Consider the following 51,001-nt stretch of genomic DNA (forward strand, 5'->3'; position numbering starts at 1 on the left):
GCGAAGTCGAGGAACTCCACCGCGTCGGCCCCGAGCACCTCGCCGGACGCCCGGGCCTCGCGCTCGCGGACGTCGGCGATCTCGGCCTCGGTGTCGGCCCCGAGACCGCCGTACTCGCCGCGGGTCATGTGGGCGATCGTCACCCTGTCGCCACGGGCCGCGTGCTTCGCGAGCGTTCCGCCACAGAAGATGTCGGCGTCGTCCGGATGGGCGACGATCGCTACCACGTGCATACCAAAGCGTGCGGAAACCGGCCACAAATAGATTGTGATCGATGAAGCGGTGGAAAAACTAGTTCCGGCCGCGGCTCGACGCTACTCGACGTTCGCGACGATGCGATCGATCACGTACTCGGCCTCGCCCTCGTCGAGGCACATCGGATTCACGACGATTTCGCCGTCGGGGAGGTCGTCGGTGCCGACGTACACCCGAGGGTCCTCGTCGCGGAGCGTGCGCGCGAGCTCGGTCGCGTCCATCCCCAGGTCGCTCGCCTCGACGTCGACGACGACCTCCGGGGCGACACTCGTACCGTTGGGGCTCGTCACCCGTACGTCGAGCCCAGTTTCAGTGAGTCGCTCCGCCATCGCCTCAGCAGTATCGATCCAGTTCGCTTCGAGCCGGCCGTGATCCTCCTCGACGAACAGCTCGAGTGCACGGATCGCGCCGACGAGTTCTTCCTTCCCGACCTTCAGCGGCCGGCCGATGCCCTGGCGTGGCACGCCGTCGAGCCGATCGCGGTCGATGAGATCGGTCGGCGGGTCCCAGAGGTCGTTCGCGACGTGCATGTCGAGGTGCTGGGCCGCGATCGATTCGATGTACTCGCGCTTGCCCGCGACGAACCCGGTGGTCTGGGGCCCGCGGATCCCCTTCCCGCCGCTGAACACCACCATGTCCGCGCCCGTCTCGACGAACCGCGAGAGGTTCTCGCGCGGCGGGACCTCGGCCGCAGCGTCCACGATCACCGGCACGTCGTTCTCGTGGGCGATCTCGACGACCGACGCCAGCGATGGCTGGGTGTAGGATTTCTGTATGTAGCCGACGGCGACCGTCTCGTCGGTGATCGCGCGATCGAGCTGCCACGGCTCGACGTCGGTCGCACCGGTGCCGAGGTGGCGGTCGTTGGTACCGACGTCGACGATCGTCGCGCCGGCAGTCCGGAACGCGTGGTCGTAACCCGTCCGGTGAGTGCGGGGCATGACGATCTCGCTCGGCACATCGGACGTGTCCGGGAGGGCGTTCATCACGCCGACGTCGTGGCCCGCGATGGCGGCCGCCGCACACAGCAACAGCCCCGCGCTCGCACCGCTGGTGACGTAGCCCGCCTCCGCATCCGTGACGTCGGCGATCACCGTCGAGGCCCGCGCTTCGAGCTCGCCGATCTCGACGAACTCGTCGGCGGCCCGCCGCATGGCGTCGAGCGCCGCCGGTCGGATACGGCTCCCGCCGATACGGGTCTTCGTCCCCGCTGCGTTCACGACGGGCGTCACGTCCAGCTCGCGGTAAACGGAGTCGCCTTCGTACATCGTCCAACGATGTGCGCCCTCGCTGTCAGTAGTAATAATCATTGTGGTCAGATTGCTTCGGCACTAAACGGGCAAGTCACGCCCATCCCGGCCGCAGTTCTCGACTACTGCGACCGGCAGCGACAAAGCGATACGTCTCCACTACGAGCCGCTCGCTTCATATTTCACGTCTGTCTCTAGTGTTTGTAACCCAAGACGCTAATAGTTCTCACGATAATAGTGGTGATACAATCCGGGTAGATCGCGCTGAAACTGTGGATGGCCGATGTATGCGTCGACAAATTCGGTTACCGGCGACGTTGCGATTCGACCGGCCATATCGTCGTCACCCACCTGGACCGCTTCGGTGCGTTGCAGTCGGCGGTGATCGTCGGCAAAACCCGAACGGGCTAAGCAAGATGCATCATCAACACGAAATCGTCCAGTTCCTGTCCGCATCGCCTCACCGGCTCCGGCTTCTCGAACACTTGCGGGAAAACCCATGTTCGCCTTCCGACATTACCGGGGCGCTCGATCTCTCCCGTCGTAGCGTCCAGCGCAACCTATCGGCGTTGGCCGATCAAAACTGGGTCACGAAGACCGACGGGAGCTATCAGCTCACGACCAGCGGCGCGCTGGTTGCGCTGCAGTACACGACGTTCCTGGAGGTGCTCAAAACGATCGAGCGGTGTGAGCCGTTCCTCGCCCACCTCCCGGATTCAGAGCACGTCCCGGACCTGAGGTGGCTTACCAACGCCGAACTCGTCGTAGTAGATTCGTCCCGTCCGTACGCGCCGATGATGGCATACACGAGCCATCTGTACGAGTGTTCGACCGAAGCGATTCAGGGGACAGTCCCGGTGTTGAGCCGGTTTCATGCGAACGTCCACACGGAGCTACTCGATCGGGGGGTCGAAACGGAGCTCGTTCTCCCGCGAGCGGCGGCCGAACGCGCCGTCGACCTTGAGGCCGCGCTTCATTCTCTCGGGTGTGACCTATACATCCACGATGGGACGATCGAGGTCGGGGTCACGCTCACCGACCACCGGGGGTTCGTAGGTGCCTACGACGACCACGGTCGACTGCGCGCGTGCGTACACGGGACGAACCCCGAACTTCGTGACTGGGCCGCACGATTGTACGAGCGATACCGCGATCGCTCATGCCCGCTCGCGGGCGACCTAACTGGTGAACACGTCCCCTGATGCCGACGCCTCCACAGTAACTCGGTTCCACGGTGCTATCCGATGCTCGCACGGGGTGCTTGATAGGGGTGTGACACTGTTCGTCACACGCGCCGGAAACCAACACGTGTGTCATGAGGTATCGTAAAACATCCGGCCCCGGTAGGAACGTTTGCAATGTCCCGGACCAGACGAGACGCACTGAAGCGTATCGGCACGGTCGGCGCGGCCAGTCTCGGTGGAATCATCGCCGTCTCGGGAAGCGCGGCGGCGAAACCGAGCGTCGACTGGGAACCCGCTCACTCGAGCAACTACGCGAGCGCGGACCGCGGCGCAGGTAAGATCGACTGGATCATCGTCCACACCGTACAAGGCTCGGCCCGCAGCGCGGTCAACTACTTCCAGGACCCCGACGCCAACGTCAGCGCCCACTACACCGTCGCCGAGAATGGACACAGATATCAAAGTGTTAGCGACCTCAACATCGCCTACCACGCCGGGAAGTACGACTACAACGAGTATTCGGTCGGGATCGAACACGGTGGCTACGTCAGCGGCACCTACGAAACCGTGCAGTACCAGTCTTCGGCCAAGATCACCAGTTGGCTTTGCGACCAGTACGGTATCCCGAAACAGCATCCAGCAGACGTCCCGTACGACGCGGCGAATCCGGCCAACGGCGGCGTCATCGGCCACGAACAGGTGCCCGAAGCTACCCACACCGACCCCGGGTCAAACTGGGACTGGAGCTACTACATGGACCTCGTCAGGTCGTACTGATGGCTCACGCGTGAGCGCGCGGTAGGGACCCGCTCGAGAGTGGTCCGGCAACGAGTCCCACAGTCGGCACGCTCATGGGAACGAAACGACGACGAGCAGTTCCCGAACGTATAAGTCATCGCTTTCCTCGTTTTGGGTATGCACGATGGAACGGAGCATGCGGGTGATCTCGCCGGACGAACGGCCGTCGTCACCGGTGGAGCTGCCGGCATCGGCGAGTCGATCGCCAACCTGTTCGCCCGCGAGGGAGCGACGGTTGTCGTCGCGGACGTAGACGAGAAAGGCGGCGAATCGACGGTCGCAGCCATCGAGGACGCCGGCGGCACCGCCGCATTCGTCCCAACCGACGTCACCGACGAACCGCAGGTCCGGAGCCTCGTCGAAACCACGACTGAACGGTTCGGCGGCCCCGACGTGCTCGTGAACAATGCGGGCGGCTCACTCGACGACGACAACCCCCACCAGGTGGACCGCGCGACTTTCGAACGCGTCGTCGAGCTCAACCTCACGGGGACGTTCCTGTGTACACGTGCGGTCCTCCCGCCAATGATAGCGGCCAGCGGGGGCGCGATAGTGCATATCTCCTCGATCAACGCCAACCTGGGCATCGGCCTCGCGGCCTACTCCGCTGCGAAAAGCGGCATCATTGCGCTTTCCCGACTCGTCGCCACCCAGTACGGCTGCCACGGCGTCCGTTCGAACGCATTGTGTCCAGGAACCGTCATTACCGACGCCTCCAGCCCCGCGCTCCGCGAGGGCAGCCCCGTCCGCGAACAGTGGCTCGATCAGTACCCGCTTGGTCGGTTCGGTCGGCCCGACGACGTGGCGGAGGCCGCGCTCTTTCTCGCCACCGAACGCGCCGCGTTCGTCACGGGCACGGAACTCGTCGTCGACGGGGGCTTCACCGCTGGTCCCGACGGAACCTTAGAGCGAGAGATGTACGATATCGGAACCGTCCCGCGATGACGGATCGGTACGCTATCGGATTGATGTCCGGCACCGCCCTCGACGGAATAGACGCCGCGTGCTGTCGGGTGCGCTGTGACGACACTGGTCCACTAGGCTACCAAGTCGCAGTCGAGGCGTTTCACACCGAGCCCTATCCGGCGGCGCTTCGTGCAACCCTCCGCGACCTCTGTGCCACCGAGGGTCGGGTTCCCGCCCTGTGTCGAATGAACGTGGCCCTCGGCGAGGTCTTCGCCGAGGCCGCAGAACGTGTCCGCGAGCGTGCGGGCCTCAGTACCGCGGAGATGACAGTGATCGGCAGCCACGGCCAGACCGTCTGGCACGCACCGGAGCCGAAGCCGGTTCCTGGCGCGGAGCCGGTTCGCGCGACGCTCCAGATCGGCGACGGTGCGGTCGTCGCCGCTCGAACCGACGTTCCAACTGTTTCGGACTTCCGCGCCGGCGACGTGGCCGCCAGCGGGCACGGCGCGCCACTCGCACCGCTGCTCGATGCCACGCAGTTCGCCGGCGATCGGTCGCGTGCGCTGCAGAACGTTGGCGGTATCGGCAACTGCACGCTCGTCCCGCCGGAGCCGACCCTCGACGATCTCGTTGCTTTCGATACTGGCCCGGGCAATGTCGTCATCGACGCTGTGGTCGAGCGGATAACCGACGGGCGACGGACCTACGACGAGGACGGTGAACTCGCTGCCCGAGGCACCGTGGACGACGGTCTCGTCGCACGACTGCTCGACGATGAGTACTTCGGACGAGCGCCGCCAAAAACCACCGGCCGCGAATATTTTGATACGAAATACATCGATCGTTTTCTTAAGGAAGGACGCAATCGAAACCGTTCGGACGTGGACCTCGTCGCCAGCGCGACGGCACTCACCGCCCGTTCTATCGCGGACGCATACGAGCGATTCTGTGACCCGTACCCAGATGAGGTGCTCGTCTCCGGCGGCGGCGCGAAAAATCCCGTGCTGATGGAGATGCTCCGGGCGGCAGTCGATGCTCCGGTCGAGCGACTCGACGCCATCACCGGCTCCATGACCGGCGATCAAAAGGAGGCCGCTCTGTTCGCACTGCTCGCAGTAATGCGACTCGATGGCGTTCCGAACAACGTTCCCGCCGCGACGGGAGCCGACCGACCCGTCGTGATGGGGAAGGTGAGTCGACCGTGACGGTCGAGCTGCTCGTTTCGGATTTCGACGGGACGCTTGCGACACACCGCGGCGGATGGAGCCTGCTGTGGACGCTGTTCGGCACCGCCGACCGCGGTGAGAGCCACACCGCCGCGTTCGATCGGGGCGAGATCACGTACGCCGAGTGGTGCGAACAGGTCGTCAAAGACTGGCAGGCCCGTGGAGTGACCCACGACGACGTGCGCCGGGCACGGGATGCGGTGAAGCCTACCCTCGGCGTCGACGCCCTGCTCGCAACCGCGGCCGAACGCGATGTGCCAGTGGGAGTCCTCAGCAGCGGTCTCACAGACCTCGTCGCCCGTTTCGACGCGCTCGAACGTCAGCCCGCCTTCACCATCGCTAATGAACTGTGCTTTGATGCAGCCGGGGAGATCACGGGCGTGACTGCACGGGTCGGCCCGAACGATAAAGGCGACCTGCTCCGCGAGTGCTGTGCCGAACAGGGCGTCGACACCGCCAACGTAGCGTATGTCGGGGACTCTTATTCCGATCTGGAGGCGTTCGCCACCGCGGGAACGGCGGTTCTCTTCGACCCGTCACCGGCGGTCGGGAGTGAAGCCTTCGAGCACGCAGACCGGATAATCGAGGAGCGCGACCTCGCGCTCGTGGCCGAAGCGGTATTCGGTCGGTGATCCCTGAGTGGGCGTCGGCCGTACCGAGGGGTCGCCGATCGTCGAGTGCTCACCATACTTATTTCTCTGGGCGTGCGTCCCTGACATACGATGGCGAAAGAACCGGGTGAGGATTCACTTGATGCCGACGACTCCGACGGTGAAACCGTCGAGAAGCCGTACTCCGACGCCGCGATTGACGGTAGCGAAGCGGTCGTCGCCACCGGCTCCAAGGGATCTGCATCAGCAGTATCGACGAACGAAATCGGCGATCCGGCCGGGATCATCGCCAGCGACGACACTGGGGTGTCGATCGACGATCGACGGTCGGCCGCGAGCGCGATCGTGGAGCGCGCACTGGCGGGTCACATCCGCACGTCTGAGGCAGTAGCAACGCTCGCCGCGGGTCTCGATGACCCGGTGTCCGAGGCCGTTTCCCTGCGCGCACTCCTCACGATCGCCGAGGAGTGTCCGGGCGCGGTCGATCCGGTGCTTGATGCGGTCGGTCGACGGCTGACGGATGCACCAGTAGTGATACGGCGACACTCCAGCCGGATCGTCGTCGAACGGGCGGATGACGACCCGGCGGCCGTGACCGGACTGGTGTCGCAACTCGTGGAGACGGTCGTCGCGGGACGAGCCGACATCCCCGACGGCGAACGGCCCTCCTACCGGAGGTCTCGCCTCGAACCACGGGCCGTTGTGGACGAGGGGCTCGGACGGCGGGCGGCAGCGGTGCTCGGCGACATCGCACGCACGGAACCCGAGAGCATCGCGCCGGAGATCGGTCGACTCGATCCGGTCTTCGACCCGGACACCGCCTGGAACGTTCGTCTAAGAGAACAGGTTGCGGCGGTCGTCCAATCTGTCGCAATCGCCTGCCCCGAGGCGTCGATGGCACTGGTCCCCTCGCTCGTCGAACTGCTCGAAGCCGAGAACGTACCGGCGTCGGCGCGGGCCGGCGGAGCCGCCGCACTCGCCGCGCTCGCTGAGACGCGCTCCGAACGGGTGGCTGATCGCGTCGGAACGGTAATCCCGGCGCTCGAATCTCTTCTGACCGACGATGACCCAAGTGTGAGGGCCCGGGCCGGGAGTTTGCTTTCCTACGTCGCACAGCACCACCCCGAGGCGGCCGCGCCGCTGACTCACCCGCTGATCGACCGCCTCGACGACGAACCGGTACCGGTGCGCGCAAGCACAGTATGGACGCTCGGGTACGTCGATACCGAACTCGCACGAGAGACGCTTCGGGCGGTCGCGAGCGCCGACCGCGACCCGGACCTACGGGCGCTCGCGGCCGATCGCCTCCGTGCGGCGACGGATGAGTGAGTCCCCGCCGGGACCCTAACGACACCCCACCGTCGGTCGAATCCGGGCGCTGGCTATAAATAGCTCCGCGATAGTACCATCTGTATGAGTGACACTCGCACAAACGATCTCGACGAATCTGGTGATCAAAACACCGTCGTATCGTTCGTGACGTCCGTGCTAGTCGCCGTCCGGCGCTCATTTCTTGCGTTCGTCACCACGATCGGCGTGTTGTTGCTCCTGACAAGCGTGCTCGTCTCGGGGATCGTCGTGTCGAGCGTAGAGTACGGCCTCGTCTCGGCGATGACGTTCATTTGGGGAGTCAGCGCGCTGATCTACGCCGTTCTCGGCAACATCGGTCTTCGCGTGATCGGCTACCGATGAGGACCGACGTCGTCCCTCCGGCTCGCGCGTCACTTGAACGGACCGGCGGGCCCTCTCGATCGGGATCGCCGTTCATCGGCGAAAGCGGCAAGCGCACCAATCGGTAAAAACGCCGGCTATCGGTTCGTTGCGATCCCGTCCATCTCGTCACTGATCTCGTCGCTGTCCCAGTAGGCGTGATCATCCCGCTCGCGGAAGCACGCCGCTCGGTGTCCGTCGCCGAGCAGTTTCGGCTGCTCTCGACGACAGACGTCGCGGGCCTCGAGACAGCGTGTGTGGAACCGACAGCCCGATGGTGGGTCCGCTGGGTCCGGGATATCGATCTTGCGCACCGGTGGATCGCCTATCTCATCGGGCCGATCTAGGTCGGACGTCGCCCATAACAAGACCTTCGTATAGGGATGTTGCGGATCATTGATGACCTGCGTGACCGGGCCGATCTCGACGAGTTCGCCGAGATACATGATTCCGATCCGTCCGCCCGCCCGCTGCGTAATGTACTTTGCGTTCGAAAGGTCGTGTGAGATGAACAGATACGAGGTGTCGAACCGATCCTGTAGCTCGATCATGAGGTCCATCATCTCGACTCGGAGCGAGACGTCTAATGCACTGATCGCCTCGTCGGCAAGGATGAGGTCGGGGTTCATCAACAGCGCGCGGATCAACGCGACACGTTGCTGTTCGCCACCCGAGAGCTGATGGGGGTACCGGGTCGCATAGTCCTCCGCCGGTGTCATCCCGACGTACTCCAAGAAGCCGAGGATTCGCTCCCGTCTGTCGCTGCGGTTCAAATCGGGCTCCCACTTCTTCAACGGGTCCGAGAGAATCGATTCGACGGTGTAGTTCGCGTTGAGCGAGCTTCCCGGATCCTGATGGATCATCTGGAGTGAGCGCCTGATCTCGGCGAACGAAACCGCGTCCGGATCGTCATTGCCCCGGAAGAGCCCGCGGTCGTCTTTGGTCTCCCAGATGTCCTGGCCGCGATACGTGACGCGCCCGCCGGTCGGGCGCTGGACGCCGATGGCGGTCTTGCCGAGGGTCGTCTTCCCGCAACCGGACTCGCCGACGAGCGCGACGACGTCGTTTTCGGGGATTGTGAGCGACACGTCGTCGACGGCGTGGACCGTCTCGGACCCCATCAGGCCGAAGAGCCGCTCGTTGTCGAAGTGCACCTCGACGTTTTCGAGCGCGACGACGTGATCGGCGTTCGAGCTCATGATTGTTCGGTGGTAGCGACGTCGAGGGGTACCCGCTGCCGAGCGTCCTCCCAGTGGTGACACGCCGCGACGTGGTCGTCCCCAACGTCATGGAACGACGGGTTCTCGCTTCGACACTTCGCGTCTGCCAGCGGGCAGCGCGGGTGATAGGAGCACCCTTCCGGAACGTCGACCGGGTCCGGACTGGCCCCTCCGACGGACGTGATGTCCTCCGGCGATGCCTTGAGGTTCGGGACCGAGTTCAACAGTGCACGCGTGTAGGGGTGGGAGGCGTCGGCGAGGAGTTCGCGGGTCGGGCCGATCTCTGCGACCTCGAACGCGTACATCACCGCGAGCCGATCGGCGATGTTGGCCACCAGCGGCATGTCGTGAGTGACGAACACCAGCGTCAGGTCGTACTTGGTTTTGATCTCTTGGAGCAGGCTGACGATCGAACGCTGCATCAACAGATCGAGCGCCGCCGTCGGCTCGTCCATCACCAGCACATCCGGTTCGAGGAGGAGACTGAGTGCGATCAGCGCGCGCTGTTTCATCCCGCCGGAGAGCTCATCAGGGTACGATCCGAATATCAGTTCGGGATCGAGATAGAGGTCCGAAAGGAGGTCACGGACGTGTTCGAGCCCGGCGTCGACGTCACGATCGTGCGCTCGGAGTGTCTCGACGAAGTGTGTCCGGACGTTCATCGTCGGATTGAACGCACTCTGAGCGCCCTGTATAGCGAAGGAGATCTCCTCCCACCAGAGTTCCCTGAGCTCTTGTCGGCCCGCGGTAACGACATCGATCGGTTCGCCATCAGCCGGGTAGTACATCACCGTTCCCGAAACCTGCCCGGGGGCGACAACGGCGTTGAGCAGCGACGAGGCGAGCATCGACTTGCCGCTGCCGCTCTCGCCGACGATCCCGAGGACCTCTTCGCGATAAACGTCGAAGCTGACGTCGTTTACGACCCTCGACTCGCCACGGGCCGTCTCGAAACTCACCGCGATGTCGCGTACTTCGAGGACGACATCGGTCTCGTCGGGGGGTCCGACGTCCGTCCCGCTTCCGTGGTGGATTGATTCGCTCATGTCTGAATCTCGCTTCAGCGTTACTCGACCGTCCCGGTGCCGGAACAATAAACCCGTCGGTGGTTTCGGGGACACCGATCACGGAGCACCGCCGTGGCTCTCGGCGGCCGGCGATATCTCGACGGTCTTGATGGGATAGATTATGAACGATCGGCGAACGGTCGGGGCGGGGGTCGTCCGCGATCAGTCGCCGGCTTCGCTTTTCGGTTCGTCGCTAGCGACAGTTCGCGCGTGCCGGGCGCGAAGCTGGACATTGAACACCCGGTCGAGCCCCTGTGAAGCCAGGATGAACCCGAGCGACAGGACGATGATGGCGACCATCGGGACGAGGATGACGTACAGCTTCGTGGGATCAGTGAGGCTGATATTCTCGTAGGCCTCGTTCAACATCACGCCCCAGTTCAACGTCGTGAACGGCAGGATACCAAGAAAGTACAGCGCGACCGACTCGAAGATGATCCGCCGGGCGCTGTTCGCGAAGTTGATCGAAATGTACGGCATCAGATTGGAGATCACGTCCTTTCGGAGCAGCGTCGCCTCGCTGAGACCCATGATGCGCGAGGCCTCGGTGAACGCCTCCTCCCGGATCGAGAGGACCTGCGAGCGGATTGTGCGCGAGAGCCGCGGCCAGTTGTCGATACCGAGGATAAGACCGACGAGGACCGGATCCTCGGGCCGGTAGATCGCAGCCAGCACGACGATCAACGCGAGACCCGGAATCGTCAGCACGAGGTCGGTGAACCCCATCAACGCCGTGTCCAGTCGTCCCCCTTTGTAGCCAGCGACCGTGCCGATGAGAGTCCCGATGCCGGTCGAGAGAAGCGCACCAGCGAGGATCATCTTCAACATCGACGGCGCGGAGTGGACGACCTGTGCGAACAGGTCCTTCCCGAGACCGCCAGTACCCAGCGGGTACTCCAACGTTCGAAACGGCTGCTGGAAGATCGGTCCCTCCATCGTCTGTGGTGGCTCGACGAGCACGACCCCGACGGTCGCCATCAAAACGAACCCAGCGACGATCGTCCCGCCGATCAGCGTCCGGGTGTCCTCGACGGCCACCGCGAGCGGGGCGTAGACGTGCGCGTCGAGCGCGTGCCTGAGGCGATTGGTCCGAGAACTATCAGTTACTCTGGATGTTCGTGTGAAGAGATCGTCCTCGACCGGCGAGCCGCCGTCGGTTTCGGTGTCGTTGGCGGGACTATCAGTACGACTCACGGTTAGCACCCCCTTCGACCCGTGGGTCGATGATGCCGTAGGTCAGGTCAGCGACGAGAATGCCAAGCAGCGTGATCGCACTGAAAAAGATAAACGCACCCATGAGGAGTGGGTAGTCCCGATCCAACAGCGCGTTGAACGTCACAAACCCCATCGCCCGGTAGTTGAAGATCTGTTCGAGAATGATGCTACTGCCGAACACCGATGCAACCCCCAACATCAACGTGGTGTAGATCGGCAGCAGCGCGTTCCGCCCCACGTACCGGATGGCGATGCGGCCCTGACTCAGTCCACGGAGTCGCGCGAGGCGGAGGTAGCCTTTCCCCATCTCGCGCACACAGTTACCGCGGTACGCCAACGCCCCCCCGAAGCCGGCGACGAAACTCGACAGGACCGGCAACGCCGCGTGCTCGACGACACCGGCGATGAACGGCCAGTTCAGGCCTGGCGCTGTTCCCGGCGTCATCTTTCCCCCCGTCGGGAGCCATTCGAGTTGGAAGGCAAATACAATGAGCACGAGAATCGCCACGATGTAGTACGGCACGGTCTGGGTCAGCGTGCTCACGACGGTCAGACCCGTATCGAAGCTGCTCCCTTCCTTGTACGCCATGATCGCCCCGAGCAGCAGACTGATCGTCGTGCCGAGTGCGAGCCCGTAGACGCTGATGAAGACGGACCACGGCATCGCCTCGAAGAGTACCTCGAAGACGGGTTCTTGGAGCACGATCGAGGTCCCGAAGTCAGCGTGCAACAACACGCCCTCCATGTAGCTGAGATACTGCTGGAACAACGGCGCGTCCGGCTGGATGTTGGTAAGCGTCTCGACTTGCTGGTTGATCTGTTCGATCTGTGCCCGCGAGAGACTCTGCCCGCTCTTTTGATACTCGGATTGCAGCTGGCTTTTCATCTGCTCAACCGGGCCGAACGGCATCAGCCGGTACATCCCGAACGTCACTGTGACCGTCGAGAGGAAAACGACGATCGTTTGAGCGATACGTTTGACGTAGTATGACATAGACGGGAATAAGCAGAAGCGATGGTATAAGTTTACCGGCAAGCATCGCGAGAGGTCGGATCAGGTGAAATCTACACCCCGGTCTCGGAATCGAGTCCGAGCACGGACCATATCCGGTCGGCGATCCTCGGGTTCGTCGGTGCAGATAGGCAAACTCGAAACCCGCCGAACGAAGGCGTCGGGTATAGCTATCGACGGAAACACAAGACGACAACCGTCCCCGATAATCCGAGGAGTACGCCGAGACCCAGCGCATTGAGCAGCCAGACGACGTGCTCCGGGGAGCTTGGATCCGTGACGACCAATCCGGTGATCGACACCGCCAATACGATGGACTCGAGCATGACCATAGCGTAAATGAGGCCGATACTGTTACACAGCTCGTCGAGCACGCCCGAAAGATGTGCTCTCATACGTTCACCTCGAGGAGCACTAGTAAATACTCGACGGTCCCGCAGAGTCTCGGACGATCCGGCCACCGATCATGCAACGGGCGCGAAACGGGGCGAACGAGTGGTCGAAATGCCAGTCGGAACTTTCTCTGGGCCCAGCGACGACAGGGCACCGAACGCCCTTTCGGACGTGTTCACCGACTTCATTCGGCGTGTTCGAAGCGAGTATGTGAACCTGTCACTCCGTTTTGGCGCTGACATGGCCCTGCCACACCTGGATAGCGTCCTCGTTCGGAATGGTGTGTTCGCGTGCGGTCCGATCGGTTTCGGGGTGGTTCTGTTTGAATGTGAACTTGTCCGTTCGGCCCCACGACTGCCAGACTTCCTCGTAGAGGCCGATGTGCGGGACCTGCCAATTGTAGTACCACGAGAGCTTCCGAGCGATTTTTGCGACCTCTTCTTTGTTCTGACCCTGACTCAGCTGCTGGTTCCACTGAAGCGGATAGAGCGTCTGTCCCTCATCCGAAACCGTCTTCGATCCGACTTTCGTCGGGAACTGTGGCCGGATCGGCTGGTTGAGCCGCTGGGTTCGCTTCGCGTTCAGCTTCGGGGGCTCGTCGGTCGACAGACTTCCCTCGACGGCGGGCCGCATCGTGTCGAACCCTGTTGGCGATCCCTCGCCGACGTAGTAGTTGTTCGCCGGATGGAACCCGAAGTGATACCAGTTGAGCAGGTCGAACTCGTAGGACTCGTTGAGACGCTTATAGAAGTTGGCCGAGGAGGGCTGGACGGTCTCGATGCCGAGACCGAAGTCGGTGAGCACCGGACCGAGGTACTGCTGGATGCTCTGGTAGATCGGCCACGGTGGCGTGATGTACGTCAGTCCGTCGACCTTGTTGCCGTCTGGTCCAACCCAGAACTTACCGTTTTTCGAATAGCCCGCGTTCTGCATCGCCTGACGTGCTTTCTCGGGCTGTGAACTGCTGCCGTAGTTCAGGAGTTTGTTTAGGTGGTCGGTGCCGAGCCAGTCTTTGCCGATCTCAGAGGACATCCCGTTGATGTGCGGGTGGCTCTTGTATGGCGTTCCGTGGTTGGCCTTCAGGACCTGTCGCAGCTGGTCGTGGTCGATCAAATGCGCGATCGCCCGGCGGACTCCGCGGCGTCCAAGGTGTTTGTTGCCGAAGTTGATCGTCAGCTTTGGCACACCGGGGAGCCCCATCCGCCAGACGGGCTCGTAGATGTCGGACTCGCTGACGAGATCGAAGTTGATTTCGCCCATGTCGAACTGACCGCTCTTGAATGCCTGGTCGAACTTCTGGTCGCCGCCGACGAGCTCCCAGATCCAGGTGTCGAGGTTCGTCCAGTCGGCCCGCGGATGGTCCCCGTACTTCGTGTAAGTGACGCGCTGTGGGTTCCACTCCTCCGGTTTCCACAGCGAACAGCCGAGACCTTCATCGACGAACTTCTCCATCGAGATCTGGTGTTGGGTCAGGTCCTGGGTGACTGCGTCGATTTCCTCCTGACTCCCGGCCTCCCTGTAGCGTTTGAGCCATCGCCGGTAGTAATCGGCCTTGGTGTACATCGCCTGTACGTGACTGAGGAGCCGGAAGGACGGGTTTATCGGGTTGTCGCGGATCTCCCTGACCGTGTGATCGTCCACCTTTTCGAGCGTCACGTCGGCCTCCTCGAGGGAGCCGAACTGCTGGAACATATCGATCCGGCGCTGAACCAGATAGTCATCCGCGGTGAGGTCCGTTCCGTCCCACCAACTGTATCCGTCGTTGAAACGGAATATGATCTCCTTTCCGTCGTCGTTGAACTCGACGTCCTCGATGGTGTGGTAGGTTATCTGGCCGCTACTGTTCCGGTAGAGGGTCCCCTCGGTCCAGAGGTACGTCGAAAACGGTGGCTGGTTGCCCGTTGGTGAGAAGAAATTGAAGTTCGTATTGCTGGGTTCCCATGCACCGAAGTGGGTCTTGATCTCCGTCGTCACCGGTTTTCCCTGCCCCTGGCCGGATGTCTGACTTCCGCTCCCGGTCGCGTTGCCGGACGAGCCGCCAGTTCCGGTTTCCGCACCGCCACCATTACCCGACGAGTTCGTCCCGCTGTCGCCGCTACATCCAGCGAGACCGCCGATGGACGCGGCAGTCGACAGCTCTAGGACTCGCCGGCGGGAGAAACGATACGAACGATTGCTGTCCGCTTTCGATTTGTTGCCGTCTGCCATGACTCCCGTGGAGTACGACAGGCTCTTAAATCTTGGGGGGACCGGAGTCAGTAGAATCACGCAAATTCACACCCCGCTACTGTCACGATCCCGGCTCGAAGAGAGAGGTTCGAGATCGAGCGTTGACTGTGAGGCAACCGATCAGTCAGTGCCGTACAGGAGATGCTGACTGCGCGTCTCGGTGAACGCTGTCTCGTCGCTTTCCCAGTCGTCCCGGACATCGCCGAGCAGTTCGTGCGGATCGACGTCAGCCCCTCCGGCGTCGATCCTCTTCCGAAGATACTCTCCTCCCGCTAGCTTGTCCACGAAGTAGTCGTCGTCCATCGTCAGCCAGTCGCATTCCGGATACGTAGCGAACGCAGAGGCGAGCATCGTGATCCCCACTGCGACGGGATCGGCGGCGTCGCGATCGAGAATGTGAACGTGCACGCCCTCGATGTCCTTACGCTCGTGTTTCGAGAACGTCGGGGTGAAGTACGCTGGCCGGAACCCGATCCCATCGAGGTCAAGTTCGTTCAGCGACGCGGACCACTCCTCGGCGTCGATCCACGGTGCGCCGACGAGCTCGAAGGGCTTGGTGGTGCCACGACCCTCCGAGAGCGTCGTCCCTTCGAAAAAACAGGTGCCGGGATAGATCGTCGCCGTCGTCAGCGTCGGCATGTTCGGTGAGGGATGGATCCACGGAAGCCCCGTCTCGTCGTACCACTCCCCCCGGGACCACCCCGAGAGTTCGACAACGTCGAGATCGGCACCGATTTCATACTCCGCGTTGAAATATCGGGCGAGTTCGCCGACGGTGAGGCCATGAACGATAGGAAGACCGTAGCCGCCGACGAACGATTCGACATCGCTGCTGATGCGGTTGCCGCGCACGGAGAGTGGGGCGATCGGATTCGGCCGGTCGAGCACCATGATTCGGGTATCCGTTCCCGCAGTTCCCTGCAGCGCGTACGCGAGCGTGTAAATGAGCGTGTAAAACCGCGAGCCGATGTCCTGTAGATCGTACACAACGGTGTCGAGTTCCGCGACCGACGCCGGCCGTAGCTGGCGGTCGTCGCCGTAGAGGCTCTTCACGGGAAGTCCGGTCTGTTCATCGATACTGTCTTCGACCTTCACGCCGGCCTGTTTGCTGCCACGGATCCCATGCTCCGGGCCAAACAGCTGGCGGAGATCAACGTCTTCGGCCGCGTGAAGCAAGTCAGTCGTGGGAGTCAGGTTCGAATCGACGCCGGACGGGTTCGTGATCAGCCCGACGCGTTCGCCCGTGAGCGTGCTATGCTCTCGGTCCATGAGGTTTTCTATGCCAAGACGGACCATACGCTCATTTCTCAGGCCAATCCATATAAGCGTGCGCATCGGCTGCCGTCGATGTGATTTTAGTCATACTGAAATGGGCTGTGACAGAAACTACTTATCTCTCGATGGTGAACATCACGTATGCCTACTGTCTGGACCTATCCGTGGTCTCTGGTTTCCGAAGGCATCGACTCGGCCTGCGATCGTCTGTCGGCCTGCGGGGTTGACGAGCTTCGCGTCGCCAGTCACTACCACTCGATACGCACCCTCGATCCGCGGGCAGACCCTCCCAGCTTCACTGCTTACCCCGGTGGTTGCTACTTCACGCCCGACCCCGAATCGTTCGACACCATCGTTCCGCCGGTCAACGAAATCGCAGAAAGCACGGACCCGCTCGCGGACGTGACGGCAGCGGCCGCCGAACACGGTCTTTCGGTCAATGCGTGGTGTGTCTGCTTGCATAACACCCGCCTCGGCAGCGAATATCCCGAGTACCGTCTGCAGAGTGCGTTCGGTCAACACCACGACCACGCGTTCTGCCCATCATATCCCGAGGTCCGGGAGTACTTCACCTCGGTTGTTCGATCACTCGCGGAGTACGACATCGACGCCATTAACCTCGAATCGCTGGGGTTTCAAACGATTTTCCACGAGCACGGTCCCGAGTTCGGTCACTCGAAACAGCAGGCAGTTGGTGGACGAACCACCGAAATGTTATTTTCGCAGTGTTTCTGTCGGGCTTGCCGCGAGCGTGCTCGTGACCATTCCGTCGACTTCGAGCGTGCACGGAGGCTCGTCCGTGACTGCTGCCGCGAGGCACTCAACAGTACCGAATGGCGGCAATCGCTCGCATCGCTGACCGCCGAATACCCCGTCCTCGCGGAGCTTTTCGATTTCCGCGCAGCCGTCATCGAGGATATGGTTGCCGATCTCGCAGCCGCCAGCGGTGCTGTCAACCTTGACTACTCAGTCGCGGATGGGTTCGGTCGCAGCCCAGGCGATGGCTGGCCGGCAGGCGTCGACCTCGATCGTCTCGAACCCCATCTCGACGCCCTCACTGCGCTCTGTTACGTGAGTGATCCCGAACTGGCCGAGGATCGCGTGCGCGCGTTCGACGAACGCTTCGACCTCCCAGTGAACGCGGGTATCTCCCTCGACCCCGATCTGGTTGGTTCACGGGCGGAATGGGAGACGATCGTCTCTCGGGTCCGCGGGGCAGGGGCCAACGTAGCCGTATACAACTCCGGGTTGATGACCAACGAACACCTGGACTGGCTGCGCGACTCCTTCGGTGCGAATCGGGCAGAGAACCTCGAAGCCTACGAATAAGCCAGCTTCAGCTCGATAACATTCGTCGCATTGTGGAGGGATTCGACGTACTCCCTACTAGTTTCAGTATCGCTGAAACGCTGAACCGGTCCGGATATACCCAGCGCGCCAAGAATTTTCCCCGTCTCGGCCCGCACTGGGGCAGCGATGCAGGCGATGCCATTCACGCGCTCTTCCAGGTCGTATGCGATACCCTGCTCACGAATGGTCTCGATCTCCGCAAACAGCGTTTCCCGGTCAGTAATGGTGTTCTCGGTGCAAGATACGAGCCCGTTCGAATCGACGATCCTCTCGATGTGTTCGTCGGGCAATCCAGCGAGGATACACTTTCCGAGAGCTGTCGTGTGCAAACGAACGCGTTTCCCGACACGGATGTCCAGCGGAACTGCATCAGGTCCGTCGACCGAACAGATATAGACGCCGAATTCGGCCTCTTCGACGACGAGACTCGCGACTTCACCCGTCGTCTCAGCTATGTCTTCGACTTCCGAGTAGCCGACATTGTAGAGCCTCCGACGGCTCCGGGTGTACTCACCGAGGTCGAGGAATCGAAGACTCAGCCGATAGTTGTCGCCCTCGCGCACGACGTACCCGCACTTGATCAGCGTCATGAGGTGGTTGTAAGCGGTACTGTTCGGTAGATTACAGGCCGTTGCGACTTCGGTCAGGCGGGCACCATCAAGCTCACGAAGAGTTTCAACGATAGCGAAGGAACGACGCGTAGACTCGATCGAGCCGGACCAAGAGTCTTCAGTCATCGTTGATTGACATAATATTCGGATCTCGCTACATATACCTGTTTCGAGTGCGCCCTACCCTGTTCGTGACTATTTCAGCTGTGTCGAACCAACGGATGATATTGTTAAATTGACCCTTCCAAGTCGAGTGCTTCGATCGGCGTTTGACTCTGGCACCGCACCAATGGCGGCCGACGCCGACGCTGTCATCACCCTGTTCGGGATGCCCATGCTGTCGAGGATGAGCGCCGAGGCGGCTCAGGGAGCCGCCTCTGGCGCGTTCGTGCGAAGGTCCTGCTCGACGTTCTCGTAGTCCCACGGGTTCTCGCGGGACAAACCGCTCCAGTTTCTCCTGTTTGACATCGACCATACTGGCGATATCTGCTACTGATTTGTTGGTTCCTGGGCGGGTGAGTCCGCGGAAATACCGCATTGCATGACGCCACGTCTGCTGCCAGTTCGGCCAGGAAGAACCGTCCGATCTGGTTGTGAACGACGGCTGGTACTCCGTGAGAAACCGCAGAGCTTCGAGTTGGTTGTGGGCAAAGTGTTTCATTTTCCGGGTAGCTCAACCAGCAAAATCAGTCTGACGATTAAACCTCAGAGTAGTGCTAGACGGTACACACGCCACAAATCAATCATTCGACAGGGGATTGATACCCATTCATCAGTAACAGAGATATGTGTGTTACTCGGTTGAGACGGACTGTCGACTCCTCCACACAGTTTATCATAGCGTTATATTATACCACTCGATCTCTGAGATTGGTTGAGTATATCGAGAACCGACCTCAACGACACTAATAGCTGGATCTGTAATATTCGAGATATTTGCTGCTGTATATGCTATAGTCGAACTTTTTATTTCAAATTCGTGGTTGATCACATCAGATTCCGTAATTTCGATAGCACGTTCTGCATTCGGCATGAGTTTTTAGTTCTATATTTATGGACAAGTAACACTCTCCATAAGTGATTGATAGGAGAGTCTTGAAATTCGATTGGAAGGTGAAGCCGGATCAAGATTAGCAATAATTAGTAATATATCCGATTTTTCCCTGCTATTTTTATAGTATCACATCGAACGTGAAGTGAAACCACCGGACTTCGAATTCTTTCGACGTCGTCCACGGAACATCCTTGAAACCTCCGGGGCCGCGTGGCAGACGATCCGGAACTACCTCGGGATCGCTCCGGGTTCGAGCTTCGAGTTCACGGTCTGGAGCGACGAACCGCTCCCGGAACGGCCGTTCTTCCGCATGGAGATCAAGCAGACGGGCGAGTTCCGCGCCCAGGAACGCTCGCCCGATACGATCGTGCTCAGCAAGTTCCTCCTCTCGGAGGTCTATGACCTGCCAGAGGGCACGCTGACGGAGCTGATGGTACGGAGCGCGTCGTTCCGGCGCGGTAACGACCCTCGACTCCAGCACTTCGTCGGCGTCGAACCGGAATTCGTCCGGGTCGAGTCGTCCCGGAGGTGGCGTGATGCTCGTCAGAGGCGCGAGTTTGGCGACCGAAGAGCCGAAGTACGGGTTCGCTGACCGAGAGGAGTTCAACTACGCTCGGGCCTTCCAGAACCGCGTCGCCGAGTGAGTTCACGAGAGCGATGAGCCGGTCGCAGTGCTCCGAGCGCCCACTGGTGCGGGTAAGACCGCGACGTTCTACGAGCTCATCGACGCCCACGACCTGACGCTCCTTGTCTATCCGACGAACGCCCCGCTCCAACAGCAACGGAACCGCTTCGAGGACGAAGGAGTCAGCGCAAAGCCGCTTTCCGGCGACACGCTGGAGGGACATGGCTACCAGCGTACCGAGAACCTCCTCCAATTCGTGAACAAGTACGCGGCCGACCACGAGGTCGTCGTCACGAACCCGGATATTCTGCAAACCGTCGTACAGAACCTGTACCGAGGTAATCAGGCGATGGAGTTCTTCGACCGGTTCAACGCGATCGTCTACGACGAGTTCCACTTTTACGACGACCTCGCGGCCAGCGGTCTCCTAGTATCGACACAGATCATCGTCGACCGACAGCCGAACGCCCAGATATTGCTCGCGTCGGCGACGCCGAACGAGTCGTTCGTCCGGTCGAACTTTGACCTCCCCGTACGAGACATTTCGGAGACATACGATCCGGACGGCGATCCGTTCCGCCACGACGTAACGATACACAGACGGCGACGACACCCTATCGAGACGCCGCGGAGCGCTATCGATCCGGACCGGGAGTCAGAGTCACTCGAGGTCGAAGCGATCGAGCGTCATCACCTTGTGCCACGCCCCCACGAAGTCGTCCACGAACTCCTCCTCCGCGTCATCGGCTCCGTACACCTCGGCGATGGCTCGGAGTCGAGAGTTCGACCCGAAGACGAGATCGACGCGGGATCCCTTCCGGACGAGGTCGCCCGTTTCGCGGTCGTACCCCTCGAACACGTGCTCGTCCTCCGAGACCGGTTCCCACTCCGTGTCCATGCCGAGCAGGTTCACGAAGAAGTCGTTGGTCAGCGTTCCCGGTCGGTCGGTGAAGACGCCGAGATCGGATCCGTCGTAGTTCGCGTCCAGCGCCCGCATCCCGCCGACGAGCACCGTCATCTCGGGTGCAGTCAGGTTCATGAGGTCCGCCCTGTCGACCAGCATCTCCTCGGCCGGCTGGTCGGCCTCCTCGCCGCGGTAGTTCCGGAACCCGTCCGCCGCCGGCTTGAGCGCCTCGAAGGACTCGACGTCGGTCTGCTCCTGTGAGGCGTCCGTCCGGCCCAGCTCGAACGGGATACTCACGTCGTGGCCGGCCTCGGCTGCCGCCTCCTCGATGGCCGCGTTGCCACCCAGCACGATCAGGTCGGCGAGTGAGACTTTCGTCCCGTCCGAGCGCGAGCTGTTGAACTCCTCGCGGATCTCGTCGAGCGTGTCCAGCACGGTCGTCAGCTCCCCCGACTGGTTGACCTCCCAGTCTCGCTGCGGTCGGAGACGGAGCCGAGCGCCGTTCGCGCCGCCGCGCTTGTCGCTCTTGCGGAACGTCGACGCCGACGCCCAGGCGGTTCTGACCAGTTCGGAGACGGACAGCCCCGAATCGAGGATCTCCTCCTCGAGTGCGGCGATCCCTTCTTCACCGATCAGGCTGTGGTCGACGTCGGGGAGCGGATCCTGCCACAGCATCTCCTCGTCGGGCACTTCGGGACCGAGGAGCCGGGTCGGCGGGCCCATGTCGCGGTGGATCAGTTTGTACCACGCTTTCGCGAACGCCTGCTGGAACTTGCGGGGATCCTCCTGGAAGCGTTCGAGGACCTCTCGATAGTCCGAATCGCGCTTCAGGGCGACGTCCGTCGTCAGCATCATGGGATCGACCGTCGCCGAGGAATCGTGGGCGTCCGGTACGGTGCCCTGAAGCTCCTCGTCGACCGGTCGCCACTGCCATGCACCGCCGGGACCCTTGTGAGCCTCCCACTCGTAGTCGAGCAGATTGTCGATGTACCCCATGTCCCACATGGTCGGCGTACCGTTCCACGGACCCTCGATACCACCGGTGATCGTGTCCTGCCCGCGACCGGATTCGTAGTCGCTCTCCCAGCCGAGGCCCTGTGACTCGATGGGGGCTGCTTCGGGTTCGGGGCCGAGATGCTCGGGGTCGTCGGCACCGTGGACCTTCCCGAACGTGTGTCCACCGGCGATGAGCGCGACCGTCTCCTCGTCGTTCATCGCCATGTGGTCGAACGTCTCGCGGATGTTGTGTGCCGATCCCTCGACGTCGGGCTCACCGTACGGCCCCTCGGGGTTCACGTAGATGAGCCCCATGACGGTGTTGCCGAGCGGGTTCTTGAGGTCGCCGTCCTCCTCGAAGCGTTCGGGGGAGGTCACCTCCATCTCGTCTTCGGGCCCCCAGTCGACCGCCTCGTCGGGCATGTACGCGTCCTCGCGTCCGCCACCGAAGCCGAACGTCTCGAACCCCATCGATTCCAGGGCGACGTTCCCGGTCAGGACGATCAGATCGGCCCACGAGAGGCTCTTGCCGTACTTCTGCTTGACCGGCCAGAGCAGGCGTCGGGCCTTGTCGAGGTTCGCGTTGTCGGGCCAGCTGTTGAGGGGTGCGAACCGCTGTCCGGCGCGGTTCGCGCCACCGCGGCCGTCGGCGACGCGGTACGTGCCGGCGCTGTGCCACGCCATCCGGATCATCAGCGGTCCGTAGTGGCCGTAGTCGGCCGGCCACCACTCCTGGGATGTCGTCAGCACGTCCTCGATGTCCGCCTTCACCTCGTCGAGATCGAGTTTCTCGAACTCCTCTGCGTAGTCGAACTCCTCGTCCATCGGATCGCCCGGGCGAGCGTTCCGGTCGAGGATCTCCAAGCGCAACTGATTCGGCCACCAGTCTTGGTTGGACCTGTCCATGCTCGTCCGATAGTCGCTTTCACAAGTTAAGTTTGTCCATTCCAGTAACGAAGTTTCACCGCAGCCCAAGTAATGTCCTGAATTTGCAAATCCCGCTCCACCGAGCGAAACTCCTCGATCCCCGAGAGCGACGACCACGCACATCGACTCTCAGCGAACCGTCGTGAGCGAGGCACTCTTTCCGACGCGAGGTGTGGTCCGTCGTACGCTACAACGCTAGCGTCCGGTATCAAGTGGTGATGGTGGAACGCAGAGGTGCGATGAACTGTCGAAACTGCGGCCGAGAGCTTCTGGCGGAGCGAGTCACGACGACGTTGCCCGACGGGAGAACGACGCTCCACCAGTGTCCGAACTGTTGGGCATGGACTGAAGACGGATACCCGAAAGTCAGGCGATCCGGTCGATCCCGAGGTCAGTAGAGCGATGGCTCGTCACGATAGACGGGGTTCGCGGACGATGTCGGACCCGACGAGCCCCACAGTAATCGACATCACTACTGCAACGGCATCGCTCCCACGGACGAGGCGGTGTCCACGAGATCACCCCCTCGGAGACGTTCGATCGGCTATATGCCACCAGTCAGTAGTACCGCTCGCCGACATCGGTGTTTCCGATGTCACGACCCCCTCTAGTAAGAACTCGTTCTGTGACCCCGATTCGTCCGTCAGGGCGGTTTTGCTCATCGAAGTCACGACCCACGCCGTAAGGCAATCTTCATCGGACGTGACGCCGGAGCAGTCGTATGTCGCGATCGTTCACCTCACGTCTGGTTTCGGTGTCGAATCCCCGTGAGGTGTGGCTCATCACGGTCGCCCACGCCGTCAACGAGTTCTACAGCGTCGCGCTCCCGCCGATCCTGCCGCTGTTGGTGAACGACTTCGCGATCACCTACGGGGAGGCCGGAGCGCTGCTGACCGTCTTCTTCGCCACCTACTCGATCTTTCAGTTGCCCGCGGGCATGCTCGCGGATCGGATCGGCCAACGGTGGCTCCTCGCGGGCGGGATGATCGTGCTCGCGGCCGGCATCCTCGTCGCGGCGAGCGCACAGGGGTACTGGACCCTCGTCGTCGCCGAGGTGATCGCCGGCATCGGCGGCAGCACCTACCACCCATCGGGGATGTCGATCATCAGCGATCTGGAGAGCGGGGCCACCGAGGGCAAGGCGATGGGCATTCACGGACTCGGCGGGGTCGTCGGCACCGCTCTCGCCCCGGCGCTCGTCGGTGGTCTCGCCGCGCTGTTCGACTGGCGGCTCGCGCTCACGGTCAGCGCGGGCGTCGGGGTCGTCTACGCGGTGGTGTTTCTGGCCGTCTTCCAACCCGAGAGTCGCTCGGACGGCGATGCTCCGGTCGAACCCGACGGCGGAACCGACGAACGGACCGCCTCGCAGACGACCGAGGGGGCCAGCGGACGGCTGGCCGGTCTCGCCGACCTGATCTCGGTGCCGCTCGAACCCTGGGTCGCGGTGCTGTTCCTCGCCAACCTCGCAATCGCCACGGAACTCGGGGCAGTCCGGACGTTCGCGACGTCGTTCCTCGTCGAGCAGGCGGGCACGACCGCCGGCGTCGCCAACGCGATCTTCTTCGTGCTGCTCGTCGGCGCTGGTGTTTCCTCGCTCGCCGCCGGCTCCCTCGCCGATAGCATGGACCGGCGGGCCCTCGGGTTCGGTGCGCTCGCGGTCTCCACAGTTGCATTGGGTCTGACCGCGATCGTTCCGCTGGTCCCGATCGTGCTGTTCGGATGGTTTTTCCTCCTCGGCGTCGCGATGTGGGCCGCCCTGCCCGCGATGAACGCGATCACCTCCCAGTACTCCGAGCGCGGGTTCAGCGGGAGCCTCTTCGGCGTGATGTTGACGGCGGGATCGCTCGGCGGTGCACTCGGACCCCTGCTGTTCGGCGTCGCCGCCGAACGGTTCGGCCTCGGCGCGGCGTTCCCGCTCGTCGCGGTCGTCAGCGCGGGCGGTGCGGTCGCCTTCCTCGGGATGTATCGGATCTGAACGTCTCACAGCCCTCTCCGGTGGAACGGCCGTGACGTCGGGACACGCTCGATCAGGCTCCACGACTACACTCCACACACCGGCCTTCGTCCCCGTGACGGCGGAACCGCGAGGCGATGACCAAATCGAGCAGATTCATCTAACGTGATCCGATTTGCTCTCTCGGCGACACGAACGAGGACGGAGCCACGGTCCGCGATCGCACCGTACGGCTGTACCCACTCCCCGTCGTGTCACGGTATCCAGTCGAGCGGACGCGGGCAGTGGCACCGCCGAAATCGACCTCCAACACACGGAACCGAGTCGGCGGAGCCTACTCGACCATCTCGATCTCGACCCACGAGACGAGGCGACGCCCGATCCGCGTTCGGCAGACGGGGATCGGACAGCCGACGGCTTCAAATCGTGGAACAGCCACCGGAGCGGTGAATATCGGATTTCTTGTCTGGAACCAGCCCATTATATCGAAACAAACGACGACCTTCGACGGCAAAAAATCCGCTTGGCGATTTCCCTCTATCTGGCTGTTCTCCCTCCGACAGAGACGAACGAAAGACTCCCGAACGGTCTGTGTACGGTTTTTGGGTGATTCGCCGAACCCTCAACGGGATAAACAAAGAAGTATCGACCCGATACTTCACAGCACGTTCGGTTACAGTTCGAACATCTCCTCGCCGGGAGCGGTGTGCTCCGCGGCCACCTCGGTGTCGAGCTCGATCCCCAGTCCCGGTGCCTCGGGCACCGCTATCTCGCCGTCCTCGATGAGCGGTTCCTCTCGGACGAGCAGGTCGTCCCACCACTCCACCTCGCGGGCGTGCCACTCGAGCGCGAAGGCGTTCGGGACGGTTGCACAGGCGTGGACGCTCGCCATCGTCCCGACGGGACTGGAGATGTTGTGGGGCGCTACCGGCATGTCGAACGCGTCGGCGACCGTGGCGATCTTCCGGAATTCGAGGAGTCCGCCCGCCTTCTGGAGGTCGGGAGCGATGATGTCGACCGCCTGCTCGGTGAGGAACGGCAGGAACCCCTCGACCCGGGTGAGGTTCTCGCCGGCGAGGATCGGGGTGCTCGCCGCCGCCGTCACCTTCCGATGGGAGTCGACGCCCTCGGGTGGGACGGGATCTTCGAGCCACGCGAGGTCGTACTCCTCGAGGCCGCGAGCGATGCGCTCCGCGGTCTCGACCGAGAAGTTCCAGTGGAGGTCGAACGCGAGCGCCGGGTCGGCACCGATCTCCTCGCGGACCGCCTCGACGATGGCGAGTTTGTGCTCGACCGCGTCGTTCGAGAGCCGGCGGGTGGCCGTGTCGGCGTCCTCGATCCGCACGTCGAGGTCGAACTTGAGCGCGTCGAACCCCTCGTCGATCACCTCGCGGGCGGCGTCCGCGTACGACGCCGGGGAGTAGATCTCCCGTGGGTCGGCGTCGGACGACTCCGCGAGCGCCTCACCGGCGTGACAATCGCAGTAGATGCGAACGGCATCGCGGTACTTTCCCCCCATCAGCTGGTAGGCGGGGAGGTCGACGAGCTTCCCGACCACGTCGAACAGCGCGGTTTCGATCCCGCTGACCGCTGCCTGGGAGTAGCCGAGCGAGCCACCGAGACCCGAGAGGAGCTGGGTCATGTGCTCGGTGAGTCGGTCGATGTCGAAGGGGTTCTGACCGACGAGACCGGGACGGAGGAACTCGATGTACTCGGAGGCCGGTCCGGGGAACGCCTCCCCGAGGCCGTACTCTCCGGCACTGGTCTCGACTTTGATGAGGTTCCACGGGAAGTTCCCCTCGATCACGACGCAGCGGACGTCGGTTATCTCGATGTCACGCTCGTCGTCCCGTCTGCTTCCGTCCATCTGCAGGTCACGCCAGCCGACTCCGCCCAGCATGTCGTCGACGAACTGGCTGTACTTCGAGGTCGTTGGATTCGTCAAGGGTGGCATACACCACCCAGTAACGATGGGTACATAGATGTGCTGGTTCAGCCGAATCCGGCTAGTTCGATATGTTTGGAAGGTGCTGATCTGAGCGTTCGAATCCGGATGCCCGGTCGAATACGGTCGGTGAAGACGTCCGTCGGCCGTCGGGAGGCAACTGCGACCCCGCTCGTGTGACGGACGACCGAAGGACTACCCGGACAGCCGTCGATGAGTGACCGACGGAACTCTACCAGACAGGTTTCTCGCTACTCTAGCGGAGAGTGTTATAAAAAGTTTAACTCGGATGGTTCCCCAGAGAAGGGTGATGCAGTTCGTTCGCTATACTGACGGTACAAGCGTCCTCAAACACCGAGCAGTTCATCTTCGACGTCGGGGAACTCGTCTCGTACATCAGCGAGACGATGACTCTCCGGCCAGGCGACGTGATATCGACTGGCACCCCCGGCGGCGTCGGGATCTTCCGTGATCCGGTAGAGGTACTCGAACCCGGACGGACGACCGAAGCCGAGATCGAAGGTATCGGTACGCTCACGAACACCGTAGTCGAGCAACCACTGGAACCCCGGTCGCTTCCACGTACGGGGTCGGTGAATACCGGTACACAGCCCAACAGTCCCTATGAACCTTGTTTGGCCGCACGAGGGGGGATCCCTGTATCACCGGCCAGTCGGGAGATCCACAGCCTTGGGTAAACGTGCTCTCGGCAGCGACAACCGCTCGAAAGCAAGTGGTTGAAGCAACCTCTTCGGGCACCGACTCATACTGTCGGTCAGAAGTACGTGAACATCGACGGCCCGAGAACCCATCGCAGGTGGTGGATGTTCGGGTCTGTGGTTCTCGATCACTTCTGACCGACAGTATCACCCGGTGAGTCCGTCCGGCGAAACCGTTGCGTTGAACCAAATAGTTGATAAGCCTATTGCGAATTTTTGGAGGTAGATGTCGTCAGAGACCGCAGAAAGCGAAGCGATGAGACGGTTCAGAGAACGAGATCTCAAATACGACGAGGAAAACGAATTCAACAGGCAGTTCAGTTATTCGCCTGCGATTGGGTTGGGGGAAGAAGAGGGTGTGAGCCGCCGCGACCCATCCAGCGTCGTTCGGGTCGGGTCGACCTACTACGTCTGGTACACCAAGGTGGAGGGCCCAAGCGTCGGCATCGAACACGCCACCGAGGAACTACCGGCACGGACGTGGGACCTCGCAGATGTCTGGTATGCGACCTCCGAGGACGGGCACTGCTGGACCGAACAGGGAAAAGCCGTCGAACGCGGCGGACTGGAGTTCGACGAACGGAGCGTGTTCACACCCGATATTCTGGTAGCGAACGATCGATACTACCTGTTCTACCAAGCGATATCGGACCACTACTATCGATCGACCCAAAACGTCGTTGCGATGGCTTCCGCGGAGTCCCCTGACGGCCCGTGGGAGAAAGAGTCTGAGCCGATCTTGGAAGCAGGCGAGGGGCCGAGCAAGTGGGATCGACAAGCCCAGAAAAACCACGACCCAGGGCCTCTGAAACTGGATGGTCAGTATCTCCTCTACTACAAAGGGACCGTCGTAACTGAAGGCCAATCGAACCAGAGACGGCCCCAGTGGGGAGTCGCAGTCGCGGATGACCCCAGTGGACCATACGAAAAGTCGGAGCTGAATCCGGTGACGAACAGCGGCCACGAGACACACGTGTGGCGACACGGAGACGGCGTAGCCGCCCTGATCACTCGTGATGGTCCGGAGAAAAACACGATCCAATACGCCTCCGATGGGCTGAATTTCGTTCCAAAGGCGAATATTCGTGACCCGCCGATCGCGGGTGGTCCATACCGGCCAGAAGTGGCTGACGGCGAAGATATCGAACGGATGTCGTGGGGGCTCTCGCACGAACCATGGGGGACGTGGCCTCACATCGTCCGGTTCGACTGTTGAACAACGCTCGTAATCGAGGAGTGTGCTATCTGAAATAGATCCGATTGGTCACCCATCGGTGCTCACCGCGGTTGGAGATGGGTGATCGAAGTCGTCCGTAGCCGACGGCAAAACCTGTCAAACGCAGCGATAGGGATCAGCAGTGGTGTTCGGAGTTTTTCTCCCGAGACCATTCCCGGCGAGCGGTCTCTCCCGGTGGAATCTATGGAAATAACTGCTGATCCCGATACCACACCCACGACTGCACGGCGGACCCGAGCGGTCGCTTCGCGGTCGAGAACGCGGTTTCGAGCATCGACCGCTACCCATGCAGCGTTCATTCCCGAAGGAGTTAAACAGTACGTCGGGTTTGATCCGCTATGACAGCGAAGGAAACTGTATCGGCAGACGTGACCGTCGTCGGCGGTGGTATGGCCGGGACGTGTGCCGCACTCGCCGCGGCCCGCCTCGGGTGCGAGACCGTCTTGATCAACGACCGACCGGTCTTGGGCGGCAACGCGAGCAGTGAAGTACGCGTCTGGATCAACGGCGCTACCGGCGGGAACAACAACCGCTACGCACGGGAGAGCGGAATCATAGAAGAGCTATTGCAGCGAAACAAGCACGACAACCCGGCTGGCAGTCCCGACGCCTGGGACGCGGTGCTTGTCGATGCTGTCCGCGCCGAGGCAAACCTCGAGTGCTATCTCAACACGATCGTCACGGACCTGACCACGGACGACGACGAAGTCACGTCCGTGACCGGCCACCAGCTCATGTCCGAGCGGACGATCGAGTTCCGGGGCCCACAGTTCGTGGACGCCACCGGCGACGGTGTACTCGCGGACAAAGCGGGCGCGGAGTGGATCCAAGGCCGCGAGAGCGAGGCGGCGTACGACGAACGTGCGGCCCCATCACAGCCCGATCGCCGAACCCTCGGGTCGAGCATCATGTTTTCCTCGAAGGTTGCTGACGAGCCAGTCGCGTACGAACCACCCACGTTCGCACATGAGTTCAAAGAGAATCCACCAGGAATAATCGCCGAGCGCACCGACCCCCAGCAACGCGACGAGTGTTACTGGTGGATCGAGTACGGCGGCGACGAAGACCTCGACCCGATCACCGACAACGACGAGATCCGCGACGAACTGTGGGCGACCGTCTACGGTATCTGGGACTACATCAAAAACAGCGGCGAGTTTCCCGAAGAGGAGGTTGCGAACCTGCAACTGGAATGGGTCGGGAAGGTCCCTGGGAAACGCGAGTCCCGCAGGGTGATGGGCGACCACGTACTCACCGAACACGACGTCGTGACACAACGTCGATTCGAGGACCGCGTCGGACACGGTGGCTGGTCGATCGATCTACACCCACCGTCCGGCATCTACGACGACCAGGGTCGCGGGTCCCAGCACTACCACATCGACGGCCCCTACACGTTTCCTTACCGGAGTCTGTACGCGCGCGACCTCGACAACGTGTTTCTGGCCGGACGCCACGTCAGTGCGAGCCACGTCGCCTTCGGCACGCTCCGCGTCCAGATGACGCTCGCCACCGTGGGGCAGGCTGTCGGGACTGCGGCGGCGCTCTGCCGACACCGTAGCGAGACCCCTGCGGAACTCGCCAGCAGCGAGAGCGGTACCGACGAACTCCAGCAGACACTCCTCCGAAACGACCAGTGGGTCGTCGACGTGCCGAACCGCGACCCGACGGACCTCGCACGTGATGCGACCGTTGTTGCGTCGTCCGCACAGCCGAGTTCGCTGACCGACCCCGAAACGACCGTCACGCTCGACGGAGACACGGACATCGGCTTTCACCTCGCACATGCTGGGGAACTCGAGTCGATCGAATTGCTGCTGGACGCGGACCCCGGCGTCGTCGACGGCGACACGCTCGACGTCGTCGTCGAAGTGTACGACGAGAACAGACCGGAGAACACGGTTCCCAACCACCACATCGGCGAGACGACGGTCGCCGTTTCCGTCGACGATCCGTCGTGGGTGGAGATTCCGGTGAATCACGACGTGGGCGAGGAACAAGGCGTGTTCCTCGTCCTCCGGAACCCGGACGGCGTCCGTGTCCACTCCAGGGAGCGCGAATTGACCGGCGTTATGGCCTTCCCTGAGGTCGAACACCACTCCCACAGTATCGATGGACTCCCCGAACAGTCCGCATTCTGGGGCCAGCCCGACCAGCACGAGATGGCACCGTTCGACTGGGTGCCGTGTTTCCGGACGACGCCAGCGTCGGCGACGCCGCTGTTCGCGGCCGAGAACGTCGTCGACGGCTATTCGCGGCCGTGCGGGCTGGGCCACAGTTGGATCTCAGCACCGTTCGAACCCGCGGGCGGAAACGCCGACGGGGCGGTGGCGACCGAAGCCGAGTGGGTCGAGTTCGCGTGGGACGAGACCCGGACGGTGAGTACCGTCCAATTCGCCTGCAACACCCGTCTCAACGAGTGGTTCAATATTTACGGCGAGGAGGCACGCGCCGAACCCGAAACCGTCCGTGACTACCGCGTCGAGGTCGAACGCGACGACGAGTGGGAGACAGTGGTACGAGAGACGGACAACTACCAGCGCTTCAGACGCCACTCGTTCGAGCCCGTCGAAACCGACCGCTTCCGGGTTGTCGTCGAGGCGACGAACGGCGTCCCGTGGGTCGAACTGTTCGAAGTCCGCGCCTACGGTCCCGACCACGATCTCCCGCTTCCCGAGCGCTGAGGAGTATGACGGCCCGCGTCAACGACTTCGAAGAGGCCGCCGCCGACCCGCAGGTCGAGCACAACGAGATGATCGTCGAAGTCGACCATCCCCACGAGGGCACCTTCCGCACGACCGGCACCAGAGAAACGCGGACGTTTTAATTTATGGAAAGGTATTTAGGTATCGAAACAGGACGTGTGGTGATGTCTGACTATACCACGGATATCGATAGACGTAAAGCGCTCGAGATATCTGGTTCCGCCTCGGCTCTCTTCCTCGCTGGATGTGCAGACAGTGGAAGCAGCGGTCAGGGCTCAAACAGCAACGGCACGGGGCAGGACGCTGCCGGCAACGACACCGGTTCGAGCGGTGGCGACTCCGGCCAGCAGAAGGTCAGGCTGCTGACCCACTACGGCTCCGAGACCGAAGTTTTCAACGGCATCATCGACCGGTTCGAGGAAGAAAACGGCGCGACAGTCGAGCTGACGCAGATACCGCCGGCGAACTACTGGCAGCAGTTCTCGACGGCACTCGGCACGTCCAACGCCCCGGACATGTGGGGCAAAGGGCCCGGGCCTGGAGAGCTCGGAAAGTACGTCGCCCGCGGCGTGCCGGTCGATCTCAGCGAGCATCTCGAACAGAGCTTCGTGGACGAGTTCGCCGGGACTCGCACCTGTCGGTACGAAGGCGAGGACATTCTGTCCTGGCAGTCCCAGGACGGGGCCCTCTACGGTCTCCCGATCGACGTCTTCGGCTGGTGTTACTGGTACAACAGGGACGTACTGGCCGATATCGGTATCGACGAGTCGAAGGTGAAGCGCCGGTCGGACATGACGTGGCAGGAGTTCCGGGACGTTCTTCAGCAGGCGAAAGACGCCGGATACACGCCGATCGTGATGGGTGGGAACAAGAACATGGACCTCATCGGCATCTGGGTCGCCGATTCGCTGTTCAAGCAGGTGGGTGCGCAGACGATGACGCAGACGCTGCTGGGAAGAAACGACAGGAAACTCAACGAGGAACCGTTCGTCGAAGCGATGCGGAAGTATCAGCGTCTGTACGACGATGGGTTGATCAACGAGTCCGTGACGGCCATCACCCGTCCACAGTCGGTGAACCTCTTTTATAACGGCGATGCCGCCTTCTACTCACAGGGCAGTTGGATGCCCAGTCAGATCGATCGGATGATCGGCGAGGACGCCCCCGAGATTCACGAGAAGATGGGATACTTCTGGCATCCGTACTATCCCGACGCGTACCAAGACGGGAAAGACGAGCGTTACGGTGCCACTGGCAACGTCATGGCCCTGAACAAGCAGAGCATCGAAGAGCGTGGCAACATGGACGAATCGATAGCGTTTCTGAAGCACTTCTTCAACCAGAACAACCAGCACGCGTTCTTCAGCGAAGGTGGTGTCCCGGTCGCTCGTGTCGACGCGTGGTCCGACCTCAACGAGGAACAGAAGGTCCAGCAGACGGTCATCGACCAACTGAACGAAGCGAGTACCACGTACCCGATCGCGTCGGGTGCCTTCCTACCGAGATCGTGGGAGGCGTTCGTCGCGGGAGTCGGTGATCTGTTCTCGGGAACGGACCCACAGAAGATCATGGACACCGTCGAATCCGCCAGACAGGACGACCTGGAAGAGTACTCCTGAGACCGTACCGAAACCGACCGCGTCGTCCGATCGGGGGCGATCGGCGGTTCGATCCCGCTGGGTAGATCGTTACGGGAACGGAGTCGGCGTGTCGCACGTTGTTCCATAACGAACGCTTATATACCTCGTCCGAGTACCGGTCGCCCGGGTACAATGGCGACAGCAGATGCGAGCATAGTCGACGGCCTGCGTTCGGTGAAGAATTCGTACAAACAGTGGATCTATCTTTTCCCCGCACTCGTTTTCTACATACCGCTCGTGCTCCTCCCAGTCCTGTTCGTCTTGTGGCTCAGCTTCAACTCTTGGGGAGGTGGGATCGAACAGCAGTACGTTGGCCTCGCCAACTTCGAATCCGTGTTCAGTAGCGACGTCTTCTACACGTCGCTGTGGCACAACATCGTCATTCTCGGTGTGAACCTGGTGGCTCACACTGTCGGAGCGTTACTGCTCGCGATGGCGCTACGGAAGGCTCACAGACGACTCCAGCCGCTCTTCCAGACGGCGATCCTGCTCCCGATGTCGCTCATGTCGGTCGCCGTCGCACTCATCTGGTCGCTTCTGCTGAACCCGGAACTCGGTGCGATCAACGCGATCATCGCTGCGCTCGGCATCGATTGGCAACCGATCTGGCTTGGCGATCCCGGCCTCGCCTTGCTGTCCGTGATCTTCGTCACGAACTGGTGGTGGTTCGGGTTCTGGGTCGTCATCTGGCTGGTTGGACTCTCCAGCATCGACGAGAAATACTACGAAGCAGCGGCCATGGACGGTGCCAATCGGTTACAGATATTCCTCTACGTGACACTCCCCCAGCTGAAGCAGTCGGCCGTTCTCGTGACCACCCTCACCACGATCAACGCGATCCGTCAGTTCGGACTGTTCTGGGTCATGACGGAAGGTGGCCCCGGACGAGCCACGGAGGTACTGCTCACGTGGATCTACAAGGTGGCGTTCTCCATCAACAGCTTCGGCCAAGCGGCCGCCGCCACGGTTCTTCTCTTCTCACTCATCCTGGTGTTCACGTTCGTCAACCTGAAACTCACCGGTGCCGGGAGTGAGGCGTGATGAGTGTCGCCTCGCGGACTCGGGAACTCGTACGGGAGGTCCGTTCCGAAACGATCGGTATCAGAAGCGCTGCTCTTCACCTCGCGATGTTCGGTATCGTGGCGATCTTCGTCGTCCCCGTGCTCATCTTCTTCATGAACAGCGTGAAATCCTCTTCGGGAATCTTCACTCGATCCTACGAGCTTCCGGAATCCATCACTCTCGGGAAGTACGTGACGGCGTGGACCCAAGGTGGGTTCTCACAGTACATGGTCAACAGCATTCTCGTCGTGGGTGTGAGCCTCCTGTTGATCCTCGTTTGCTCCACCCTGGCGGCGTACGCCATCGTCCGATTCGAGTTCCGAGGGAAGTACGTGGTCGTCTCGTTGGTGCTCGCGGGATTCATGATCCCGACGCAGGTGTTGTTCATCCCCCGGTTCGTCATGCTCAGCTGGGCGGGACTGATCGACACCCACCTGAGTCTCGTTCTGGTCTACGTGGCGAGTGCGCTCCCGTTCTCCATCTTCCTGCTCAGACAGTTCTTCGTCGGTATCCCGGCCTCGCTCGCCGAGGCAGCACAGCTCGACGGGTGTTCGGACTTCCAGACCTTCTACAGGATCTATCTACCGCTCGCGGTCCCCGCGATATCCGCCGTGTTCATCTTCCAGTTCGTCATCCTGTGGAACGAGTTCCTGTATGCGTTCACCTTCATCAGTTCCGACGGGCTGCGAACGCTGCCAGCAGGACTGCTCAACTACAGAGGGGCATACGGAACCGACTGGTCGAAGATGATGGCCGGTGTCGGGATCTCAGTTATCCCGACCATCATCGTGTTCGTCCTCTTCAGAAACCAGTTCCTCCGAAGTCTCAACATGCAGGCCAAAGGATAGCCCTCGCTGATCACGCCCAGACACGCTGAGGACCGGGCCATAACTCCGTCTTAGCGAGCGTGTGATCAAATGCGGCCAGTTCACTTATGTCGCCACGGGATGTTGTAACAACACTTTTGTACGAGAGAAGGAGTACTTTGGACGAAGATGGGCGCACTACAGATCAGTGGACTCACCAAGCGATTCGAGAATGACGGAAACGAGATCACCGCCGCCGACGACATCAGCATCGAGGTAGCTGACGGTGACTTTCTCGTGCTGGTTGGGCCGTCCGGCTGCGGAAAAACAACCACCCTTCGTTGCGTTGGTGGCCTAGAGAGACCCTCCGAGGGAAACATCAGTCTCGATGCCGAGTCGTTGGTTGGCAAGCCACCACAATCTCGAAACATCGCGATGGTGTTTCAGGATTACGCGCTCTATCCCCACATGACGGCCAGGGAGAACATGAGTTTCGGACTGAGGATGAACACAGACCTGTCCGCTGAGGAGATCGAGACAAGGGTCACGGATGTAGCCGAGATGATGGGGATCGAGAGCCTCTCGCAAAAGAAACCGGGCGAACTTTCCGGCGGACAACAGCAGCGAGTGGCCCTTGGCAGAGCGATCGTTCGTGATCCAGAGGTGTTTCTGATGGACGAACCTCTCAGCAATCTGGACGCGAAACTGCGGACGACGATGCGTACGGAAATCCAGGAACTACAGGAAAAACTGGAGACGACCACCGTCTACGTCACGCACGATCAGACAGAGGCAATGACTATCGGCGATTCTATCGCGATACTCAACGACGGGAAGCTTCAGCAGCACGGCACGCCGCTGGAGTGCTATCATATGCCCAAGAACCGATTTGTCGCTGGTTTTATCGGTTCGCCGAGCATGAACTTCGTCGACTGTACGGTCTCCGATCGGTCGCTCGAGTATGGAGGGGGATCTCACAGCATGTCGGAGGACCTTCGAGCCGATCTCACGGATGCGCCAGAAGAGGTGACAGTGGGAATCCGTCCGAGCGATATCGAAATCGCTCGAGACCACGTAGACGATGCTGTCCGGTGTGAAATCAACGTGGTCGAACCGCTCGGCGATGTAACCCACGTCTACGTCACATTCGACGACACGGAACTGGTGGTCACAGTCGATGGCGAACGGGCAGTTCAAAACCAGCGATCGGTTCGTGTCAAATTCCCGGATGACAAACTGCACGTGTTCGATCAGGTGACTGGAGAGGCGATCCGGAACCGGGCCCCTCCCGAAGATCAGAGTGATCTACTGAGAGTGTGATCTCGATACGAAACCGCTGGCCGCCGGCTCAGTGGACCCAATCTTCGACTGCTGGAGGTTCGGAGATATCGGACCCGTTGAGTCGGCCGTGATCGTGAGCAGACGCCTTCACTCAGCTGGTGTTCAGGGTGACATATCCATCGAAGCCGAGAACGACTTCCTGAGCAACGTCACCGAACAGCGCCTTCCCAGTCGGCGATCGATGTCGGCCGAGCATGAAGACGTGATCACAGTCCCGGTCGGCCGCAACGTCGAGCACGGTACCGGCGACCTCGTCGTCGTCCGACGCTACGGCGATAGCCTCCACGTCCACAGCCTCCGGGAGAGTGTCGTTCGCCATCTCTTGGAGATCGTTTGCAGCGGCGTTGAGGACGGTCTGGCTATCGTAGCTCACGTTTTCGACCGAACCGATCAGAGCGAGCGTCTCGCTATCGGCCTCGTACTCCGTTCTGGTCACTACCTGCAGGAGAACGAGTTCTGCATCCGCGCCCAACGCCTGCTCCCCCGCCTCCCGGAGGAGATCCCGATGTTCGTCAGTCTTTTCAGCAACTACTAATCCTCGTATCATGTTCGAACCACTCGCAGTACTTCAGCATAAATCCACCGGAGCGCTCGTTCGTGATGTTTTTCGGATCGAACTCCTCTAACGGTTCGACCGCGGCCGGTTGTAAGTGTCTGGCAGATCCCCAACTGACGCTGGGTGACTCTCGCTGGAGTGCTCGACGCGTGACGCATGGGCCAGAGTGCAGAGGCGAGACAGTATCTCGTGTCACGAAGTGACACGCGCTGACGCCGTGAGGTGATTCGGTGACGTCGGCGAGCAGTCCCGCGCTCGATGTGACCTCTGGCGTGTGCAAACACGCCGAGGTTGGCGGTGAGAACACGAACCGCTTGCTCGTCACACCCCCGTCCTCTTCCGCCGCAACCTGCGATTCACGTCTAAAGGTCGCCCTATCGATACTGTGTGATGAACGTCCAGTGTTGCCGCTGAACATGCGAGCGTACGAAGTGCTGGAACGGGAACAGCCAGTTCAGTACAGCAATGCTGGAATGTGTCCATAACAGCGCTATTAGTGTTATGCAGTAGGACAGATCTGATACGCCTCCATTCGAGAGTGCCTTCCAAGCAATCAGCAGACAGTATCGAAGTAATACTGTGTGATCCCCCATCATTGCTGTATCTGTCCCAATCCTCCCGAATCACTGGATGTCGTGGGCCACTTCGGTAGCCGCCGACACGAGGATCGGTGGCTGTCGGTGAACAGTTTGTCGAGCAAACAACCGACGGCTCGGTCCCACGACTCCCCACAGACCGAACGAGCGATCTGCCGGCGACGGCACTACTCAGGAAACGTGAAGACTGGCTTGGTGGTCTGGGCCTCGAGGAACGTGGTGAACGCTGTCTCGGGGTCGTCGATCGAAAAGGACGTATCGATGATCTGCTCCGGTTCGATGACGGACTCCTCGATCAGCGACAGGGCTTGGCGGAAGTTCTGCCACAGCGATCCGTAGGAGGTATCGATATCGATTTCACCGCGAACGACGGGTGCCATCTTGATGCCACTCGGTTCGCCGGGTATCCCGACGATCAGGATCTGCCCGCCCTTTCGCACCTGTTCGGCGGCGATCTCTACCCCGGATCGATGACCGGTGGCGTCGAACACCACATCGAATCCGATATCGTCGGTGAACGCCGATGCGGCGCTGTCCAGCTCCCGTCGACCGAGGTCGATCGTTTCGATCCCGAGGTCGTTCGCCAGCGGCAGCCGGTAGTCCGCGTCGGGCTCGAGCCCGGAGAGAAGTACGGACGCTCCCATCGAGTCGGCGATCGCAGCGGTCAGCAGTCCGATGGGACCCGGCCCCTCTACGAGGGCGGTGTCTCCTGCAGTGAGAGCCGATCGCGTCAAGACGGCCCGTGCCGCGACACTGAGCGGTTCGGCGATCGCTGCGTGCTGGAGCGGAACGTCGTCCGGGACGAGATGGAGGTTCGTCGCCGCCGCGCACGTGAACTCGGCGTAGGATCCGTCGCGATGCATACCCTTGATCGAGAAGTCCTGACAGACGTTCTCCTGACCGTTTCGGCATTGAAAACAGACACCACATCGTCGTGTCGGGTCCTCGACCACCCGGTCACCGACCGAGAACTGGCTTACGTCGCCGCCGATGGCGGTGATCTCGCCGGAGTACTCGTGACCCATGATCCTCGGGAGGGCGACCCATTCGAAGCCGTTGTGATACTGGAACGCGTGCACATCGCTTCCACACACCCCGGTCGAGTGGACCTTGATCACCACTTGGTCGTCGTCTGGGTCAGGCATTTGCCGCTCTGTCACGTCCACGTCCTTGGGCCCAGTTTGTACGATTGACTTCATGTGTCTGTGTGAGGCGTTTCGGCCGTCTGGTTGCCTCAGTTCTGTGCTCTCGTCGCAGACATAAAAACCACTAGCTCAGCACACACCACCCTCTGGCCGCCGGTTCAGTACCTCTCGGCCGGTGTCCCGACGCTGGTCGTGCGGTCGGACCGTGACAGCCGCAATGACCGATGACGACGATGAGCCAGCGTTTCCCAGTGTTCGATAGCAGACGCCCCTCCCGCCTCGTGGGACCTTTCGGAACCGTATCCGCGCGGAATCGAATCTCACACGACCCTTCGGCCAAACGTCGTCCCAGAGTCACGCTGACCGGTCGAGGCCACAAGCTCGTCAGTTCAGGTGAACCGTCTGCCCCGTCTCACCGGCTTCGTAGATCGCCTCGATCGCCCGCATATCCAGCAAGCCGTGGTCGCCGCTCGGCCCGATGGGGGACGCCGACATGACACGATCGGCGAAGTAATCGAAGATCTCGACCATCTGATTCACCTGGGGCGTGTCGAGTGCAATCGTCTTGTCCTGCCGTGTGAGCCTGATCTCCGTCTCCATGTGGTACGCAGGCTCGACGAACACCTCCCCCTCAGTGCCAACGAGGCGCAAGCTCGTCGTCGTGTGGGCGTTCGAGCTGGCTGTGCACGCGAGATACGTGCCGTCCTCGAACGTCGTGGTGTAGGCAGTGTGTTCGTCCGGAACCTCCTCGAACGCCCCGTGCTCCGAGTGCATCACGGACTGGATCGCGATCGGATCCGCATCGAGCAGGAACCTCGTCGTGTTGAGGGGATAGATCCCGATGTCGGTCACCGTCACACCGGACCCGACCAGGTCCGGATCGAGGCGCCACCGATCCGGTTCGTCGCCGAGATCGTCCATGCTGTCCGAGTTCGTTCCGATCGCGTGGACCGGATCGCCGATGAACCCGGCGCGCACCAGCTCCCGTGCCCGACGGATCGCGGGTTCGGTGTGCATGCGGTAGTCGATCGCGAGCGGTACGTCGGCACTCACACAGACGTCGACCACCTCCCGAGCACGGTCGACGCTGGCTTCGATCGGCTTCTCACAGAGAATCGCCTTGTCGAGTCCCGCAGCCGTCTCGACGAACGGGAGATGCAGGGCGTTCGGGGAGCAGACGTACACAGCGTCGTAGGCGTCGGCGGCAACGCCGTCGTGGAACTCGTCGTACGTGATGCCGTGTTCGATGGTCGCCGAGTCGTCGGCGATCCGTCGGGCCTTCCGTTTGGAGCCACTCACGGCAACGGTGGTTTCACACAGCTCGGCGTCGACGGTCGCGGGAATCGCGTAATCGATCGTCCACCAGCCGAGGCCGATGACGGCCAGCCGGACCGTCCCGTCCGTCACCGTCTGCCAGTCCCGGGTTTCGAACCCGTCGACGAACTCCTCCAGGGTCATACTCCGTTTCTCGTCGATGAGACCTATAAGTGTTCTGTGAACCGTCCCCCGCGTTCGTCCGGAGTGCGTATCGCGAACCGCCGAACAGCCGGCAAACCAGCCGGTGGAGAGCCTCTGGCGCAGAGGACGCGCGACGGAGACAGCAACGTTTATCAATCCACGAGATGTCCGTACCACGTACTTATGGACGATATATCCACGATCACAGCCGTCGAGACGGGGCTGTACGGTATCCCGAACGACGAAGCACTCGAGGACGCGACGCAGACGTTCGACGAGCTCGAACTCGTCACGGCCCACGTCGAGACGTCCGGAGGGCATCGCGGTGTCGGCTTCACGTACACCATCGGCCGAGGAGGATCGACCGTCAAGGAGTTCCTCGACGACGTTCTCGTGCCTCGATTGGAAGGTGCACCCGTGGCTCCCCGGCAAGTGTACGCCGACCTCAGGTCAGAGACGACGTTCGTCGGCCGAGAGGGAATCTCGGAGTTCGCCATCGCCGCCGTCGATACGGCGCTGTGGGACGCGAAGGGCAAGGAGACCGACCAGCCGCTGTACGGTCTTCTGGGCGGAACGCAGCGACGCGTCCCCGCCTACGAGACGAACGGGGGGTGGATCCAGTTCAGCGAAGCGGAGCTCCGTGAGAACGCACGGCGCGTCGCCGACGAGGGGTTCTCGGGGATGAAGATGAAGATCGGCCGTGGTCACGCCGAGGACGCACGTCGCATCCGTGCCGTCCGCGAGGAGCTTCCGGAGGACCGGGATCTGTTCGTCGACGCCAACTGCTCGTTCACGGTCGCCGACGCACGCCGGTTCACCAACGAACTCGACACGTCCATCGATTGGCTCGAAGAACCGCTCCTGAAGGGGGACTACAGTGCCTACGCCGATCTGCGGAGCAAGGTCGACGTCCCCATCGCGCTGGGCGAGAACGGGTACAACACGACACAGTTCAAACAGGTGCTCGCCCAGGACGCGGCCGACTTCCTCCAGCCGGACGTGAGTCGCGTCGGGGGAATCACCCCGTGGCTGACCGTCGCGGAGACGGCCGATCTGTGGAACACGCCGGTGTCGCCCCACTACGTCGAGCCAGTACACGTCCACCTCGCCGCGCCGTTCGAGAACGTTCCGTTCGTCGAACACCACTCGACCGTTCTCAACGAGGTCGTCGAGTCACCGCTCGAACTCGAAGACGGTGGGTTCGTCCCACCGAACGCTCCCGGCCACGGGATGGTCTTCGAGGGGCTGGAGCAGTACGCCCGCGACGCCGCGTAGTCGAGCGCGAGCGAGTCGCCGAACCACACAGACTGACGGTTCCCCGACTGCCGGTTCTCGACTGGACGACCGCGCTACGTCTCGGTCGAGCTTTCGATATTTCGTCGGATTCGGAGACACGCTTCGGCCGGAGAAGCGACGTGTGATCTCAACAATCGAACCGAACGATGTGCGGCCAGGTCTTCCACGCCCGATGGGCGAGCCCCCACGTCATCTGCTCCACGTCTTCCCCGTCCGCGAACTCCGGCCGGTACGGACCGCCCGCGATCGGCGGGGACTGGACGTTCGCTTTCGGCGTGAAGTTCAGCCCGTCGGGTGCGAACTGGATCGTGTTCTTTTCGGGCCCGTCACGAGTGAGGAGTGCAGCCACGCCCCCGTCGTGTCGCCACACGTGCGTTTCGTGACCGCTGTTCGTTACCGGGTTCAGCTCCGACTTCTCGTACGGGCCCTCGGGGTCGTCGGCCAGCGCGACCCCCCACTGGCGTCGCCACTGGCTCGGCTGTCCCTTCGTCTCCGGGGTTCCTTCCCCCTTGTAATAGAGGAGGTACGTGTCGTCGAGCTTCAGCGGCCCGGGATCGTGGTTCTTGAGCACCCGTCGGTCCCACTCGGTCGGCCCCTTCCCCGCCTCCAGGACCGGTTCGGACTTTTTCTCCCAGGGTCCGTCGGGCGAATCGGCGGACGCCATCGCGACGACGTTCCGGGTGGACTGGTATCGGTGATCGGGGATCGCCTGATAGAAGAGATGGTATCGACCGCTCTCGACCAGGATATCGGGAGTGAAGACGCTTCGTTGGTCGAATCCCAGTCCGCCGCGTTCGACGGCTTTTCCCCGCTCGGTCCAGCAGTGCCCGTCCTCGGACGTCGCGTACCAGATATCGGCGAGATCCCACGACGTCGCCGGCAGCTCGTCGGTGGCCGAATCGATGCCGACCTCGGGGGACCCCTCCATCTTGGTGTACCAGACGTAGTAGGTCGACCCGACCCGAACGACGCTGGAGGGATCGCGACGGCTCACGCCCGATTCCTCCCCTAACCCCACAGCGGGCGAGGAGCTGAACTGCTCGTCGAACTCGTTCTCGTCGTCGTATCTCAGGTCTCGCTCCCTGAATCGTTTCGTCGCTTCGCTTTCCGTGGAGTCGGGTGCCATTCAGCTAAAGCAGCACGAGGAGCCTGTATAAATGTAGCGGTTGGGTCGGTTCCGTCGCTCGGTACAGAGCGTCGCGGTCGGACCGTCCCGGTCGGCTTCGGTCGCGGTGGCAGCAACGCGGCTCGCTCAGGTCTTCGAGTTCGACGCCAGCGAGAGGCGCAGCACGTACGCGTGGTCCAGGTCGACGTCGGATGGCAGGTCCACGGATAGCGTCTGATCGCCCCGGTCGAACGGTATCTCGTCGCTCGGCTGGTCGGCGACGTGCCAGTTCAGATCGCTCGGTCCGCCAACGAGATCGATCCGTTCGATCGCGGGCTGGGAGTGGTTCCCCTCGGAGACGATCCGATGGAGCGGCGTCTCGATCGTGACCTCGCCGTCCTCGGGCCAGTCGAGCAGGGCGACGTAGTAGGTCTCCCCGTTCCGGAGGAACCGCTTGTCCTCCGGTGTGAACGAGACGCTCGAGGCCTCCTCGAACTCCGTCGACGTGACCTCGGTCGGTCCCTCACCGGGAACCCACCCTGGCCGTGCGCCGAAAACCGACTCGCCGTTCGTCTCGAACCAGTCGCCCAGCTCCCGGAGCAGTTCAGCCGGTTCGTCGGGCACCGTTCCGTCCGGGCGTGGGCCGACGTTCAGGAGCGTGTTCCCGTTCTTGCTGAGACGGTCGACGAACCCGGTGACCAGGGTCTCGGCCGACTTGAAGTCCGCGTCCTCGACGTACCCCCACGACTCGCGGTCGACGGAGGTGTCGGTGAGCCAGCTCTGGATCGAGAGGTCCTCCCGACGCGAGCGCTCGTGGTCGACGACCCCGACGCCGGGCGGGAGCTGTCGCTTGTGCGCGACGTCGACCTCCTTGCCCCACTTCTCGGCCTCGTTGTAGTAGTGTGAGACCACCTGCCGACGGTACTCGTCGTGTTCGAGGAACGGCTGGAACCCCCACGCGAAGTCGAACCAGATGAGGTCGGGCCGGTACTCGTCGACGACCTCGTTCGTGAGGTCCCGCCACTCCTCGTAGTACTCCTCCGGTGGCTCCTCCCCCTCCTCGTGGGGATCACCGTAGAGACCCGCGTACTCGGGATCCATCGTGTCGTAGCCCTCCTCGCGGGGGAAGTACCACCAGCGGAAGGCGTGGTGGAACGCGGCGACGAACTTCATCTCCCGGTCGCGGACCGCCTCGGCGAGCTCGCCGACGATGTCCCGTTCGGGGCCCATCTCGACTGCGTTCCACTCGGTGATATCCGAGTCCCACAGGGCGAAGCCGTCGTGGTGCATGGCGGTGACGCCGACGTACTCGGCACCGGCCTCCTCGCAGAGATCGACCCAGCGTTCGGCGTCGAACGCCTCGCCGGTGAACTCCGGGATGAACTCCCTGTAGCCGTGTTCGGACGGGTCGCCGTACGTCCGGGTGTGGTGCTCGTTCGCGTCGGACCCCTCGCGATACATGTTGCGCGGGTACCACTCGTTGTGGTGGGCGGGCACCGAGTAGGGGCCCCAGTGGAAGTAGACGCCGAACTTCGAGTCCTTGAACCACGTCGGTATCGAGTGCGATTCGAGCGATTCCCACTCCGGTCTGTAGGTGGCCATACCCCCTCCCTGATTGGGCCCCGCAAAACAGTTACGGAACCGGCTGCCGAGCGACTCCGCCGGGCGGACGGCTACCCTCCAGACAGCGGATCGCTTTTCGCCGCCTGTTCCCGACGAAGCCGCTCGCGGAGCCGTTCGCGCACGGCGGCGTGATCGTCGCGTTCGGCCAGGTTCGTCGTCTCCGCCGGATCCGATTCGAGGTCGAACAGCTGTGTCCGACCCTCGCCCGTTCGATACTCGATCAGTTTGTACCGCTCGCCCCGTATCGCGCGCTGTACGTCCTCGTAGGCGAGGAAGACGTGCTCTCTGAGCGTCGTATCGGGACTGTCGAACGTCGGGACGAGCGATCCGCCCTCGACCTCGTCGGGGACGTCGACACCGGCGAGGTCACACAGCGTCGGGAAGAGGTCGTAGTGACAGGAGAGTGTCTCCCGGCGTTCCGCTCCCGGCACGCCGGGGCCGGCGAGGACGAGCGGCACGCGAACGCTGTGGTCGTAGAGGTTCTGTTTGCCCATGAGACCGTGCTGGCCGACCGCGAGACCGTGGTCGGCGGTGAAGACGACGATGGTGTGCTCTCGCTCGCCGATCCGTTCGAGGGTGTCGAAGACGCGGCCGAGCTGCGCGTCGAGATGGGTGATCATCGCGTAGTAGTCGGCGATGTGCCGGCGTATCTTCTCGGGTTCACGCGGGTGGTCCTCCAGGCGCTCGTCCCTGCCGCGCCACCCGATGTCGAAGGGGTGTTCGGGGGCGAAGTTCTCCGGAAGCGGGATCTCGTCGTGGTCGTACATCGCCAGAAACTCGCCGGGGCAGGTCCGCGGGTCGTGTGGTGCCATCGTCGCCACGTACGCGAAAAACGGTCGTTCGTTCCCCGTCCGGCGGTGCTCTTCGAGGAAGTCGATCGTCGTGTCGGCGAACAGTTCGCTCGAATGCGTTCCGGAGGCGTGTCCGTCGTACCGTTCGTGGCGGGGCCAGACGGATCCCGTTCCGGTGAACCCTCGGGTCGGCTTCGATTGTGGATGCTCCTTACCGGGGTGTCGGTCGGTAACCGGCACGTTCCAGTGGTTGCCCATGCCGCCGAAGAAGACGTTCCTTCCCTCGTCGAAACACCGATCGAACGCCTCGTGGCCGTTGTGCCACTTCCCGGTGCCGAAGGTCCGATACCCGCTCCGCCCGAACGCCTCGGGGAGCGTCGGGTGAGAGCGGGTCATCCCCCCCGGACCCTCCAGTTGAAACAGGGAGTGTCCGCTCAGCAGCATCGACCGGGCGGGGACACAGACCGCACCGCCGTCCGCACCCGTGTTCGTGTGGTGCGTGAACGAACACCCCTCTCGAACCAGCGCGTCGAGGGTCGGTGTCGCGATGCGTTCGTTGCCCAGCGCGCCGATCGTGTCGAAGCGCTGGTCGTCGGCGACGATCAACAGGACGTTGGGCGGGTCGTCGGTCATTGGAAACGGTTGGTGCCGTAGGATGGGGTTCGATCGACATGAAATCGACGGTCGTGTGCTGCGAGTCGTCGATGGACACACCACGGGCGGGTATCCGACGCCGAGTCACTCCACCTCCCACTGGTCCGGGAAGTAGCGGTGGTAGTGACGACCGTGCTCCTCGATCCGCTCCCGGCTCTCCTCGGCGTGCTTCTCCGCGCGACGTTTCGCCTCCTTCTGGTCTCCGACGAGCAGCGTGTATCGGTTCGAGGACATCGTTTCGCCGTCATCGGCGAGCAGTTCCAGCTCGACGGCGAACTCGCCGTCGATCTCCTGCGGGAGGGTCCAGGCGACGTCACCGACGTCCCGCGCGGAGTTTGGATCGACCGAGGTCGTCAGCGATCCGCTCGCCACGACCGCCTCATCGTCAGAGATCTCCCATCGGAGGGTCGCCGCCGGGTAGCGCTCGTGGAGGTCGTTGACGATCCAGAGATCGGCCTCGAAGGTCTCGCCCGGCTTCCAGCGCCGTCGCGTGAACTTCAGACTGGGCAGGAGCGGCTGGTAGGACCGCTTGACGTAGTCGTACGAGCGCTTTTGCTCCCGGTAGTAGTCGACGATCCCCCACTTGATGTCCGGCCAGTTCGTGATGAAGTGACAGAGCGCGACCCCGCTCGTACGCGGTTTCCGTCGCCGATACTCCTCCAGGGCGAACTGGAATATCCGCCCCTGGGCGACCTGCGTCGCCTCGACGAACTCCTCCAGGGACTCGGTGCGCGTGTCGCCGAAGACCTCGATGTTCAATCCTTTCAGATTGTCTATATCCGCCCAGTGATAGCCCCAGCTGAGCCCCATCGGCCACAGCTCGTCCTCGGGGATGAACTTCCGGAGGCTCTCGACCGACGGTGCGGACGCGGCCGTCAGCTCGGGCACGATGGCGGTCTCGAGCGAGGGGTAGTACTCCTCCATGAACAGCCGCCCTCCGGAGTAGTAGTGGGCGTTGGCGTGTTTGGGTTCCATCGGCTTGAACCCCATGCGCTGTCCGATCTCGTCGCCCATCGGCGAGGCCAGCCCGTACGGGTCGGCCGTGTACTCGGTGACGTTCTCGCCGATGGTCTCCATCAAGTTGCGATTGTTGCTCTCCGCGTGGGCCTGCGTGAAAAACACCTCTTCGCCGCCCATCCAGAAGACGTTCGACGGATGGTTGTCCCGCTGTTCGACGACGCCGAGGCACTCCTCGACGGCGGCGTCGACGAACGCGTCGTCGTCCCGGAAGACCTGCGTGGCGAAGGGGAAGTTCGTCCAGACCGTGATCCCCAGTCGGTCACAGAGTTCGTAGAACTTCGGGATCTCGGGGGGATGCCAGCCGAATATCCGGAGGTTGTTGATGTTGCAGTCCCGAGCCATCGCCAGCAGTTCCTCGTACTTCTCGTCGCTGTTCCGACCGTACAGGAAGGACGGCTGTCCGCCCCAGCAGGCGGAGCGAAGGAAGGTCTCCTCGCCGTTTATCACGAACGTCCACGGGTTGTCCACCTCGTCGTCGGCCAGCCCGGGGTTCGTCGCCATCTCGACCTCCCGGATGCCGACGACCTCGGTGACGGAGTCCAGAACGGCATCGTCCCGCACGAGACGGACGTCCAGTTCGTAGAGGTGCTGCTCGCCCATATCCCACGGCCACCACAGGTCGGCGTCGGGAACGTGGATCTCGGCCGTTGCCGCGTTCGAGCCCGGCTGCACGTCGACCTCCACCGCCCCGTCGTATCGCTCCGAGTCGAAGTTTTCGCCCTCCAGAGCGTATTCGAGGCGAACGGTCCGCTCGGTATCGGCGTGGTTGTGGAGTTCGGTGTCGACCGTGAGGACCGCGTCGTCGCCCTCGACGGCGGACGCGGTCCGGACGTCGTCGACGCGAACCGAGCCCGTGGCCTCGATCAGAACGGGTCGCCAGATCCCGAACGGGGTGATCCCGGTGAAGTAGTCCCCGGACCAGTTCGGCTTTCCGCCGGCGACGTTCCGGTAGTTCTTCGGTGGGGGGTTCAGTTTCACCATCAGCATGTTCGACCCCCGCTTCCAGTTCTCGTGTTCCACGAGTTCGGTTACATCGAAGGCGAACGCCGAGAACATCCCCTCGTGATCGCCCAGACGCTGACCGTTGAGCCAGACCTCACAGCCGTAGTCGACCCCTTCGAAGGCGAGGCGGATCTCCTTGCCCTCCATCCCCTCGGGGAGGTTGAACTGACGGACGTACCACCACTCGTACTCCTGAGCCCACTTCGCCTTCTGCATGTTCCGTCCGAAGTAGGGGTCCTCGAGCTCTCCCGCCCGATGGAGATCGGTGTAGACGTCACCGGGCACGGTGCCGCAGTTCCAGTTCGTGATCGGCCCCTGCATCTCGGCCGGTATCTCGTGGACGTTCTGCCGGGTCCCCTCTCCCGGTCGCATCTTCTCCATTCGCCACTCGCTGCCGCTGAGATCCTTGACGGTTCTGGTCACGACTCTTCGCACTACGCGACACCTGGGTTAAAAGCATCGGGGTCCGAAGTCCGAGATCGTCCCTCGGTACGGTGGTCACGAGAGGCGACCAGTCATCCAGTATCGGCACGGTCCGGCCACTCGTCCGGGTTTCCGTCACGGAGGTGTCGTCTGACGACACCGACCCAGGGCGAGAGCTTCCGGGCCGCGTTCTCACTCGCAGAACGGTGCTGGCCGTGCTGTCCTCGAGAAGGTACGGTCTCCCACCCCGGGTATTATCACCCGCAGTGGTGTACGGGGGCCCATGCAGTTCGACTGGATGGTACAATGTTACGCCGGTGCAGGCGTTCACCGCGATACCCCGATGCTGGAGACGGTCGAGCGAGAGACGATCATGCGGGGCGTCGACACCACCGTCGATGCCGGCTTCGAAGGGCTCTGGGTGCCGGACCACTTCATGCTCGGTCCGAAGGCCGAGGAGTACGAGGTGTGGACGCTGCTGAGTGCGCTGGCCGAGCGCACCACCGACGTCGAGCTCGGGCCGCTCGTGGGATCGATCACGTACCGCAACCCGGCCCTGCTGGCGAAGATGGCGACGACCGTCGACGTTCTCTCGGAGGGGAACCTCCGACTCGGTCTCGGTGCCGGCTGGCACGAGGCGGAACACGCTGCGTACGGCTTCGACTTTCCCGACGTCGACACGCGGATCGAGATGCTCGATGAGGGTGTGCAGGTCGTCAAGACGATGTTCACCGACGACGAACCGACGTTCCGTGGCGAGCACTACCGGATCGAGAACGCACTGAACAACCCGAAACCGGTGCAGGAGCCACACCCACCGATCGTGATCGGTGGTGCCGGCCCACGCATGCTCCGCCTCGTCGCCCGCCACGCCGACGAGTGGAACGTGGAGATCAGCGCTCGGGCCCGCGGGAAGCCAATCGAGTTCAAGGTACGGAAGTTCGACGACTACCTCGAATCGGAGGGTCGTGACCCCGAAGCGGTGGACCGGTCGTGGCTCGCACACGTCCTCGTCTGCGAGGACCAGGCACAGCTGGACGCCTACGTCGATCGGATATTCCCGCTCCCGTGGGGCGAAGAGGCCGACATGAACAGCAGCCTGGACGACGCCGAAGACGCCCGTGAGAAGGGGAGCATGCTCATCGGCACTCCCGCCCAGGTCGGAGAGCAGATAGAGCGGATCAGGGATCTCGGGTTCGGGAAGCTGCAGCTGATGTTCCTCGATTTCCCCGAGACGGGAGGAATGGAGCTGTTCGCCGACGAAGTCATCCCGGAGTTCGAGTAGCGAGCTCGTTCCGATCGTGCTCCACCCGACGGAGACCCCGCCCCCGTCGTCCGGAACGGGACGGCGGTGGCATTCGACGAGACCGTTCGCTACGTCTCGCCGACGCTTCCGTCCGACCGTCGGAAGACGGGGCTGCTCTCGGTCGGGTTCTCGCGAGCGCGTTCGCACAACACCTCCTCGTCGAGTTCGACTCCCAGACCGGACGCCTCGGGGAGATCGAACGCGCCGTCCGTGACGCCGAGTGCTCCCGGGTTCGCGACGTAGTCGAACGCGTCGACGTCGCGAAGGCGTTCCTTGTGGATGACCTGCTCCTGTACCGTCGCGTTTCGAGAGACGGCGTCGACGTGCAGCGACGACGCGAGCGCTATCGGTCCGAGGGGACAGTGGGGAGCGAGCGCCACGTCGCGTGCGTCGGCCAGCTCGGCGATCCGGACCGCTTCGGTGATCCCGCCGACGTGTGAGAGATCCGGCTGGGCGACGTCGACACCGCCCCCGTCGAAGGCGCGACTGAACCCTTCGCGGGAGTGGATCCGTTCGCCGACGGCGATCGGCGTCGTCGTCGCCGCCGCGATCTCGGGGAGCCTCTCGGTGTGTTCGGGGAGAACCGGTTCCTCGACGAACAGCGGGTCGTACGCGTCCATGCGGTCGACCAGCCGTTTGGCGGCCGGTGCCGACACGCGGCCGTGGAAGTCGAGTGCGACGTCGACGGACGGACCGACTGCCTCCCGTACGGCGTCGAGGCGTTCGACGGCCCGACGTACGTCGTCCGCCGAAACGACGTGCCCGGTGTCCTCGAGCGGCATGAGCTTGAGCGTCGAGAAGCCGGCTGCCACCTGCTCCGCGGCATCTTCGGCCAGCGATTCGGGATCGGCACCGCGGGGCGACCGCGGGTTCTTCCCGTGGACCCACTGGTACGCGGGGATCGACTCCCGAACAGCGCCGCCGAGCAGTTCGTACACCGGGAGGTCACACTGCTTGCCCTTGATATCCCAGAGCGCCTGGTCGATGCCCGCGATGGCGGTCATCAGAACGGGGCCGCCACGGTAGAAGCTCCCGCGGTACATCGCCTCCCAGATGTCCCGGACGGAACCCGTATCGATATCGAGGACGGTCCGCTCCAGCAGGTCCCGAACGGCCCCCTCTACCGCGGACGGATAGCTCGAGAGCGTTGCCTCTCCCCACCCGACCGTGCCGTCGCTCGTGACGAGCTTCAGGAACGTCCATCCCGGCGGCACGTAGTAGAGTTCGTAGTCGCTGACGTTCATTGCTACCCGTAGATCGTGATCCCCCCCAGTAAAACCTGTTCCATCTCCGCACGTCCAGTCCGGACACGTCGTGTCCCGCTCGCAGCGCTTCGTTCCCGATTCGCGTCTCGACCCCGAAAGTGAGCTCCGTCGGGTGAGGCACGGACCGTGCCGTTCCGTCACGACACGTCGGTCACGTCCGTTACAGCGCCGCCCTGTAGTACCAGCCGAGGTTGTCCGTGCCGCTCGCTGGCGCGTTCCGGTACGTGATCGTGATCGCTTCCCCGTCGCCGTCGACCCGATACTCGCCCATCGCGGCCTCGGTCTTCGGCGTGATCTGGACGTGTTCGGGCGCGGCGACCATGTCGTGTGCGATCGTGAACTGTTTCCCGTTGCCCCCGCTCCGGACCGCGCTCCCCTCCTCCCACGACATGCCGGTCCCTTCGGCCGAACCGGAGAGCGCGATGTGGAACTCGTCGGTGGAGTCGGGGAGCGTTCCGTCCTCGGTGTCGTAGCCCACGTACTCCCCCGCGATCCAGTCCCGGAGGTTCACGCGGTTGTACGAGTTGACGTTGT

General features: G+C 62.4%; 39 protein-coding genes and 2 pseudogenes. 21 read left to right on the forward strand and 20 right to left on the reverse strand.

Annotated elements, in window-relative coordinates; all coding sequences use genetic code 11:
* Both TX76_RS14210 and TX76_RS14215 read right to left on the reverse strand, forming a co-directional pair.
* The coding region (locus TX76_RS14210; protein ID WP_195156072.1) for a PIG-L deacetylase family protein at positions 1 to 233 on the reverse strand (233 nt) is incomplete at its 3' end.
* A gap of 81 nt (positions 234 to 314) precedes the next feature.
* Entirely contained in the window at positions 315 to 1,523 is a 1,209-nt protein-coding gene (locus TX76_RS14215) for an aminotransferase class V-fold PLP-dependent enzyme (RefSeq protein WP_049903288.1), read from the reverse strand.
* A 269-nt stretch (positions 1,524 to 1,792) separates the two neighbouring features.
* Here TX76_RS14215 and TX76_RS14220 point away from each other — a divergent pair, with 269 nt between their 5' ends.
* From TX76_RS14220 to TX76_RS14250, 7 genes are all read left to right on the forward strand, one after another.
* A complete protein-coding gene (locus tag TX76_RS14220; RefSeq protein ID WP_228842385.1) occupies positions 1,793 to 2,707 on the forward strand; it encodes a helix-turn-helix transcriptional regulator in 915 nt (304 codons plus the stop codon).
* 156 nt (positions 2,708 to 2,863) lie between these two features.
* Positions 2,864 to 3,466, forward strand: a complete 603-nt coding sequence (locus tag TX76_RS14225; protein WP_049903292.1) for an N-acetylmuramoyl-L-alanine amidase — start codon at positions 2,864 to 2,866, stop codon at positions 3,464 to 3,466.
* Between the two features lie 138 nt (positions 3,467 to 3,604).
* Entirely contained in the window at positions 3,605 to 4,432 is an 828-nt protein-coding gene (locus tag TX76_RS14230; RefSeq protein WP_049903294.1) for an SDR family NAD(P)-dependent oxidoreductase, read from the forward strand.
* A complete protein-coding gene (locus tag TX76_RS14235; protein ID WP_049903297.1) occupies positions 4,429 to 5,598 on the forward strand; it encodes an anhydro-N-acetylmuramic acid kinase in 1,170 nt (389 codons plus the stop codon). Before TX76_RS14230 ends, TX76_RS14235 begins: the two co-directional genes overlap by 4 nt.
* A complete protein-coding gene (locus tag TX76_RS14240) occupies positions 5,595 to 6,251 on the forward strand; it encodes an HAD family hydrolase (protein WP_049903298.1) in 657 nt (218 codons plus the stop codon). The genes TX76_RS14235 and TX76_RS14240 overlap by 4 nt, the downstream gene beginning before the upstream one ends.
* A gap of 90 nt (positions 6,252 to 6,341) precedes the next feature.
* Positions 6,342 to 7,559: a HEAT repeat domain-containing protein gene (locus TX76_RS14245; protein ID WP_049903300.1), complete on the forward strand. Its 1,218-nt coding sequence runs from the start codon at positions 6,342 to 6,344 to the stop codon at positions 7,557 to 7,559.
* A gap of 84 nt (positions 7,560 to 7,643) precedes the next feature.
* A complete protein-coding gene (locus TX76_RS14250) occupies positions 7,644 to 7,922 on the forward strand; it encodes a twin-arginine translocation signal domain-containing protein (RefSeq protein ID WP_154019094.1) in 279 nt (92 codons plus the stop codon).
* Between the two features lie 116 nt (positions 7,923 to 8,038).
* On the opposite strand, the gene TX76_RS18370 is transcribed toward TX76_RS14250, so the two are convergent.
* The 6 genes from TX76_RS18370 to TX76_RS14285 all read right to left on the reverse strand — a co-directional run bounded on the left by TX76_RS18370 (position 8,039) and on the right by TX76_RS14285 (position 16,372).
* Positions 8,039 to 9,139, reverse strand: coding sequence for an ABC transporter ATP-binding protein (locus TX76_RS18370; protein ID WP_049903301.1), 1,101 nt, complete (start codon positions 9,137 to 9,139; stop codon positions 8,039 to 8,041).
* Positions 9,136 to 10,206: an ABC transporter ATP-binding protein gene (locus tag TX76_RS18375; protein ID WP_049903302.1), complete on the reverse strand. Its 1,071-nt coding sequence runs from the start codon at positions 10,204 to 10,206 to the stop codon at positions 9,136 to 9,138. The genes TX76_RS18370 and TX76_RS18375 overlap by 4 nt, the downstream gene beginning before the upstream one ends.
* A gap of 183 nt (positions 10,207 to 10,389) precedes the next feature.
* On the reverse strand, positions 10,390 to 11,421 hold the full coding sequence (locus tag TX76_RS14265; RefSeq protein WP_228842387.1) for an ABC transporter permease: 1,032 nt from the start codon (positions 11,419 to 11,421) through the stop codon (positions 10,390 to 10,392).
* Complete coding sequence (locus TX76_RS14270; protein ID WP_049903305.1) at positions 11,408 to 12,436, reverse strand: ABC transporter permease; 1,029 nt, start codon at positions 12,434 to 12,436, stop codon at positions 11,408 to 11,410. Before TX76_RS14270 ends, TX76_RS14265 begins: the two co-directional genes overlap by 14 nt.
* Positions 12,437 to 13,066: 630 nt before the next feature.
* Positions 13,067 to 15,055, reverse strand: coding sequence for an ABC transporter substrate-binding protein (locus TX76_RS14280; RefSeq protein WP_079890849.1), 1,989 nt, complete (start codon positions 15,053 to 15,055; stop codon positions 13,067 to 13,069).
* A 141-nt stretch (positions 15,056 to 15,196) separates the two neighbouring features.
* Positions 15,197 to 16,372 carry an exo-beta-N-acetylmuramidase NamZ family protein gene (locus TX76_RS14285; RefSeq protein ID WP_049903308.1) on the reverse strand — a complete coding sequence of 392 codons (1,176 nt, stop codon included), beginning with the start codon at positions 16,370 to 16,372 and terminating at the stop codon, positions 15,197 to 15,199.
* Positions 16,373 to 16,492: 120 nt separating this feature from the next.
* Between TX76_RS14285 and TX76_RS14290 the strand changes: the two genes are divergently transcribed.
* On the forward strand, positions 16,493 to 17,680 hold the full coding sequence (locus TX76_RS14290) for a hypothetical protein (protein ID WP_049903309.1): 1,188 nt from the start codon (positions 16,493 to 16,495) through the stop codon (positions 17,678 to 17,680).
* On the opposite strand, the gene TX76_RS14295 is transcribed toward TX76_RS14290, so the two are convergent.
* Complete coding sequence (locus tag TX76_RS14295; RefSeq protein ID WP_079890850.1) at positions 17,671 to 18,438, reverse strand: IclR family transcriptional regulator; 768 nt, start codon at positions 18,436 to 18,438, stop codon at positions 17,671 to 17,673. The genes TX76_RS14290 and TX76_RS14295 overlap by 10 nt on opposite strands.
* A 1,238-nt stretch (positions 18,439 to 19,676) precedes the next feature.
* Here TX76_RS14295 and TX76_RS18380 point away from each other — a divergent pair.
* The gene (locus TX76_RS18380; protein WP_228842388.1) at positions 19,677 to 19,958 is read left to right on the forward strand and encodes a hypothetical protein; all 282 of its coding nucleotides are present in this window, start codon (positions 19,677 to 19,679) and stop codon (positions 19,956 to 19,958) included.
* Positions 19,959 to 20,037: 79 nt separating this feature from the next.
* Positions 20,038 to 20,481, forward strand: a pseudogene (locus tag TX76_RS18385) (DEAD/DEAH box helicase); the annotation flags it as partial.
* 171 nt (positions 20,482 to 20,652) lie between these two features.
* Here the strand turns inward: TX76_RS18385 and katG are convergent.
* The gene (gene katG, locus TX76_RS14305; protein ID WP_049903311.1) at positions 20,653 to 22,797 is read right to left on the reverse strand and encodes a catalase/peroxidase HPI; all 2,145 of its coding nucleotides are present in this window, start codon (positions 22,795 to 22,797) and stop codon (positions 20,653 to 20,655) included.
* A 742-nt stretch (positions 22,798 to 23,539) separates the two neighbouring features.
* Between katG and TX76_RS14310 the strand changes: the two genes are divergently transcribed.
* On the forward strand, positions 23,540 to 24,793 hold the full coding sequence (locus TX76_RS14310; protein ID WP_049903313.1) for an MFS transporter: 1,254 nt from the start codon (positions 23,540 to 23,542) through the stop codon (positions 24,791 to 24,793).
* Positions 24,794 to 25,445: 652 nt separating this feature from the next.
* Here TX76_RS14310 and TX76_RS14315 read toward each other — a convergent pair.
* A complete protein-coding gene (locus TX76_RS14315; protein ID WP_049903350.1) occupies positions 25,446 to 26,672 on the reverse strand; it encodes a mandelate racemase/muconate lactonizing enzyme family protein in 1,227 nt (408 codons plus the stop codon).
* A 392-nt stretch (positions 26,673 to 27,064) separates the two neighbouring features.
* Here TX76_RS14315 and TX76_RS18680 point away from each other — a divergent pair.
* The 8 genes and pseudogenes from TX76_RS18680 to TX76_RS14350 form a co-directional block, all read left to right on the forward strand.
* A pseudogene (locus tag TX76_RS18680) lies at positions 27,065 to 27,274 on the forward strand (fumarylacetoacetate hydrolase family protein); the annotation flags it as partial.
* A gap of 388 nt (positions 27,275 to 27,662) precedes the next feature.
* Positions 27,663 to 28,652: a glycoside hydrolase family 117 protein gene (locus TX76_RS14325; protein WP_049903317.1), complete on the forward strand. Its 990-nt coding sequence runs from the start codon at positions 27,663 to 27,665 to the stop codon at positions 28,650 to 28,652.
* A gap of 359 nt (positions 28,653 to 29,011) precedes the next feature.
* The gene (locus tag TX76_RS14330) at positions 29,012 to 31,357 is read left to right on the forward strand and encodes an FAD-dependent oxidoreductase (RefSeq protein WP_049903320.1); all 2,346 of its coding nucleotides are present in this window, start codon (positions 29,012 to 29,014) and stop codon (positions 31,355 to 31,357) included.
* A 5-nt stretch (positions 31,358 to 31,362) separates the two neighbouring features.
* Positions 31,363 to 31,500, forward strand: coding sequence for a CoA transferase (locus tag TX76_RS17715; RefSeq protein ID WP_154019095.1), 138 nt, complete (start codon positions 31,363 to 31,365; stop codon positions 31,498 to 31,500).
* A 42-nt stretch (positions 31,501 to 31,542) separates the two neighbouring features.
* Positions 31,543 to 32,997, forward strand: a complete 1,455-nt coding sequence (locus TX76_RS14335) for an ABC transporter substrate-binding protein (protein ID WP_049903322.1) — start codon at positions 31,543 to 31,545, stop codon at positions 32,995 to 32,997.
* A gap of 153 nt (positions 32,998 to 33,150) precedes the next feature.
* Positions 33,151 to 34,059: a carbohydrate ABC transporter permease gene (locus tag TX76_RS14340; RefSeq protein ID WP_049903323.1), complete on the forward strand. Its 909-nt coding sequence runs from the start codon at positions 33,151 to 33,153 to the stop codon at positions 34,057 to 34,059.
* Between the two features lie 86 nt (positions 34,060 to 34,145).
* Positions 34,146 to 34,928, forward strand: coding sequence for a carbohydrate ABC transporter permease (locus TX76_RS14345; RefSeq protein WP_195156073.1), 783 nt, complete (start codon positions 34,146 to 34,148; stop codon positions 34,926 to 34,928).
* Between the two features lie 147 nt (positions 34,929 to 35,075).
* Entirely contained in the window at positions 35,076 to 36,206 is a 1,131-nt protein-coding gene (locus tag TX76_RS14350; protein ID WP_049903328.1) for an ABC transporter ATP-binding protein, read from the forward strand.
* Positions 36,207 to 36,318: 112 nt separating this feature from the next.
* Here the strand turns inward: TX76_RS14350 and TX76_RS14355 are convergent, their stop codons facing one another.
* The 3 genes from TX76_RS14355 to gfo6 all read right to left on the reverse strand — a co-directional run bounded on the left by TX76_RS14355 (position 36,319) and on the right by gfo6 (position 39,982).
* Positions 36,319 to 36,774 (reverse strand): universal stress protein, encoded by a 456-nt coding sequence (locus TX76_RS14355; protein WP_049903330.1) that lies wholly within the window; start codon positions 36,772 to 36,774, stop codon positions 36,319 to 36,321.
* Positions 36,775 to 37,546: 772 nt separating this feature from the next.
* On the reverse strand, positions 37,547 to 38,578 hold the full coding sequence (locus tag TX76_RS14360) for a zinc-dependent alcohol dehydrogenase (protein ID WP_049903331.1): 1,032 nt from the start codon (positions 38,576 to 38,578) through the stop codon (positions 37,547 to 37,549).
* Between the two features lie 330 nt (positions 38,579 to 38,908).
* A complete protein-coding gene (gfo6, locus tag TX76_RS14365) occupies positions 38,909 to 39,982 on the reverse strand; it encodes a D-xylose 1-dehydrogenase Gfo6 (RefSeq protein ID WP_049903334.1) in 1,074 nt (357 codons plus the stop codon).
* 183 nt (positions 39,983 to 40,165) lie between these two features.
* Between gfo6 and TX76_RS14370 the strand changes: the two genes are divergently transcribed.
* Positions 40,166 to 41,257 (forward strand): mandelate racemase/muconate lactonizing enzyme family protein, encoded by a 1,092-nt coding sequence (locus tag TX76_RS14370; protein ID WP_049903335.1) that lies wholly within the window; start codon positions 40,166 to 40,168, stop codon positions 41,255 to 41,257.
* 148 nt (positions 41,258 to 41,405) lie between these two features.
* Here TX76_RS14370 and TX76_RS14375 read toward each other — a convergent pair whose 3' ends face one another.
* The 4 genes from TX76_RS14375 to TX76_RS14390 all read right to left on the reverse strand — a co-directional run bounded on the left by TX76_RS14375 (position 41,406) and on the right by TX76_RS14390 (position 47,896).
* Positions 41,406 to 42,404, reverse strand: a complete 999-nt coding sequence (locus TX76_RS14375) for a glycoside hydrolase family 117 protein (RefSeq protein ID WP_049903337.1) — start codon at positions 42,402 to 42,404, stop codon at positions 41,406 to 41,408.
* 126 nt (positions 42,405 to 42,530) lie between these two features.
* The gene (locus TX76_RS14380; protein ID WP_049903338.1) at positions 42,531 to 43,985 is read right to left on the reverse strand and encodes an alpha-L-fucosidase; all 1,455 of its coding nucleotides are present in this window, start codon (positions 43,983 to 43,985) and stop codon (positions 42,531 to 42,533) included.
* A gap of 71 nt (positions 43,986 to 44,056) precedes the next feature.
* A complete protein-coding gene (locus TX76_RS14385) occupies positions 44,057 to 45,430 on the reverse strand; it encodes a sulfatase-like hydrolase/transferase (RefSeq protein ID WP_049903340.1) in 1,374 nt (457 codons plus the stop codon).
* 105 nt (positions 45,431 to 45,535) lie between these two features.
* Entirely contained in the window at positions 45,536 to 47,896 is a 2,361-nt protein-coding gene (locus TX76_RS14390; protein WP_049903342.1) for a glycoside hydrolase family 2 protein, read from the reverse strand.
* Between the two features lie 283 nt (positions 47,897 to 48,179).
* Between TX76_RS14390 and TX76_RS14395 the strand changes: the two genes are divergently transcribed.
* On the forward strand, positions 48,180 to 49,181 hold the full coding sequence (locus TX76_RS14395; RefSeq protein ID WP_049903344.1) for a TIGR03560 family F420-dependent LLM class oxidoreductase: 1,002 nt from the start codon (positions 48,180 to 48,182) through the stop codon (positions 49,179 to 49,181).
* A gap of 89 nt (positions 49,182 to 49,270) precedes the next feature.
* Here the strand turns inward: TX76_RS14395 and dgoD are convergent, their stop codons facing one another.
* Both dgoD and TX76_RS18175 read right to left on the reverse strand, forming a co-directional pair.
* On the reverse strand, positions 49,271 to 50,446 hold the full coding sequence (dgoD, locus tag TX76_RS14400; protein WP_049903345.1) for a galactonate dehydratase: 1,176 nt from the start codon (positions 50,444 to 50,446) through the stop codon (positions 49,271 to 49,273).
* A 181-nt stretch (positions 50,447 to 50,627) separates the two neighbouring features.
* On the reverse strand, positions 50,628 to 51,001 hold a 374-nt coding region (locus TX76_RS18175; RefSeq protein WP_195156074.1), incomplete at its 5' end, for a hypothetical protein.

The organism is Halococcus agarilyticus (assembly GCF_000334895.1).
In the GTDB taxonomy this organism is placed as follows: Archaea; Halobacteriota; Halobacteria; order Halobacteriales; family Halococcaceae; genus Halococcus; species Halococcus agarilyticus.

Coding starts and splice junctions, on each gene's coding strand:
- TX76_RS14220 (WP_228842385.1), top strand. CDS start 1,793: ATGCGTCGACAAATTCGGTTACCGGCGACGTTGCGATTCGACCGGCCA.
- TX76_RS14250 (WP_154019094.1), top strand. CDS start 7,644: ATGAGTGACACTCGCACAAACGATCTCGACGAATCTGGTGATCAAAAC.
- TX76_RS14345 (WP_195156073.1), top strand. CDS start 34,146: ATGTTCGGTATCGTGGCGATCTTCGTCGTCCCCGTGCTCATCTTCTTC.
- TX76_RS14360 (WP_049903331.1), bottom strand. CDS start 38,578: ATGAAGTCAATCGTACAAACTGGGCCCAAGGACGTGGACGTGACAGAG.
- TX76_RS14325 (WP_049903317.1), top strand. CDS start 27,663: ATGTCGTCAGAGACCGCAGAAAGCGAAGCGATGAGACGGTTCAGAGAA.
- TX76_RS14270 (WP_049903305.1), bottom strand. CDS start 12,436: ATGTCATACTACGTCAAACGTATCGCTCAAACGATCGTCGTTTTCCTC.
- TX76_RS14245 (WP_049903300.1), top strand. CDS start 6,342: ATGGCGAAAGAACCGGGTGAGGATTCACTTGATGCCGACGACTCCGAC.
- TX76_RS14315 (WP_049903350.1), bottom strand. CDS start 26,672: ATGCTGGGCGGAGTCGGCTGGCGTGACCTGCAGATGGACGGAAGCAGA.
- TX76_RS14225 (WP_049903292.1), top strand. CDS start 2,864: ATGTCCCGGACCAGACGAGACGCACTGAAGCGTATCGGCACGGTCGGC.
- gfo6 (WP_049903334.1), bottom strand. CDS start 39,982: ATGACCCTGGAGGAGTTCGTCGACGGGTTCGAAACCCGGGACTGGCAG.
- TX76_RS14335 (WP_049903322.1), top strand. CDS start 31,543: ATGTCTGACTATACCACGGATATCGATAGACGTAAAGCGCTCGAGATA.
- TX76_RS14375 (WP_049903337.1), bottom strand. CDS start 42,404: ATGGCACCCGACTCCACGGAAAGCGAAGCGACGAAACGATTCAGGGAG.
- TX76_RS14350 (WP_049903328.1), top strand. CDS start 35,076: ATGGGCGCACTACAGATCAGTGGACTCACCAAGCGATTCGAGAATGAC.
- TX76_RS18380 (WP_228842388.1), top strand. CDS start 19,677: ATGGAGATCAAGCAGACGGGCGAGTTCCGCGCCCAGGAACGCTCGCCC.
- TX76_RS14385 (WP_049903340.1), bottom strand. CDS start 45,430: ATGACCGACGACCCGCCCAACGTCCTGTTGATCGTCGCCGACGACCAG.
- TX76_RS18375 (WP_049903302.1), bottom strand. CDS start 10,206: ATGAGCGAATCAATCCACCACGGAAGCGGGACGGACGTCGGACCCCCC.
- TX76_RS14295 (WP_079890850.1), bottom strand. CDS start 18,438: ATGACTGAAGACTCTTGGTCCGGCTCGATCGAGTCTACGCGTCGTTCC.
- TX76_RS14235 (WP_049903297.1), top strand. CDS start 4,429: ATGACGGATCGGTACGCTATCGGATTGATGTCCGGCACCGCCCTCGAC.
- TX76_RS14215 (WP_049903288.1), bottom strand. CDS start 1,523: ATGTACGAAGGCGACTCCGTTTACCGCGAGCTGGACGTGACGCCCGTC.
- TX76_RS14310 (WP_049903313.1), top strand. CDS start 23,540: ATGTCGCGATCGTTCACCTCACGTCTGGTTTCGGTGTCGAATCCCCGT.
- TX76_RS14355 (WP_049903330.1), bottom strand. CDS start 36,774: ATGATACGAGGATTAGTAGTTGCTGAAAAGACTGACGAACATCGGGAT.
- TX76_RS14330 (WP_049903320.1), top strand. CDS start 29,012: ATGACAGCGAAGGAAACTGTATCGGCAGACGTGACCGTCGTCGGCGGT.
- TX76_RS14285 (WP_049903308.1), bottom strand. CDS start 16,372: ATGGTCCGTCTTGGCATAGAAAACCTCATGGACCGAGAGCATAGCACG.
- TX76_RS14230 (WP_049903294.1), top strand. CDS start 3,605: ATGCACGATGGAACGGAGCATGCGGGTGATCTCGCCGGACGAACGGCC.
- TX76_RS14280 (WP_079890849.1), bottom strand. CDS start 15,055: ATGGCAGACGGCAACAAATCGAAAGCGGACAGCAATCGTTCGTATCGT.
- TX76_RS14395 (WP_049903344.1), top strand. CDS start 48,180: ATGCAGTTCGACTGGATGGTACAATGTTACGCCGGTGCAGGCGTTCAC.
- TX76_RS17715 (WP_154019095.1), top strand. CDS start 31,363: ATGACGGCCCGCGTCAACGACTTCGAAGAGGCCGCCGCCGACCCGCAG.
- TX76_RS14340 (WP_049903323.1), top strand. CDS start 33,151: ATGGCGACAGCAGATGCGAGCATAGTCGACGGCCTGCGTTCGGTGAAG.
- katG (WP_049903311.1), bottom strand. CDS start 22,797: ATGGACAGGTCCAACCAAGACTGGTGGCCGAATCAGTTGCGCTTGGAG.
- TX76_RS14380 (WP_049903338.1), bottom strand. CDS start 43,985: ATGGCCACCTACAGACCGGAGTGGGAATCGCTCGAATCGCACTCGATA.
- dgoD (WP_049903345.1), bottom strand. CDS start 50,446: ATGAACGTCAGCGACTACGAACTCTACTACGTGCCGCCGGGATGGACG.
- TX76_RS18370 (WP_049903301.1), bottom strand. CDS start 9,139: ATGAGCTCGAACGCCGATCACGTCGTCGCGCTCGAAAACGTCGAGGTG.
- TX76_RS14290 (WP_049903309.1), top strand. CDS start 16,493: ATGCCTACTGTCTGGACCTATCCGTGGTCTCTGGTTTCCGAAGGCATC.
- TX76_RS14370 (WP_049903335.1), top strand. CDS start 40,166: ATGGACGATATATCCACGATCACAGCCGTCGAGACGGGGCTGTACGGT.